At 34.6% G+C, this 57,671-nt stretch carries 50 protein-coding genes, 6 tRNA genes and 1 pseudogene (1 of these 57 running past the window's edge); 8 read left to right on the forward strand and 49 right to left on the reverse strand.

The window, feature by feature from the left end:
* The 23 genes from gldE to F596_RS0100455 all read right to left on the reverse strand — a co-directional run.
* Positions 1-135, reverse strand: partial view of a gliding motility-associated protein GldE gene (gldE, locus tag F596_RS0100345; protein WP_019035418.1) — the beginning only. The gene continues 1,188 nt to the left of window position 1, outside the view; only the first 135 of its 1,323 coding nucleotides appear in the window; its start codon is at positions 133-135; its stop codon lies off the left edge, out of view.
* Complete coding sequence (locus F596_RS0100350) at positions 135-548, reverse strand: single-stranded DNA-binding protein (protein ID WP_019035419.1); 414 nt, start codon at positions 546-548, stop codon at positions 135-137. The genes gldE and F596_RS0100350 overlap by 1 nt, the downstream gene beginning before the upstream one ends.
* 45 nt (positions 549-593) lie before the next feature.
* Entirely contained in the window at positions 594-1,133 is a 540-nt protein-coding gene (locus F596_RS0100355; protein WP_019035420.1) for a hypothetical protein, read from the reverse strand.
* Positions 1,134-1,166: 33 nt separating this feature from the next.
* Positions 1,167-1,239 (reverse strand) — tRNA-Gly (locus F596_RS0100360).
* Between the two features lie 43 nt (positions 1,240-1,282).
* Positions 1,283-1,365: transfer RNA gene (locus tag F596_RS0100365), tRNA-Leu, on the reverse strand.
* Positions 1,366-1,411: 46 nt separating this feature from the next.
* Positions 1,412-1,491 (reverse strand) — tRNA-Leu (locus tag F596_RS0100370).
* A 46-nt stretch (positions 1,492-1,537) separates the two neighbouring features.
* A tRNA-Gly gene (locus tag F596_RS0100375) sits at positions 1,538-1,610 on the reverse strand.
* A gap of 44 nt (positions 1,611-1,654) precedes the next feature.
* Positions 1,655-1,728, reverse strand: a tRNA-Pro gene (locus F596_RS0100380).
* 212 nt (positions 1,729-1,940) lie between these two features.
* Positions 1,941-2,543: a response regulator transcription factor gene (locus F596_RS0100385; RefSeq protein WP_019035421.1), complete on the reverse strand. Its 603-nt coding sequence runs from the start codon at positions 2,541-2,543 to the stop codon at positions 1,941-1,943.
* A 25-nt stretch (positions 2,544-2,568) separates the two neighbouring features.
* Entirely contained in the window at positions 2,569-3,525 is a 957-nt protein-coding gene (locus F596_RS0100390) for a LuxR C-terminal-related transcriptional regulator (RefSeq protein ID WP_008448991.1), read from the reverse strand.
* A 193-nt stretch (positions 3,526-3,718) separates the two neighbouring features.
* A complete protein-coding gene (locus F596_RS0100395) occupies positions 3,719-4,444 on the reverse strand; it encodes a YebC/PmpR family DNA-binding transcriptional regulator (RefSeq protein WP_019035422.1) in 726 nt (241 codons plus the stop codon).
* Positions 4,445-4,459: 15 nt separating this feature from the next.
* Positions 4,460-6,928, reverse strand: a complete 2,469-nt coding sequence (gene pheT, locus F596_RS0100400) for a phenylalanine--tRNA ligase subunit beta (protein ID WP_019035423.1) — start codon at positions 6,926-6,928, stop codon at positions 4,460-4,462.
* A gap of 477 nt (positions 6,929-7,405) precedes the next feature.
* A tRNA-Ser gene (locus tag F596_RS0100405) sits at positions 7,406-7,494 on the reverse strand.
* A gap of 44 nt (positions 7,495-7,538) precedes the next feature.
* On the reverse strand, positions 7,539-8,132 hold the full coding sequence (locus tag F596_RS0100410; RefSeq protein ID WP_019035424.1) for an IMPACT family protein: 594 nt from the start codon (positions 8,130-8,132) through the stop codon (positions 7,539-7,541).
* Between the two features lie 29 nt (positions 8,133-8,161).
* The gene (locus F596_RS0100415; protein WP_019035425.1) at positions 8,162-9,409 is read right to left on the reverse strand and encodes a DUF1015 domain-containing protein; all 1,248 of its coding nucleotides are present in this window, start codon (positions 9,407-9,409) and stop codon (positions 8,162-8,164) included.
* A gap of 138 nt (positions 9,410-9,547) precedes the next feature.
* Complete coding sequence (locus F596_RS0100420) at positions 9,548-10,465, reverse strand: NAD(P)-dependent oxidoreductase (protein WP_019035426.1); 918 nt, start codon at positions 10,463-10,465, stop codon at positions 9,548-9,550.
* A gap of 104 nt (positions 10,466-10,569) precedes the next feature.
* Positions 10,570-11,640, reverse strand: coding sequence for a 3-phosphoserine/phosphohydroxythreonine transaminase (serC, locus tag F596_RS0100425; protein WP_024992576.1), 1,071 nt, complete (start codon positions 11,638-11,640; stop codon positions 10,570-10,572).
* A gap of 207 nt (positions 11,641-11,847) precedes the next feature.
* Positions 11,848-13,164 carry a DEAD/DEAH box helicase gene (locus tag F596_RS0100430; protein WP_019035428.1) on the reverse strand — a complete coding sequence of 439 codons (1,317 nt, stop codon included), beginning with the start codon at positions 13,162-13,164 and terminating at the stop codon, positions 11,848-11,850.
* On the reverse strand, positions 13,154-14,317 hold the full coding sequence (locus tag F596_RS0100435; protein WP_019035429.1) for a tetratricopeptide repeat protein: 1,164 nt from the start codon (positions 14,315-14,317) through the stop codon (positions 13,154-13,156). Before F596_RS0100435 ends, F596_RS0100430 begins: the two co-directional genes overlap by 11 nt.
* Before the next feature lie 40 nt (positions 14,318-14,357).
* Positions 14,358-15,464: a tetratricopeptide repeat protein gene (locus tag F596_RS0100440; RefSeq protein WP_019035430.1), complete on the reverse strand. Its 1,107-nt coding sequence runs from the start codon at positions 15,462-15,464 to the stop codon at positions 14,358-14,360.
* A 185-nt stretch (positions 15,465-15,649) separates the two neighbouring features.
* Entirely contained in the window at positions 15,650-16,903 is a 1,254-nt protein-coding gene (locus F596_RS0100445; RefSeq protein WP_024992575.1) for a tetratricopeptide repeat protein, read from the reverse strand.
* A gap of 39 nt (positions 16,904-16,942) precedes the next feature.
* A complete protein-coding gene (gene gyrA, locus F596_RS0100450; RefSeq protein WP_019035432.1) occupies positions 16,943-19,507 on the reverse strand; it encodes a DNA gyrase subunit A in 2,565 nt (854 codons plus the stop codon).
* 578 nt (positions 19,508-20,085) lie between these two features.
* Entirely contained in the window at positions 20,086-20,436 is a 351-nt protein-coding gene (locus tag F596_RS0100455) for a hypothetical protein (RefSeq protein WP_008449035.1), read from the reverse strand.
* Between the two features lie 553 nt (positions 20,437-20,989).
* Here F596_RS0100455 and F596_RS0100460 point away from each other — a divergent pair.
* The 4 genes and pseudogenes from F596_RS0100460 to F596_RS11370 form a co-directional block, all read left to right on the forward strand.
* On the forward strand, positions 20,990-23,377 hold the full coding sequence (locus tag F596_RS0100460) for a TonB-dependent receptor (RefSeq protein ID WP_024992574.1): 2,388 nt from the start codon (positions 20,990-20,992) through the stop codon (positions 23,375-23,377).
* A 49-nt stretch (positions 23,378-23,426) separates the two neighbouring features.
* On the forward strand, positions 23,427-24,668 hold the full coding sequence (locus tag F596_RS0100465; protein ID WP_026302345.1) for a hypothetical protein: 1,242 nt from the start codon (positions 23,427-23,429) through the stop codon (positions 24,666-24,668).
* A 93-nt stretch (positions 24,669-24,761) separates the two neighbouring features.
* Positions 24,762-25,406: a TetR/AcrR family transcriptional regulator gene (locus F596_RS0100470; RefSeq protein ID WP_024992573.1), complete on the forward strand. Its 645-nt coding sequence runs from the start codon at positions 24,762-24,764 to the stop codon at positions 25,404-25,406.
* 78 nt (positions 25,407-25,484) lie between these two features.
* A pseudogene (locus tag F596_RS11370) lies at positions 25,485-25,820 on the forward strand (transposase); the annotation flags it as partial.
* An 86-nt stretch (positions 25,821-25,906) separates the two neighbouring features.
* Here F596_RS11370 and F596_RS0100480 read toward each other — a convergent pair.
* The 3 genes from F596_RS0100480 to F596_RS0100490 all read right to left on the reverse strand — a co-directional run bounded on the left by F596_RS0100480 (position 25,907) and on the right by F596_RS0100490 (position 28,896).
* Positions 25,907-27,049 (reverse strand): cytochrome d ubiquinol oxidase subunit II, encoded by a 1,143-nt coding sequence (locus F596_RS0100480; protein WP_008446993.1) that lies wholly within the window; start codon positions 27,047-27,049, stop codon positions 25,907-25,909.
* Entirely contained in the window at positions 27,046-28,575 is a 1,530-nt protein-coding gene (locus F596_RS0100485) for a cytochrome ubiquinol oxidase subunit I (RefSeq protein ID WP_008447074.1), read from the reverse strand. Before F596_RS0100485 ends, F596_RS0100480 begins: the two co-directional genes overlap by 4 nt.
* A gap of 102 nt (positions 28,576-28,677) precedes the next feature.
* Complete coding sequence (locus F596_RS0100490; RefSeq protein ID WP_008447150.1) at positions 28,678-28,896, reverse strand: DUF4492 domain-containing protein; 219 nt, start codon at positions 28,894-28,896, stop codon at positions 28,678-28,680.
* A gap of 191 nt (positions 28,897-29,087) precedes the next feature.
* Between F596_RS0100490 and F596_RS0100495 the strand changes: the two genes are divergently transcribed.
* The 4 genes from F596_RS0100495 to F596_RS0100510 all read left to right on the forward strand — a co-directional run bounded on the left by F596_RS0100495 (position 29,088) and on the right by F596_RS0100510 (position 33,999).
* Positions 29,088-30,584, forward strand: a complete 1,497-nt coding sequence (locus F596_RS0100495) for a TolC family protein (protein WP_019035438.1) — start codon at positions 29,088-29,090, stop codon at positions 30,582-30,584.
* Positions 30,585-30,651: 67 nt separating this feature from the next.
* Entirely contained in the window at positions 30,652-31,635 is a 984-nt protein-coding gene (locus tag F596_RS0100500) for an HlyD family secretion protein (RefSeq protein ID WP_019035439.1), read from the forward strand.
* A gap of 4 nt (positions 31,636-31,639) precedes the next feature.
* The gene (locus F596_RS0100505) at positions 31,640-32,812 is read left to right on the forward strand and encodes an ABC transporter permease (RefSeq protein WP_024992572.1); all 1,173 of its coding nucleotides are present in this window, start codon (positions 31,640-31,642) and stop codon (positions 32,810-32,812) included.
* Positions 32,809-33,999 (forward strand): ABC transporter permease, encoded by a 1,191-nt coding sequence (locus F596_RS0100510; RefSeq protein WP_019035441.1) that lies wholly within the window; start codon positions 32,809-32,811, stop codon positions 33,997-33,999. The genes F596_RS0100505 and F596_RS0100510 overlap by 4 nt, the downstream gene beginning before the upstream one ends.
* Positions 34,000-34,063: 64 nt before the next feature.
* Here F596_RS0100510 and F596_RS0100515 read toward each other — a convergent pair whose 3' ends face one another.
* The 23 genes from F596_RS0100515 to F596_RS0100630 all read right to left on the reverse strand — a co-directional run bounded on the left by F596_RS0100515 (position 34,064) and on the right by F596_RS0100630 (position 57,617).
* Positions 34,064-34,885 (reverse strand): hypothetical protein, encoded by an 822-nt coding sequence (locus F596_RS0100515; RefSeq protein ID WP_019035442.1) that lies wholly within the window; start codon positions 34,883-34,885, stop codon positions 34,064-34,066.
* Positions 34,886-34,994: 109 nt separating this feature from the next.
* Complete coding sequence (locus tag F596_RS0100520) at positions 34,995-35,903, reverse strand: dihydroorotate dehydrogenase (RefSeq protein WP_019035443.1); 909 nt, start codon at positions 35,901-35,903, stop codon at positions 34,995-34,997.
* A gap of 29 nt (positions 35,904-35,932) precedes the next feature.
* The gene (locus tag F596_RS0100525; protein ID WP_019035444.1) at positions 35,933-36,703 is read right to left on the reverse strand and encodes a dihydroorotate dehydrogenase electron transfer subunit; all 771 of its coding nucleotides are present in this window, start codon (positions 36,701-36,703) and stop codon (positions 35,933-35,935) included.
* Between the two features lie 170 nt (positions 36,704-36,873).
* Positions 36,874-37,329: a YqaA family protein gene (locus F596_RS0100530; RefSeq protein ID WP_019035445.1), complete on the reverse strand. Its 456-nt coding sequence runs from the start codon at positions 37,327-37,329 to the stop codon at positions 36,874-36,876.
* Positions 37,317-38,246, reverse strand: a complete 930-nt coding sequence (locus F596_RS0100535; protein WP_019035446.1) for a hypothetical protein — start codon at positions 38,244-38,246, stop codon at positions 37,317-37,319. The genes F596_RS0100530 and F596_RS0100535 overlap by 13 nt, the downstream gene beginning before the upstream one ends.
* Positions 38,247-39,515, reverse strand: a complete 1,269-nt coding sequence (gene purD / locus F596_RS0100540) for a phosphoribosylamine--glycine ligase (RefSeq protein WP_024992571.1) — start codon at positions 39,513-39,515, stop codon at positions 38,247-38,249. It abuts the gene before it with no gap.
* A 43-nt stretch (positions 39,516-39,558) separates the two neighbouring features.
* Positions 39,559-41,781, reverse strand: a complete 2,223-nt coding sequence (locus F596_RS0100545; RefSeq protein ID WP_019035448.1) for a S9 family peptidase — start codon at positions 41,779-41,781, stop codon at positions 39,559-39,561.
* Positions 41,782-41,784: 3 nt separating this feature from the next.
* Complete coding sequence (locus tag F596_RS0100550) at positions 41,785-43,239, reverse strand: THUMP domain-containing class I SAM-dependent RNA methyltransferase (protein WP_019035449.1); 1,455 nt, start codon at positions 43,237-43,239, stop codon at positions 41,785-41,787.
* Positions 43,223-44,167 (reverse strand): serine O-acetyltransferase, encoded by a 945-nt coding sequence (locus F596_RS0100555; protein WP_019035450.1) that lies wholly within the window; start codon positions 44,165-44,167, stop codon positions 43,223-43,225. Before F596_RS0100555 ends, F596_RS0100550 begins: the two co-directional genes overlap by 17 nt.
* 134 nt (positions 44,168-44,301) lie before the next feature.
* Positions 44,302-44,775: a low molecular weight protein-tyrosine-phosphatase gene (locus F596_RS0100560; RefSeq protein ID WP_019035451.1), complete on the reverse strand. Its 474-nt coding sequence runs from the start codon at positions 44,773-44,775 to the stop codon at positions 44,302-44,304.
* Between the two features lie 251 nt (positions 44,776-45,026).
* Positions 45,027-45,185 (reverse strand): DUF4295 domain-containing protein, encoded by a 159-nt coding sequence (locus tag F596_RS11375; RefSeq protein ID WP_008447137.1) that lies wholly within the window; start codon positions 45,183-45,185, stop codon positions 45,027-45,029.
* 47 nt (positions 45,186-45,232) lie between these two features.
* The gene (rpmG, locus tag F596_RS0100570; protein WP_004337830.1) at positions 45,233-45,421 is read right to left on the reverse strand and encodes a 50S ribosomal protein L33; all 189 of its coding nucleotides are present in this window, start codon (positions 45,419-45,421) and stop codon (positions 45,233-45,235) included.
* A 4-nt stretch (positions 45,422-45,425) separates the two neighbouring features.
* Complete coding sequence (gene rpmB / locus F596_RS0100575) at positions 45,426-45,689, reverse strand: 50S ribosomal protein L28 (RefSeq protein WP_008447076.1); 264 nt, start codon at positions 45,687-45,689, stop codon at positions 45,426-45,428.
* Between the two features lie 126 nt (positions 45,690-45,815).
* On the reverse strand, positions 45,816-46,319 hold the full coding sequence (locus F596_RS0100580; RefSeq protein WP_008447019.1) for a CinA family protein: 504 nt from the start codon (positions 46,317-46,319) through the stop codon (positions 45,816-45,818).
* A gap of 93 nt (positions 46,320-46,412) precedes the next feature.
* Positions 46,413-47,444 carry a tRNA (adenosine(37)-N6)-threonylcarbamoyltransferase complex transferase subunit TsaD gene (gene tsaD, locus F596_RS0100585; protein ID WP_019035452.1) on the reverse strand — a complete coding sequence of 344 codons (1,032 nt, stop codon included), beginning with the start codon at positions 47,442-47,444 and terminating at the stop codon, positions 46,413-46,415.
* Between the two features lie 52 nt (positions 47,445-47,496).
* Positions 47,497-48,360, reverse strand: coding sequence for a type I methionyl aminopeptidase (map, locus tag F596_RS0100590; RefSeq protein ID WP_008447049.1), 864 nt, complete (start codon positions 48,358-48,360; stop codon positions 47,497-47,499).
* Positions 48,361-48,480: 120 nt separating this feature from the next.
* Entirely contained in the window at positions 48,481-48,960 is a 480-nt protein-coding gene (gene smpB, locus F596_RS0100595) for an SsrA-binding protein SmpB (protein WP_008447066.1), read from the reverse strand.
* A complete protein-coding gene (locus F596_RS0100600; RefSeq protein ID WP_008447126.1) occupies positions 48,953-49,465 on the reverse strand; it encodes a DMP19 family protein in 513 nt (170 codons plus the stop codon). The genes smpB and F596_RS0100600 overlap by 8 nt, the downstream gene beginning before the upstream one ends.
* A gap of 143 nt (positions 49,466-49,608) precedes the next feature.
* Entirely contained in the window at positions 49,609-50,760 is a 1,152-nt protein-coding gene (locus F596_RS0100605; RefSeq protein ID WP_248621388.1) for a phosphoethanolamine transferase, read from the reverse strand.
* A gap of 701 nt (positions 50,761-51,461) precedes the next feature.
* On the reverse strand, positions 51,462-52,823 hold the full coding sequence (locus tag F596_RS0100615; protein WP_019035456.1) for a dipeptidase: 1,362 nt from the start codon (positions 52,821-52,823) through the stop codon (positions 51,462-51,464).
* A 120-nt stretch (positions 52,824-52,943) separates the two neighbouring features.
* Positions 52,944-54,320, reverse strand: a complete 1,377-nt coding sequence (gene hemG, locus F596_RS0100620) for a protoporphyrinogen oxidase (RefSeq protein ID WP_019035457.1) — start codon at positions 54,318-54,320, stop codon at positions 52,944-52,946.
* Positions 54,320-55,531 carry an MFS transporter gene (locus tag F596_RS0100625; RefSeq protein WP_024992569.1) on the reverse strand — a complete coding sequence of 404 codons (1,212 nt, stop codon included), beginning with the start codon at positions 55,529-55,531 and terminating at the stop codon, positions 54,320-54,322. Before F596_RS0100625 ends, hemG begins: the two co-directional genes overlap by 1 nt.
* A 34-nt stretch (positions 55,532-55,565) precedes the next feature.
* Positions 55,566-57,617 carry a TonB-dependent receptor gene (locus tag F596_RS0100630; RefSeq protein ID WP_019035459.1) on the reverse strand — a complete coding sequence of 684 codons (2,052 nt, stop codon included), beginning with the start codon at positions 57,615-57,617 and terminating at the stop codon, positions 55,566-55,568.
* Positions 57,618-57,671 lie beyond the last annotated feature (54 nt).

The following is a 57,671-nucleotide window of genomic DNA, read 5'->3' on the forward strand; positions in this document are numbered from 1 at the left end:
AAAAGCTATTTCAGACCCGCTGGCAAAACCTGAACAAAACAATAGAGCTATAGTTATAAATAAAGCTATACTAGTACTTAGCTCTAAATTATGAATTTCAATATACGAAGAAATACCTAATAATAGATCTATCATTAAAAGGGTAGTTTAGATTTATCCTCATCTGCATAAGAACCATCAGCGGGAGCATTTGTTTTTACAACTTCATCAACCACCTTACGAGGTGCTGCTAACCATTCTAAGTTCTCTGCATAAATCTCTGTAATAACACGTCGTACACCTTTCTTATCATCATAAGAACGATTACGTATTCTTCCTTCTACAAATATTTTATCGCCTTTATGAATATATTTTTCAGCATATTTAGCCAAATGTTTGAATAAAATAATATTATGCCAATCTGTACGATTAGGTACTTGCGTTCCATTAGGCAAAACATAACCCCTCTCTGTAGTTGCTAAAGTAAAAGACGCTACACACTCATCTGCATCAAAATAACGTATTTCAGGATCTTTACCAACATTACCTATTAACATTACTTTATTCATTACACATAAACAGATAAAACAAAACCTAAAAATATTTTTATAAATTTATTTCCAAAGACCTAAATACTTAAACCTAAAATTCTTACCCTTAGCAGATGGGAACTGACTACGGTCATCTACTCGAGTTTTTAGATAATCTACCAATCGCTGATAACAATCCCATCCTGAAAGAGCTTTACAACGAGCAATAAACGTAGTATCACGATACTCATGTTTACCTGAAGAAGGTATCATTACTACACGTTTAAAAGTAAGCTCACCTTCATACCAACCTTCTCTATTTAAAGTCAAATTTTGTACAGCACTTTCTTTTTTCTGATTTGACGACGCAGATATAGACCGTACTGCCTTCTTATTTTTAAAATCCTCCATTGTTTCAGCTTCTGTTTTTATTACTATAAAATAAACACGTGGCCTTACCTTATAGCGCTTTGGATAAAATATGTCATTAGAAGCATAACCCCTAATGTCCGCCTCTAAATCTCTTGTTATCTGTATTTCTGGGATTGAACTTAAGAAATCTAATGCCTCATCCGCATTATGTACTAAAACTTCACTATCAAAATATCGGATGTATAAATTCATGTGGATAATGCTTTATTTGCTACAAAAAAAAAGAGCGGCAAACGAGACTCGAACTCGCGACCCCGACCTTGGCAAGGTCGTGCTCTACCAACTGAGCTATTGCCGCAATTATATATAATAAATAGTAAGTAGTTATGAACTTACTCACGTGAAGAGGAGGAGACTCGAACTCCCACGAAACAATTTTCACTACCCCCTCAAAGTAGCGCGTCTACCATTCCGCCACCTCTCCAATATATAAATATTGTACCATTTGATACATCATATCATAAGTTCTGTGCCCAGAACAGGACTCGAACCTGCACGTTATAAACACACGCACCTGAAACGTGCGCGTCTACCATTCCGCCACCTGGGCTTGCTACAAGATTCTAAGAACTTATTTGTGTTTCAATAAAAAAAAGAGCGGCAAACGAGACTCGAACTCGCGACCCCGACCTTGGCAAGGTCGTGCTCTACCAACTGAGCTATTGCCGCATTCTATAAATATTAACTCCTCTCTAGAAGTTTACAATTTGTTGTCGGGGCGACAGGATTCGAACCTGCGACCGCCTGGTCCCAAACCAGGAGCGCTACCGGACTGCGCTACACCCCGCTGCAAATCAACAATTAACATATTAGCCTCTACAACTATAATTTATAGCAATACGGCTAATCATTTCTGAATTGCGAGTGCAAAGGTAAACAATTATTTTTTAAATACAAATATTTTAGCGAAAAAATAATAAACTTTTTTTATAAAAAGACTTGTTATTTAAGTTCACCTTATTATATATATCCAAGATTTTAAATATATAAAATACCTGTTTAAATCTTATTTATATCCACATAGCCATGCATCACTGCATAAATAGTGAGCGCAGAAACACTTCTCATACCCAATTTATCCATAATATTTTTACGATGAGTAATTACTGTTGTCAAACTAATATTCAGCTTATCTGCTATTTCCTTATTAATCATTCCTTGCACTATCAAAGATAATACCTCTATTTCACGATTACTCAACAGCTTATTTTTAAGAACTGCCGGCAGCTCTGGCAAATTCTTTCCACCAGGATGTCCATATTGTTCCATCCTTAATATAGAACGAATTAACTTTTCCTCTGGAACACTTAAACATAAACTATGAAAGCCTGATAATTGAGAATTAGGATCACATGTTATAGTTAAAACAATAGTTTTATGTATATTATTAGAAAAAAACACACGATTCTCTAAAACAATAGTTTGAGCTACAAAAAAATGATAAAATCTGTTTGGATCAGCTCTTTGGAAATCAGAAAAAGAAGAAAAAGCCTCAACTGTCATAATAGGAATTACATTTTGCAAAATTTGTTTTAATCCTAACACCACTAAAGTATTAGGTTCTATTATAGCCATTCGAGGGCGTCCTTGTTCTACACTCATAACAAATTAATTCTTCGTTTTTATATTAAAGCTTTACACTACTAATATCTACTAAATTATTTACAATTGCATAGATAGTCAATCCTGCAGGTGAATGTATCTGCAGCTTACGTGCAATATTACGCCTATGAGTAATAACTGTATTAGTAGAAATACAAAGGTGATCTGCTATTTCTTTATTAGCCATACCTTGTACTAAAGCTATTATAACTTCTTTTTCACGATCACTAAGAGTATCGCTTGCTTCAGGATTCTTGCTAATCATATTTGATATTTTAGCACTCACTCCATTCTGCTTTATCCGTTCCTCTAAATTACGTATAACTGGAATAAATATATAATCTTCAACTTTAGCATGCTGTGTTAGCCATTCTTCACAATTATAGATATCGAACAAAGCTGCAGCAAGTTGATTATTACGTTGAGTATCTGTCGGTAAATACTTTACTATTATATCTTTTATTTCACCAAGCTGCTCCTCTGTTTGACGATGATGCTTAGAAAATGTTTCTATATTATAATCATCAGTAGTTTTTCCATTTAATAATACTTCAACATAAGAAAAAACTGTTTTTTCTTCGTACGACATATGCTTAGCTATTGTTTTAGCATATTCATCAAATAGCTTTATAATAAGTTTAGCTAAATTATCATTAGGATCAACAGCAGCAATTAGTTCTTTACGTATAGTTGGCAATTCGTAATCCAAATAATATACATGACTAGATTTAAGATACTGTAACAATGTAGGAATAGAGAGCTTATCCAAATCATCCCAGTCATTACTATTATTTACAGTAAAGTTTACTATAAATAGAAAAGTATTAGTATCTACATTTTGAGCTTCACAAACTTCCTTTACAGTTTTATCTCCAAAACCTAAATTAATACCAAAACGACCTATACTTTGTAAGATTTCATAATTATCATTGATAAGACTAATCATCTTATCATCTGCCTCGTATATTTTATGGTTTTTCATCTGCTTTACCCTTCATTTTTAATCAAATTACAAAGTAACAAAAAAATGCACATTAATAATAATTAATTTTAAGTATTTATATTTATTTTACTTAAAATTTACCGCTACAAAGCTCTCTCTTATCTTTATAATAAAAAGAGCTAAAGACTCAAATAAACCTTACTTTAGCTCTTTTAAAATATCAAAAGTCTATTTATTCTGGCTTCATATTGGTGTACACATTTTGCACATCATCAAATTCCTCTAGACGTTCTACCATCTTATCTATCGTTGCACGCTCTTCTGTAGTAACTTCTTTTAAATCGTTTGGAATACGAGTAAACTCTGCTGAAGTAATCTCAAATCCATTCTCTTCTAAATGCTTTTGAATATCTCCAAAGCTTTTAGGATCACCATAAATAGTTATTTCGTTTTCGTCCTCATCTTCATCATACTCATCATCTACACCAAAGTCTATCAAATCTAAAATTAATTCTTCCATATCCACTCCCTCTTTCTTTTTAAAAGAGAATACAGCCTTATGGTCAAACAAAAAACTTAATGAGCCTTGCGTTCCCATATTTCCATTAAACTTATTAAAAATAGAACGCACATCACCTACTGTTCGAGTAGTATTATCTGTTAAAGTGTCTACAAACACAGCAATACCATGCGGTCCATATCCCTCATAAGTTACTTCTTTATAATCACTAGTATCTTTACCCATAGCATTCTTAATAGCACGCTGAATATTGTCTTTAGGCATATTCTCGCGCTTACAAGTAGCTATGATGGCACGTAGACGTGGATTATTCTCGGGCTCAGGACCACCTGCCTTAACAGCAATAGCAATCTCTTTACCTAACTTAGTAAATGTACGAGCCATATGGCCCCAACGCTTTAGCTTTGTAGCTTTACGATATTCAAATGCTCTTCCCATGAGACTAAATTTTTATTAACGGAGTTCTGCCCCGAGTTTTATAGTTAAATTCTTAATTAATTTCTGCATAATAGCATCTATAGCCTTATCATTGAGAGTTTTTGTTGTGTCTTGAAGAATAAAGTTTACAGCATAACTCTTTTTACCTATAGGTAAATTCTTACCTTGATATACATCAAACAATTCCACCTTCTTTAACAATTTCTTTTCTGTTTGACGAGCTATTTCTTCTATCTGCACAAACTCTATTTTATTATCTAATAGCAATGCTAAATCTCTACTTACTGCTGGATACTTAGAAAGTTCTTCATACTGGAGATTATTCTTACGAACAACTTTCATAAGTTCTTCCCAATTTATTTCTGCGTAGAACACCTTCTGACCTATATCCATACGCTTCAACAAAGCTATACTTAATATTCCTAATTCAGCTATAATCTTACCATTCCTTGTTTTTAACGCAATTGCTTTATCAAAAATATTATTGTCCGAGTGTTCACTGACTAACGCTCCCTGACGCACTCCCACTCTACGAAGAATATTCTCTACATATGCTTTCAATTCATAAAAGCTGCTATCCTCGTCAGGATGAGCCCAAGAACCTTCTACATGTTTACCTGTTACCCATAAAGCAAAATGATGCTCTTGACTATAGGCTCTTACTGGATTATCTAAAGAATATCTATCCTGTGAAAACTTATAAATATTACCTGTCTCAAAAAAGCGTAAATTAGTAGCTTTACGATTAATATTATAAGCCAAGCTCTCTAAACCTCCAAATAATAAAGTTTGACGCATCACACCAAGGTCTGCCGATAATGGATTCATTACCTTTACAGTTTCTTCCCAAGTATACTTATTCCACTTTCCATGATCATAATAAGAAGTCTTTGTAAGAGAATTGTTTAAAATTTCAGAAAAGCCTGCTCCCACTAACTGCTCACTTACTATATTTTCACGATGATAATCCTTATCTGCCTCTTCTGCTATTGTTAAAGACGACTTTAACATTGTAGAGATTTCTACATTATTATATCCATATATACGCAATATATCTTCTACTACATCACAAGGTCGTTGTACATCTACACGGTAAGCAGGAACTAATAGATCAATACCATACTCATCTTCATTTTCTATCTTCATCTCAAGAGAGGTTACAATGCTCTTTATCGTAGAAACACCTATCTGCTTACCTATTAACCTATCACAATATTCAAAATTTAATCTTACAGGGAAATCGGCTATTGGCGAAGGATACTCATCGCATATTTCCATACTTACTTTTCCTCCAGCCAACTGCTGACAAAGTATAGCTGCTTGTTTTAATGCATATATTATACCATTAGGGTCTACACCACGCTCAAAACGAAAGCTCGCATCTGTAGATAAACCATGGCGGCGCGCACTCTTACGTATCCAAGTAGGATGAAAATAAGCACTTTCTAACACTACATTTTTTGTGGTTTCATAGGTTCCGCTACCTTTTCCTCCAAAAACACCAGCAATACACATAGGCTCTTCTTCATTACATATAGCTAAATCGTGCTTGCCTAATATATGCTCTTCGCCATCAAGAGTAACAAATCGCTTTCCCTCGTTCTTATCTCTTACTATAATATGGTTGCCTTTCACCATATCTGCATCAAAACAATGCATAGGCTGACCATATGCCCACATTATATAATTAGTAATATCTACAATATTATTAATAGGGCGTAATCCTATCACACTTAACTTATCTTGCAACCATTTCGGGCTTTCTTTCACCTCACATCCTGTTACACTCAAACAGGCATAACGCCTACAAGCTGAGGTATTTTCTATTGTTACCTTTATAGGAAGATTATTATTATCTACATGAAAATCATCACATGAAGGACGGTGTAAACTCGTTTCATAACCATTTTGTCTCAACCACGCATACAAATCTCGAGCCACTCCATAATGACTTAGAGCATCTGCACGATTAGCCGTAATATCTATATCAAACACCCAATCACTATCTAACTGATAATATTCTGCTGCTGGCATACCTACAATAGCTTCTTCCGGTAAGACTATAATACCATCATGCGACTTACCTACACCTATCTCATCTTCTGCACATATCATACCAAAGCTATCTACGCCGCGTAATTTGCTCTTTTTAATAACAAATTCCTTATCGCCATCATACAGTACGCATCCTAAATCGGCAACAATAACCTTCTGACCAGCTGCTACATTAGGTGCTCCACAGACAATTTGCTGCGCTTCCCCCCTACCAAGATCTACGGTGGTTATATGTAAATGATCCGAATTAGGATGATCTTCACAAGTAAGAACCTTACCTACAAATAGTCCTTTTAATCCACCACGAACAGTTTCCACCTCCTCTAATGAGCCTACCTCTAACCCTGTAGATGTCAAAGCCTCAGCAAGATGCTTAGGTGTTAAAGAAAAATCTACATATTGTTTTAACCACTTGTATGATATCTTCATTATTTATATGATATTTTAGTATGTTTTTGAAATGCAAATTTAATAAAAAAGTTAGATATAACAAAAAGCTACAGAGGTAAGATTTAATAACCATTTCATAACAAAGTAACCCACACCTTAATATATTAAGCTATGCAAACTACTTCATATACTATAACTGTTATTATATACTTACATCGATTTGATTAAAATCCTATTTTTTAGTACACTTAGGATTTTTTATTAGTAAGCCATGTTTTGTTTACTTATATTGTAACAACATTAGACCTCTTGGATATGTACACACTACCTTTACCACCCGATATTTTCACTCGAGCCCCTACCTACGTATTGGATTTATCATTACTAACAATAACGACCAACTACTCACTTAGATAAAATCATTTAATTATCTGAAAAATAGTAAATCTTTTTACCTATATTTTTCCACCTGTCAAAAAAGTGATTTGACTTACATTATCTATAATACATCTCTTGCGGAAGTAGAGGGATTCAAACCCCCGATACGCGATAAGGCGTATACCGGATTTCGAGTCCAGCGCATTCGGTCACTCTGCCATACTTCCTCTTATTAATAGCAAAATTAATACAAAAACCGAAAAACACCAAATTAATCAAACAAAACTTTATCCAACCTCTCTCTAAACTCCTGCACTTTACTTTGACGAATAGATACAACCATCTCACACATATTATCAAAAGATTGGTCTATAATACGAGGCTTCATATCTTTTATTATGCGCATAACAACATTCATCTTTAAATAAGAAAAAGCAAACTTAATATGCTCTTCTATAAAACGTTCTTCTATTATGCAGTTACTAATAGCAGCGGCAGCAGCCGTTCTATATGCCTCTATAAGTCCGCTTGTCCCTAAATTGATTCCACCATAATAACGTACTACAACAACTAATATATTAGTAAGGCTATTACTATTAATCTGTCCAAGAATAGGTTTACCTGCCGTAGAAGAAGGCTCTCCATCGTCTACTGCTCTAAATTCGCTTCTATCAGCCCCTATTACATAAGCATAACAACAATGACGCGCATCATAAAACCTCTTACGATAAGCTTTTACTATATCTAAAGATTCCATAGAAGAGCATACATGATGTGCAAAGGCGAAGAATTTACTCCGCTTCTCAGAGTAAAACCCCTCGCCTACTCTTGTTTCCAATATTGTTTTATACTTATCGTTACACATAAATAGGTATTAAGCACACAACACTTTCTTTACTCAAGCTTATGTATAACAAGTCCTGAACGAAGTTTTGGCTCAAACCATGTTGCCTTAGGTGGCATAATCTTACCGCTATCTGCAATATTCATAATCTGCTGCATAGATACTGGATATAAAGCTAAAGCCCAACGCATCTCGCCACTATCTACACGACGTTTTAGCTCCTCTAAACCACGTAAACCGCCCACAAAATCGATACGCTTATCTGTTCGCAAATCTTTAATGCCCATCAAGTCATCAAGAATTAACCTACTAGATATATCTACATCAAGAACACCTATAGGATCAGAATTATCATACGTCCCCTCTTTTGCTGTCAAGCTATACCAATTTTCATCAATATAGAGCGAAAATTCATGTAACTGCTTAGGCCTATACGCTGCCCTACCTTTCTTCTGAACAATAAAATTTTTAGTTAAAGCAGTAAGGAACTCTTCTGTTGTCATTCCATTTAGATCCTTTACTACACGATTATAATCTAAAATAGTTAGCTCACTTGCCTGAAAACATACTGACATAAAATAATTATACTCTTCCTTTCCAGTATGATTCGGATTTTGTTTAGCCTTCTCTGCGCCAACTAATGCTGCCGCTGCAGAGCGATGATGACCATCTGCAATATAAAGACTTGGCATCTTTGCAAACTCGTCTGTAATGGTTTTTATATCTTTCTCATCATCAATAATCCAAAGTTGATGCCTAAAACCATCTATAGGAGCTACAAAATCGTATTCTGGATCAGTCTTAGCATAACGCTTAATAAGGCTATCTAGAGTTTTATTATCTGGATAGGCAAAAAATACAGGCTCTATATTAGCATTATTTACACGAACATGCTTCATACGATCTTCTTCCTTATCACGACGAGTTAATTCATGTTTTTTTATAACTCCCGTTAAATAATCATTAACGTATGCACCAACAACAAGTCCATATTGTGTTTTACCATTCATTGTCTGAGCATATATATAATAATGCTCTTTATCGTCCTGAACTAACCAGCCTTTTTCCTGAAACTTCTTAAAATTAGCTACAGCACTCTCATAAACACGATCATCATATTCACTTGTACCTTCCTCAAAGTTAATCTCTGGCTTAATTATATGATATAAACTCTTTTCATTATCTCCAGCCTCTTCTCTTGCCTCTTCTGAGTTGAGTACATCATAAGGACGACTTTGAACTTCTTCTACAAACTTCTTTGGTGGGCGAACACCTCTAAATGGTTTTACAATTGCCATAATATTTAGGTTTTAGGATAAAAATTAATCACTCTCTTTTTTTTTTAAAGGATATTATAATGTACATAATTACTTTTTATAGTACATTATAATATTCCTTTTATATACAAAAATAAGTAACCTTACCTGATAAAAAAATTATTTATTTACTTGGAATTTAGTATCACCTGTAGCAAAGAATGCTTTTATTTGCCTTGCTGCAGCAATACCAGCATTTGAATTAGCCTCAGCAGTCTGAGCTCCCATCTTCTTTGGTGTGCTAAAATATCTACCTTCAAACTTGACAAATTCTGCATCTGCATCAGGCTTAATATCTGTTATATACTTAATGTCTGCGCGATCGTTCATTAAACGGATTAATTCCTCTTCATTAATAACTTCCTTGCGAGCAGTGTTTATAACAATTCCACCCTTAGGCATCATATTTACTAAATTATAATTAATACTCTTCTTTGTTTCAGGAGTAGCAGGGATATGCAAAGACACTATATCACACTTCTTAAACAACTCCTTCTCGTTATTAACAGCATGAACTCCGGAAGCCTCTATAACATTAACTGGACAAAAAGCATCATAAGCATAGATATCCATATCAAAGCCCTTTGCTACACGAGCTACATTACGCCCAACATTACCAAAAGCAAGTATACCCAACTTCTTTCCTTTTAATTCTGTACCTGGTTTTCCATTATAAAAGCCACGAATAGCAAATACTAATAAACCAAAAACAAGCTCTGCCACAGCATTTGAATTCTGCCCCGGAGTATTTTCTACTACAACATTATTAGCTATAGAAGCTGCTAAATCGATATTATCATAACCTGCACCAGCACGTACTATTATCTTCAAATTTTTAGCAGCAGAAAAAACCTCTGCATCTATCTTGTCTGATCTAATTATCATTGCATCAACGTCAGCAACAGCTGACAATAACTGCGACTTATCTGTATATTTTTCAAGCAGCACAACTTCATGTTTTGCCCCCTCAAGTTCCTCTTTAATACCTTTAACAGCAGCTTCTGCAAAAGGTTTTTCGGTAGCTATTAAAACTTTCATAGTAATATGTATATATTAAGTTTAAATATATTTTTTAACATCAGCAAGTAACCTTTTCTATCTACTCACTGATGTTTCTTTGTTAGTTAATGTTTCTTTGTTAGTTAATGTTTCTTTTCATAGTCCTGCATACAAGACACAAGAGCCTTAACCCCCTCAATAGTCATTGCATTATAACAGCTTGCACGGAATCCACCAACATCACGATGTCCCTTAATTCCTACCATTCCACGTTCTGTAGCAAACTTAAAGAAATCGTCTTGCAAATCTGCATACTCATCATTTAATACAAAGCAGATATTCATATAAGAACGATCTTCTTCGCATTTCACAGTACCTCTAAACAACTTATTACGGTCTATCTCTCCGTAAAGCAAGTCGGCACGCTCCTTAGCACGTTTTTCCATTGTCTTAACACCACCTTGTGCTTTCAGCCAGCGAAGATTTTCAAGAGCAGTATAAATAGGTACTACAGGAGGAGTATTAAACATAGATCCCTTCTTTGTATGTGTACGATAATCTAACATAGTGGGGATTTCACGCTCTACATTACCTAAAGCATCATCTTTCACAATAACAAAGGTAACACCTGCCATTGATAGATTTTTCTGTGCCCCTCCATAAATACAATCATATTTAGAGACATCTACTGGACGACTAAAAATATCTGAGGACATATCACCGATTAAGCGCACTGGAACATCAATATCCTTATGCAACTCTGTACCATAGATAGTGTTATTAGTAGTTACATGCAAGTAGTCGATATCTGAAGGAACAGCATACCCTTTAGGAATGTAAGTATAATTATCATCAGCAGAAGATGCCACCTCTATAGTCTCACCAAAATGCTTAGCCTCTTTCATTGCTTTTTTAGCCCATGCACCAGTATTAACATAACCAGCTTTCTTTACAAGGAAATTAGCTGGAATCTGACAGAACTGTAAAGAAGCCCCTCCTCCAAGAAACAGGACAGAATACCCTTCAGGGACATCTAAGACTTCTTTTACCAATTGTTGAGCCTCTTCCATAACTGGCTTAAAGTCCTTCGACCTATGACTAATCTCTGCAAGAGATAGACCAATACCATTAAAGTCTAAAATAGCATTAGCTGTTTTTTCTATTACTTCCCTTGGAAGTACACATGGACCTGCACCAAAATTATACTTTTTCATACGCATATATTGTTTAATGTTAGTTTTATAATAGTTTAGAGTAGTATGCAAAAACATATTATAATTTCGCTTACCCACGTTGCGAATTTACGCTTTTATTTTTAGTCATACAAGCATTTTACCTTTTTTTTTATTAACCATAGCACTTACACCAAATAACTATATTAGGCATTAATTAAAAATCAGCTTGCCATTTTGAAAGCATTTTTATCGTATTTCTTCCACTATAGTACGAATACCTTTTATTTTTTGATTTTTAGTATTAATTATAACCGAAGAAATTTTTCTTTTTTTTATTGCAGCATAAGAATATCTGTCTTTTATATCTATCTTTCCTATGTCCGAAGCCTGTAAACCGCCTTTTTTACATAAAAACCCTACTATATCTATCTTAGAAATTTTATCTTTCTTACCTTTTCCTATATATAAAGTTGCCATCTTTGGTTCTGAAGGTTTAGGAAGCTCTTCAGGTAAAGATATTATTTCATACTCTCCCTTAACATAATCGGGTAGCTGCTCCTCTGGACTAAGAATAAAACAAGTAGCACCTCCCTTATCCCATCGAGCAGTACGCCCTACCCTGTGAATAAAACAGTCTTCACTTTCAGGAAGATGATAATGTATTATATTATTAACATCAGGAATATCCAGCCCTCGAGCTGCTAAGTCTGTACTTATAAGAATATTAGCCGATCCATTTGAGAAACGATACAGAGCAGCTTCTCTCTCTGCTTGATCCAATCCTCCATGAAAAAGAGAAGTGGTAAAACCTTTTTCATGTAAGAAATTATATACTCTCTCTACAGAGTCACGATAATTCAAAAAGACTATAGAGCTTTGATCTTTAAAAGTGCATAATAACGCAAAAAGAGTTTCTAACTTATCCTTTTCTTGACTATGTACTACAAACGTGCTTACACGATTAGATAACACTTTGCTTTTATCAGAGAAATCTATCTTTAACAACTTTCCCATTGATATAAAGTTTGGTACCTCTTCTGAATATGTTGCAGATAGTAATATACGACGCTTAATATTAGGAAGTTTGTTTACAAGATTATACATCTCTTCATGAAATCCCATTGCTAAACACTTATCAAACTCGTCTATAACCATAAAGTCTACCCACGATGCATTTATATTTCCCTTATCAAGATGATCGTTTAAACGCCCGGGAGTAGCAAAAACCAAATGTGGTTTTTCTTTATTTAACAATTTATGCTCGTCCATCGTAGCCCTGCCTCCATATAAGGCTAATGCTCGAAGTCCGGTGCCTAAATCTTTCATAACAGTACACAGCTGCAAAGCAAGCTCTCTACTGGGTAAAACTATAACAGCTTGTACCTTATCTTCGTTTATATTAATAAGCTGACTCAATGGTATAAGATATGCGAACGATTTTCCTGTACCTGTTGGAGATAACACTAATATATCTTTATCAGTATGTAAGATAGCTTTAAATGTGGCTTCTTGCATAGCGTTAGGCGTTATACCTAACTTATTTAAAATAACATTACTTCCCATTCTTAATCTTATCTATTTCATCAAACTCTTTTCCCATATTCAAATTTAAATAAATAGTATAAAGGGGAGACAACCACTTTTCTTTACTTTCAGGCATTAGCTCCTTATACTTTTCTATATAAGGTAGTGCCTTTTCATAATAAGTAACTATACTATTACGTTTAGCTTTGCTACGTTGCCAATTCTTATCAAGCTCTATAGCTTGATTAAAATAAGCCATACCTATATTATAATAAGCATCGGCAAAGTTAGGGCTCTCTTCTATTAACTGCTTACAGATAGCTATACTTTGACCGTATCTACCTATATTAAGCAGAGCTGTACTCTTTGTAAAACGAAAAAGTATATTAGTAGAGTCTACTTGCAATGCACGGTTTGCTACTATTAGTACAGAATCGTTTGCTCCTATCTTATCATAATAATCTACTAAGCGAGGGAAGAAATAAGCAAACTTGGGATATTGCGAAAAACCCTCTTTCAATGTTTGTACATATCGCTGCGTATCCTTCTGTAAAATATAAGCTTCTGCTTCATACTGTTTTACAAAGTTTAGCATAGAACTATCTCGCTCAGCTAATTTTTGATGCCTTAATATCAAGGACGCATCATATAGCTTATATCCACAATACATAGCCCAATATGCTGCATGAGGTATTAAAGGGTCGTCTTTCCTATAATGATACCCTTTAAAAAGAGGCTGATCTTCTAAAGATATAAAATCATCAAAAAAACTATACGCTAATTTAAAGTTGCGAGCATGAATAAAGAACACACCACCATTAAACAGATTAGGACGAATAGAGTTTAATAATTCTGAATGTTTCACCCTATACTTAGGCTTACCCATAGCACTAAGTTTTACATCAATAGAGTCAAAACTATACATAGTGTGATACAACTTCCTTGTTATTGTAAAGAAAGCCGTTGTATCATATTTTTGATTTAAATACAATTTCTCATTACCCTGTTCGTATTGTTTTACTAACGCTTCACAAAGGATAAGCCATATCTTAGGATTAGTACGTTTAGAGGAATCTTCGAGTAACTGCTCCATAGACTTCTCTACCTTTACCAACTCTTTTCCTTGTTTCAACTGATCTCTTGCAATTTGTATTTGTCTCTTTTGTCCAAAAGTAGCAAGTGTGAGCTGCATCAATAATAATATATAAAATACTCTCTTCAAAATATTATATTTATTTCTTTTCTAATATCGATTCTAATTCAGCAACCTTCAGTTTGTCATCTAATATGGTATAAGCCATATATAAAGGACCTATCCAGTCTACTTTATTACGTCTTGGGTCTTTTGCCCGTACTCTTTCTAAATAATCTCTTGCCTCTGCAAACACCTTAGTATATAGTGTTTCAGATACTATCTCACCTTTCTTCCTCTGCGATAATACTGTATCGCGTATTTGTAATCCCATCTGATTAAGACATACACCTATATTATATATAAGTGGTATAAGTGTAGGGTCTAACTTATCAGCATGCTTATAAGCATCTACAGCTTCCTCCCAGCGCCTTGCATGCATAGCAATCTCTCCTTTTAAGATCCACGGAATAGGAGAATTATAATTATTCTCTAATCTGCTATCAACAAAATCTTCTAAATTAAACTTTGCTGTAGGTTTTTGATAAAAGCGCATAATCCATGAAAAATATTTTTCATTAGTAGGGTCGGCATTATACAAGCGTTTTAGTACAGCAAGATACTTTAGAGAGTCGCTCTCATTAGCCATCTGCTCATACATACATTCAGCTTTTACATCAGCACCAGCTTTAGCTGTCTCATCATATTTTAGAGCATCGTCGGCATATCTATCAGCGGTAACATAATCTTTTTCTTTAAGGTAGTAATAAGCTAAATAATAAGATGCCACACCAGACTCGTCTATACTACCTTCTAATAATGGTGATTTTTTAGCTATTAGATAAAGGCTAAACGCATTAATGCCCTGCTTACGATATTTTTCTTTACTTGCTAAAAATTTCCCAGCATCTATCAATACAGGACAAAAACTATTTAAACGTGTCTTATTATCTTCAGCAAACTTAGTACGTATTTTGTTTTTCTTATTTGGTTTTCTATCTAATTCATCGCTCTTTAATGAGTAGTCTACTATATTGTACACAGTAGCATAATACTGTACAGTATCTCTAATAGATATATTCTTCAGCTTAGACTCTTCTTCTTTTGCTAAATGATGATAACTCTCTGCCTGCTTATAAGCATATTGTTGTGCTAAGACAAACAAGCTGAAATTAAGAAACACTAATAATATAATAATCTTCTTCATCAAATAAAGTTTTCATAAAGCATAAAGACTCACTAAAGAAAGATACATTTTTTATAAAAACTATCTTTTTACAAACACTTATGCTTTTTATAAAATATATATATTAATTCTATCCTATTGAAACATGTTTTACTTTAAAACAAAACTATCTCAACAGAATAGAATTAATATAATAACTACTAATATTAATGAATGTCAGCTTCTGCAGCAACTGTCTCAGGAGCTTTTGCACCCTTCACAAAATAATAGCAGCCATATAGAGGATAAGCCCAAGTGTTTTTTTGCTCCTTAGCTGTGTCAAGACTCTTAGCTTTCTCTAAATAAGAAATAGCTTTGTTATAAACTTCATTAAACTGTGCTTTTGCTGCAGGAGTAAGAATACCCTTCACCTGAGCTACACGATCTTGTGCCTTATAGAACCAGCACTGACCTATAGAAGCATTCAAAGCTACTCTTTGATTGTTTTCTGTTGCTATTGGTAATGCTTTTTCTAAGAAACCTGCAGCTTCGTCATATTTTCTATCCTGAAGAGCTAACTGCCCCTTCATAATCAAAGCACTATAACTTTTTGGATTTTTTTCTAAAGCAGCATTTAATATTTTTTCCGATTTATCTTTCATCCCTAACGCATTATAAGTAGATGTTAAAGAGGTAAGAATAGCTTCATTAGTAGGATCGCTCTCATACATCGTAGAAAGCTTCTGAGCATAAGCTACAGAATCTTCACGGGTTTTTAGCTGTGAACCTAATATAGCTAACTGTACCTGCTTAGCATCCTTAACACGCTCTGGACTCTGAATAGCATAAGCAATATACTTTTCTGCCTTAGCATACTCTTTGTTCTGATAAGCGTATATAGCAGAATAGTAAGCTATCTCATTTAGATTTTTATCCTTAGCCTTATCAAAGCTTGCAAACATTGGCCACTCTGCAGTATCTACATAACGAGCTAAATATTTATATGCATTAGCATCATCTTTCTTTCCCTGAAAGAATATACCTGCATTAATTAGCTGACCACGAAGATTATAGGTAGGCTCAATTATACTTGCATAACGAGGTTTTATCTTACCTTTTGCATTAGGCATATTATCATATTTATTTACTTCTGCTGCAGCATCAAGAGCCTGATCAAGAGCTTTATATAGTCCGTCCTCATCAACAGGCTTATTACCCTCTTTACCCATCTGCTTAGCTGTCTGGTTTTCTAACTGAACAGTTTGCTCTGCATTAACCTTAGCCATAGCAAGCTCATACAACTTATCATAAGCCTTAGCCTTCTCAGCATTATTAGCTAACTGGCTTAAACTATTTTGAACAAGACTTGCAGCTTGCTCATAGCTTGTAGCTTTCAAAATAGCCTTCAACGGCTCACTGTCACCTGCAAAAGCAGCCGATGTACCTAGTAGCATCATTGCTGCAAACATTAATTTTTTCATATTCGTTATCTATTAAAGTTTTATTTTTAATAATTAATTTCATTCTTTATCTTCGTGTACAGAACCTGCAGTATTATTATCTTGAGCATTTGTTATATCCTCATCATCTGCATTATTTACCTCATCTACTTTTTCCTCCATTTCTGCACTCCTTACTTTACATACAGAAGCTATTGTGTCACTCTTCTTAGAAAGGTTTATCAAGCGCACTCCTTGTGTGGCTCTTCCCATTACACGACATTCAGATACAGCCATACGAATAACAATACCACTCTTATTTATAATCATAAGATCATTATCGTCGGTAACTGTTTTGATTGCTACCAGCTTACCTGTCTTCTCTGTAATATTCAAAGTTTTGACACCTTTACCACCACGATTAGTTAAACGGTAGTCCGACACTAAGGAACGCTTTCCATAACCTTCCTCTGACACAACCATAACTGTTTCGTTTTCAGAATCATTTACTACCACCATACCTATTACTTCATCTTCTCCATCTTCATCGAGCTTCATTCCGCGCACACCTGTTGACACACGCCCCATAGTGCGAACATTATTCTCATGGAAACGACATGCACGACCATTCTTGTCAGCTATAATAAGCTCATCACTACCATTGGTAAGGCGAACATCTACCACCTCATCGCCATCATTTATATTAATAGCTATAACACCATTGTTACGTGGACGAGAATAAGCACGTAATAAAGTTTTTTTCACTAAGCCTTTCTTAGTTACAAAAACAACATAGTGAGTATCTAAAAACTCTTCATTATCTAACCCACGAATACGTAGGAAAGCATTCACGGCATCACCAGGTTCTAATGACAACATGTTTTGTATAGCCCTACCCTTAGAGCTCTTATCTCCTTCAGGAATATCATAACACTTCATCCAATAACAACGCCCCTCTTTGGTAAAGAACAACATTGTCTGGTGCATTGTAGCAGAATAAATATATTCTGTGAAATCTTTTTCTCGAGTACGAGCACCTTTCGAACCTACACCTCCACGTGCTTGCTCCTTAAAATCGGTTAATGGTGTACGCTTAATATATCCAAGATGACTAATAGTAATGACAACAGGATCATTGGGATAAAAATCTTCTGCATTAAACTCATGCTCGTCTGGAATAATCTCAGTGCGACGTTCATCACCATATTTTTCCTTTATATCGTAAAGCTCGTTTTTCATTACTTCTTTACAACGCTCCGGATTATCAAGAATCTCTTGCAAGTTTTTTATAGTTTGCATTAACTCTTCATATTCTTCATGCAACTGATCCATACGCAACCCTGTAAGCTGTGCTAAACGCATATCAACGATAGCTTTCGACTGCAACTCATCAAGATTAAAGCGTTTCTCCAAATTGGTCTGCGCCTCAGAAGGAGTCTTGCTGGCACGAATAATATGTACCACCTCATCTATATTATCACAAGCAATGAGTAAGCCTTCTAAGATATGAGCACGCTCCTGTGCTTTCTTTAAATCGAACCGAGTACGACGAATAGTAACATCATGACGATGTTCTACAAAATATTTTATACATTCCTGTAAGTTTAATAAACGAGGACGACCATTTACAAGAGCAATACAGTTTACAGAGAACGAACTTTGTAAAGCTGTCATCTTGAAAAGCTTATTCAATATAATATTAGCATTTGCATCGCGCTTCACATCTACTACGATACGCATACCTTGACGACCCGTTTCATCATTTACATTAGAAATGCCCTCTAACTTGCCTTCCTTTACTAAATCGGCAATATATTCTATAAGCTGTGCCTTATTTACTCCATAAGGAATTTCGGTAACAACTATCTTATCATGAGCCTCACCTGATTCTATCTCAGCCTTAGCGCGCATCACTACACGACCACGACCTGTCTCATAAGCATTTTTTACACCCTGAAGCCCATAAATATATGCGCCTGTAGGGAAATCTGGAGCAGGAATATATTGCATTAGCTCTTCTGTACTTATCTCAGGATTGTCAATATAAGCACAGCAACCATCTATAACTTCGCTAAGATTATGAGTAGGAATATTTGTTGCCATTCCCACTGCAATACCATTTCCACCATTTACAAGAAGATTAGGTATCTTAGTAGGCATAACAGAAGGCTCTGTCAAGGTATCATCGAAATTGTTTACCATATCAACGGTGTCCTTATCTATATCGTCCATGACACGCTCGCCCATCTTTGCTAAACGACATTCTGTATAACGCATAGCAGCAGCTGAGTCGCCATCTACCGAACCAAAGTTACCCTGACCATCAACAAGCTTATAACGCATATTCCAGTCCTGACCCATACGAACTAAAGCACCATATACAGAAGAGTCCCCATGAGGATGATACTTACCAAGCACTTCACCTACGACGCGCGCACATTTTTTATATGGCTGGTTACTAAAATTACCAATACCTCGCATACCAAAAAGTATACGGCGATGTACTGGCTTAAAACCATCACGAACATCTGGCAGAGCACGAGCCACTATTACCGACATAGAATAGTCGATATATGAGCTTTTCATTTCCTCCTCAATGTTAATCCTCATGATTCTGTCATGATCAATAGTTTGATTATCTTCCATTATTTTATTTATTTTTTATTGTCGTTTTATCTCACTAAAAAAAAGGAAAATGCCCTAAAATGCCCTTTTTCTTTATTCTGACGCATTTTACTTATCCCTTTTAAGCTGTAAAAGTACAAAAAATTATATATATAAAACGCCTTAAATCGAAAAAAATAAATAAAGACAAGCAATAAAATAATATTCATGCTACAATAGATTTACAAAAAAATGACAAAAACAGGTAGCACCAAAAAGACAACTCGGTGTGAATAAGCATTTTACATTCTTAAAACAAACAAATAAAGCACTGCTTAGAAACAAGCGAGAATCTTTACACACTTTGTTTTACTTCATACCCTTTATTACTTAGTTTTCATCAGCTTCTATAATCCTAACTTTCAAAGATAAGTTACAACATAATGCACTTTTCTCTTGGAATAAGACATCTATAACACAGAAAAATAAATTATTTTTGAAAGAAAAATAATTTAAAAACAAAGCAAAAATAGATTATTTTTGCTTTAAGTTCATCATCTTTACCTATCATAAAGATATGCTTTTCACATAATAAATAGGCTTTTTATATGGATAAAACTTTATATATCTTTATTTCCAATGGGCAATATCTCTATAAGCATCATTATAAAAAAAGCTATTAAACATGCCCAAAAAAGATACCAGTTTTGTACTCCTAAATTAACTATCACACCTATTAAGAATATAACCAACAAGTCTTCATCAGTATCTAATACTTTTATCAGACGTTTTCCTTTTGTTTTATATTCTTTGCCTAAACCAATATAGCTTAATATATTAAAAGCAATAGCTATAAGGACAATAACCGTTATTAAGACTTGATACCATAATTTATCAGAAACGTTAGATATACAAATGCATAATAAAGCCAAAGAGTTTAGACGAGACATAAACTTTCGAGTTATCTTCATAATCTTACTATCTTTTTAATGTTTGACCAAATAATTATTTATAAATGGTTATACAAATATATACATTTCTCACTAATTTCAAAAGAAACAAGTAAAAAATCACTAAATCTATGATTTTTGCCAAATTACTCGTTTCTACTTATAGCTATCCACATCTATTAAACCCAAATCGGTCATTAGAAAATGACAAAGAGCTTTTTCTAATGACCTATTTGGGATAAAGGTATTTGTACGCATATCACCGCCCTGTAATAAGGGGAAAATACGTCTTTGCGTGTTATCATTTAAAAAGAGAAAACCTTTCGCTTCTCATCTAAAAAACATCATGGTTCAAGATACCTACAAATGAGTATTGCAAGTTTATTTTATATGCAGTACCTTTGCCGTCAACAAAAAAAACATTTCAATGACAAGGAAGCGAAAGAAAGACAAATCTTTTTGTAGAGAATTTATATGTAGATGCATCAACTTTAAGTTGGTGCATCTTTTTTTTGTGAATCATTTTGAATTTCATTCATTATTCAAGACTCCTCAAAAACAAAAAAAGCAAAACATGGAACACCTATCAACACATTCTTTAAGCCTGCTACGTATCTTTTACATGCTATGCCTGCTCCACACCACAAGTTACTACGCTAACGCACAAACACATGGTACAACCATACTGCATGGATATGTTACCGATGAGCAGCGACATATTCCCTTGAGTGGTGCCAGTATTGAAATCATAGGGACGGAAAAGCGTGCCATCAGCAACGAAGAAGGTAGATATGTTCTGCCCATCAGCGAAGAAGGAAAGTTTACCCTACAGGTGTCTTACGTCGGCTATAAAACAAAAAAGACCAATGTTGGTTTATTTCTCAACAAACAAGACAGCATTTGCATCAACATAAGTCTACATGCAAACAGTAACACACTACAAGGTGTAACCATCTTGGGAAAAAATAAGATAAGACAACTAAAGCAGTCGGCTTTGCCCGTATCGGTCATAGGTAAACGACAGTTAGAGGGAACTGCCACGAATATCAATGACGTACTGGCTCGCACCGTAGGAGTAACAGTACGCAACACAGGTGGTATAGGAAGTGCATCACGCATATCAATACGAGGGCTGGAAGGCAAACGCATGGGCATGTTTGTTGATGAAAGCCCCTTAGGAGGAGTGAATAATTTTGTGGCACTCAATGACATTCCTACCTCAATGATAGAGCGTATTGAGGTGTATAAAGGTATTGTGCCCTACAAGTTTGGTGGTTCTGCATTAGGTGGAGCCGTAAACGTAGTAACCAAAGAGTATCCTCCCCTTTACTTTGACGCATCGTACGAGATAAGCTCGTTCAACACTCACCAATTATCTACTGTTCTGAAGCGTACCAACCAACGCACAGGACTGCAGTTTGGCATTGGTGGAGTGTACACCCATTCGGACAACGATTACGACATGATTTTAGACCATTTGGATGGAAGAACCGTAAAGCGCACCCATGACAAATTTTCCAAGATTATTGGTGGCGCATCTGTTAAAGCCACCAAATGGTGGTTTGACGAACTAAAATGGGAACTGATGTTTACCCACACCCGACAAGAGATACAAGGTATTGACCAATATATTCGTGAGGCTTTCAATAAGTCACAAAACCTCATGACTGCGCTGAAGCTGCAAAAAGAGAACTTTTTTGCACCGGGCTTAGACCTAACTTTTGAGACACTACTCTCGTACGGACGATATGGAATGACAGATAAAGCCAAGTGTCGCTACGACTGGGATGGCAACAAACTGCCTGCCGTATCGCCTTTTGGTGGTGAGCAAGGCAACCATCCAAGCGATGGCGATAACAAGTCGTATGATTGGAGCGGCAAGCTCAACCTAAATTATCTCATCAATGCACACCACAGCCTCAACCTCAATGTATGTGCCAACAACACGAATATGTTTCCCTCCGACTCGCTTATGGATAAGGCTTTAGGATTCAATGCCAACTTTCATAGCAGAATGACATCCACTACCATAGGACTATCGTACGACTTGACTCTCTTTAATGGCAGACTTCAAAACGCATTCACGATAAAAGACTTTATATATAGTTCCGACTCACGGAGTATTTCCACTTACTCTATTAGAGAGCCAAAGCCCGTCAGCAGCTCAAAAAACTTTGCGGGGTTTAGCAACGCCATGCGCTGGAAGTTCTCCGACGAACTGTTGGTTAAGGCATCGTTCAACTCAGAAGTGCGCATACCGTCTACCGAAGAGCTTATTGGCAACGGCTATTCCATATTACCTTCGCCAGCTCTAAAACCCGAGCGTACGACAGGATATAATATTGGCTTGCTCTATCACAAGACATTAAAAGAAGGTGGAATGATAGAAATGGAGTTGAACAGCTTTTACAACACCTTAGAAGACATGATACGCTTCACACCCGACATGATACCTACCATGGCTCGATATAGGAACTTTGGCGAAGTGCAAACCATGGGAATAGAGTTAGAAGCCAAAGGAGACGTATTGCCCATGCTCTATCTATATGCCAACACCACATACCAAGACTTGCGTGACAAACGAAAGATGGTTCCTGGCACAGTGGTGGAAAACCCTACCTACAACATGCGTATTCCAAATGTACCTTACTTCATGGCTAATGGAGGACTGGAATATCATCAGGAGAATATCTTTGGCGGTCGAGGACAGAATACCCGCATCATGGTTGACGCTTCATATATACACCAATATTACTACGATTTTGAGATGAGCAAATATCAAGAGCGCAAAATCCCCACCTCCATGATAGTGGATGCAGCAATAGAACACACATTACAGAACAGCACATGGAGCTTTACGCTAAAGGTTAAGAATATAACCAACCGCCGTGTCGTATCCGATTTGAATTGTCCTTTGCCTGGGCGATCTATTGCTTTCAAAGTAAGATATTTATTAAAGTGAGACTTGTAGAATCAATTCATTAATTATATCATTAAAACAAAAAAAACGTATGAAAATCAAGATGTTATTGTCAGCCATTGCACTTTCCGTACTGGCTGCATCGTGTGGTAGCGACGACAACGTTACGCCTCAATCCAAGAAAAATACTGGTGCCAATGCTTTCCAAGGCATTGTTTTTGCAACAGGAGTTACCAACCCCGAAGGCAACAACGGCAGCGTGTACATGCAAGCACTTGCCGACATGACACCCGGGAAGTACAACAACAAAAACGCCACACCCACAGGATTTGGTTCAACACCCATCATCACACCAAGTGGTAATCTATATTCCTTCCCCGATTATATGGGGAACTCCAAGGCAGAGATTACCCGATACAACATTGACGCGCAAGGCAACTTTATACAAAAAGGCACATTGTCCATCCCTGCAGGAGCTGCTGCCAGCAATGTGGTAGAACTGAATGAAGAAAAGGCTTACGTTAGTTTTCAAGGTTTGGGAAAAATCATGGTATTTAATCCGCAAACCATGAAAAAACTGACAGAGATAGACCTTAACCCTTTAGCACACAAAGACACCAAGGTAGCCCCAGCTGCCATGATTATCCGAGACGGCATGCTGTTTGTTGGGCTTAATCAGTTTAATGCACAGTGGATGCCAACCTCCAACACCATAGAGCTTGCCATGATTGACACAAAGACAGACCAAGTAAAAAAGCACATTACCAACACATCTTTAGGCATGAGTTTTGCAACACGCCCCATAGACGCCAATTCTATCTTCATGGATGAGAACAAAGACATATACTTCAACTGCATTGGAGCATTTGGCTTTATGCCTCAACTTCCTGGAGGCATTGCCCGCATTAAGAACGGAAGCGAAGAGATAGACCCCACATACTGCATTCGGTTCGACCAAACAGAAGTAAAGGGCTTATCGGCTAAAAAGGGTGAATTTGCTGCAACCACATTTTACGGAGGTAAAGGCAAACTATACGCTTATCTAAACGCTTATGGCTTAGATCCTAACGCCATGAGCAATCCGTATCTATCAATGACCAACGTACCCGTGGAGATAGATTTATACCAAAAAAGTATTACCAAGATAGAGGGAATGGAGGTTGGTAACCCTCAAGGAACAGCCATTGGTAAACACAAAAATTTAATTGTTTTTGGGAGTGCCAACAAAAAAGCAAATGGCTTTTATACCTACAATCCGGAAACAAAGGAAGTAAAAGGACCTGTATTGGAAGTAATGGGTAATCCGAGCTTCTTTTACAGTTTTGCTAAATAAAGGAAAATAGAAGATTGAGTCTGTTCGTTGCTTCTGCTTCAGAATTCCAAAAGAACAGACTCAAACTTTTTCGCAGTACAAAATACGCTCAACATGCAAACACAAAAAGACGAAATCAAAGAACGAATCATCGCTGTTGCCCGACAAGAGTTTATTGCGAATGGAGTGAAAAACACATCTATGCAACGCATTGCATCACTTTCGGGCATTGCGGTTGGCAACATATATCATTATTTCAAGAGCAAAGACCATTTATTTAGGTGTGTCATACATCCCTTGTTCAAAGCCTTTGAAGCCTATCGGCAAAATGCCAACCAGGCATCATACGCCACATTAGACGTTTTCAGATACGACTCATATTTGGAAGGCATGAAAGAATTGGTCGCATCGTTAGTTGTTCCCTATCGTAATGAATTAAAACTTTTGCTGAACGAGGCTGCCAACACCTCACTTCATCATGCCGTTGACAAGATGATAGAACAACAAAGTATTGACGGAATGAACTACATCAAACGAATGAAGCAGCAATATCCGTGCATTAACGACCAAATATCACCTCATTTTCTCCGTGTGCTTTGCAATTTATGGAAAGAAGTAATTAAAGAAATTGTAATGCACGACAATCTGACGCCCAAAGAACAAGAAAGCCTTATCCTCGATTACGTTAAATTTGACGTGGGTGGCTGGAAATACATGCTGAACATTCAGGACACATTGGACTTAGAAAGCGGAGACTAAATAACAAAGGTTCCAATATCTGTCACTCTTGAGAAATAAAAAAGAGAGACAACTGTAGATTCCTTGTGGGGATACTAACATTTTGTTACTTTTGTAGACAGGTGGGAAAAGAAGTATCCAACCCTCAAGAAATACAAGGCAGAAAGAAATACGGCATACTTCACATATATGGACTTCCCAAAAGAAGTGCAAAGGTGTATATACACGACTAACAGGATTGAAAGACTCAACAGAAAGTATAAAAGGACTATCAATATGAGAACATCCATGACATCAGCACAAGCTGTTATATTTCTCTTGGGATCAATGGCAATGGAAGAAACAAAAAATGCTTACAAAAAGAAAATATACCAGTTTAAAAGTTGGAAGAATATAAACGAAAATGGAAATACAAAGGATAAAAGAGAAGAATAGCTTACACACTTTTAAGGACAGTATCAAATAAAGGCTCATACCTGTATAATGAGATATGAGCCTTTATTTTATATAATTATTTTAACTTAATAAGATTCTTCTTTACCGGTAACGTCTTTTTTAGATATACCACCTATATCTATCTTACGCCATGCATAAACAATATATGCAAGAACAAATGGTACTAAGAAACTTACAAAGAACATTGTCTTTAGTGTAAACTCGCTCGAAGAGCTATTCTTAAGAGTTAACGAGCTTTGTAGATCTGCCGTAGAAGGATAATAAGCTGTATTATTCCAACCTGCAATAAGCAAAAGCACAAGAACTACAAGGACCACACCAATACCTGCAGGCCAAATACCACGCACATAGTCTGCCTTTAATATAGTTTTTATAACTCCAAAGAGCAATAAAACAACACCTACCAACAACAGGCAGAGCAATGGCCACATAGTAATAAGATTATTAAAATACTTCATCGACTCCATTACTATAACTCCAGAATCGTTTACAGCATAACCTTCACCTATCAATGTCTTTAACAAGAAAGGTAAAAAGAACAAAAGGAAAAGTACTGTATTTATTAAAAGATGCTTCTTTACTCTACCACGAATAGCCTCATCGTGCACATTATTATTAATATATAATGTACCCAATATACGAGCTAAGAACACTACAGCAATACCAAAGATTACAACCCAAGGATTGAGCAACACATCAAGACCACGCGAGCCATTAGCCCAACGAGAAATAACAGGATGCAGCCCACTTGTTAAATTAACCTTCTCTACAATAAAGTTAGACCCTGTAAAGAAAGTTGCCACTGCGCCACCTAACAACAAAGGCCCTAATATTCCATTAATAATCAAACATACCTGAAAAGTCTTTACGCCTAACAAGTTGCCAGCCTTATTCTGATATTCATAGCTCACAGCCTGAATAATAAAAGAGAACAATATAGCAACCCATACCCAATAAGCACTACCAAAACTGGTACTATAAAACAAAGGGAAAGATGCAAAAAATGCGCCACCAAAGGTAACAAGCGTGGTAAAGGTAAACTCCCATTTACGCCCAGTAGAATTGATAACTAACCTACGTTCAACATCATCTTTTCCTAACTGGAAAATCATGGAATTTGCACCTTGTACAAACATCAAAAAAACTAATAGCGATCCTAATAAAGCGATGATGAACCACCAATAATGTTGTAAAAAATCGTATGTCATAGTTCTGGTCCTTTCTTTATTTGTTTACACATAATACTAACTTCTACCGCAAGCATTGTTGTAAACAATACTAAGAACAGGAAGAAGGTAAATGCTACGCCACCACTTGAGATATCACTTACAGATACCCATGTTGGCAACATGTCTTGAATAGTCCATGGCTGACGCCCCATCTCGGCAACAATCCAACCACTCTCACTTGCAATAAAAGCTAATGGTATAAGAGCTATACCTACATAGTGAAGCCACTTTGCTTTAGCAATATCTTTCTTATAAACGAAGAAAATAATAACTATAAAAGCAAGAACGAACAATGAGCCTAAGCCTACCATTATACGGAAAGACCAGAATGTTATAGGAATATGAGGTACTGTCTGCTGAGCATTTTTGATATAACCATAACCAAAATATTTCATATCACGCTCTAAAACTTTTCTATTAGCTTCCTTATTCTTACCAGCACGAAAATCTTTCAACGCCTTAATAGCATTACGTCCACGAGCCATCTTTTCAGCTAAAGAAGGTTGTTTTACGCCCTTATGATCAGTATAACCATTAATAATATCATGCACTCCGGGTACAAAACCATTAGCATCATGAGTAGCTAATAACGATAACATATTAGGTATCTTTATGCCCTTAGCCTCTTTTGGCGAAGCCTCTATATTAGGCTGCTCTGTAACACCTGCTATCGCTGTTAAGCCTTGTGCATTACCACCTGTATAAAGAGCCTCCATGGCAGCAAGTTTCATTGGCTGAGTCTGAGCCACCATATAAGCAGAATTATCACCAGTGAAAGCCGCTAATAAAGACGACACTAACCCTACTATAGCTCCTATCTTTATACTTTGTCGAGCCAACTCTGTATGCTTATTACGCAAAAGATACCAACAACCCACACCTACAGTAAAAGCTGCACCTAACAGCCATGACGAAGTTACGGTGTGAGTAAACTTATCTATTGCAAAAGGGCTTAAAGCTACATCGGCAAATGATGTCATCTCATTACGCATTGTCTCTGGGTTAAAAGAACAACCTACAGGATCTTGCATCCAAGAGTTTGCTACTAATATCCACCATGCTGAAATAGTAGCTCCTAAGCCTGTAAGCCACGTAGATGCTAAATGAAAGCCTTTTGACACCTTATTCCAACCAAAAAACATAACTGCAACGAAAGTAGATTCCATAAAGAAAGCAAGAATACCTTCCACTGCAAGTGGAGCTCCAAAAATATCTCCAACAAACCATGAGTAATTACTCCAGTTTGTACCAAACTCGAACTCCAAGATAATACCTGTTGCTATACCTATAGCAAAGTTAATACCAAAGATACGTTGCCAAAACTTTGAAGCAGTACGCCAAAAATCTTTACCTGTGCGATAATAGCACGTTTCCATAATACCCATTATAACCGCCAAACCTAAGGTTAAGGGTACAAATAACCAGTGATACATTGAGGTGAGTGCGAATTGTGCACGCGACCAGTCGATTGTACCTTGGTCGATTGCTAAAAGCAAATGTTCCATACTTTTTTATAATTAAATTTATATTTTATGTTACTATTATTTCGGTTAATATTCTATATTATACAAAAAATCTTGTTCGCAATAAGGCTAAACACACTTCACCTACTGCCTTTTTATCAATTCTTTTCCTACAAAATTGGCCTCTTGCCCTTTGACTGTTTTTTCTTTAAGAAAGTTAGGAAAGAAAAAGACTCGAAGAATTGCAAACATAATAAAAAGCTTAATTATTATGATCAACCACAAGGTTTTACCTATCGTCATGTGTCGAAAGCCATCATAGTATAAATCGAAAGCACGATACCAAAAACTACATTTCTTCATAAATAAAAATCTTCTTCTTTTGTGTTTTATTCTATTTCTTTGGCAAAAATAAGTATTTTTTTCTGCACAATGGTCTATTCTTCTATAAAATTATATACATTAACGCAAAAAAACGTATGAACCCTATTTTCACTTTGAACTAAGAGAAAAAAATTGCTACCTTTGCTTATTATTAGAAAAATCAGATTTAAATGAGAAAGTTATTGCTATTTTTAATATTAGGCTCACTCTCCTTAAGGGCATCAGCACAGGATACTATTTCTATAGAAAAGTGTCATGAGTTAGCTATACAAAATAACAGACAGTTGCAAATATCAAAACTTACAAAAGAAGTAGCAGAAAACACTTATAAAGTAGCAAAGACAAAATATCTTCCACGAGTAAACGGTTTGGCAAGTTATGAACATTTTTCTAAAGAAATTTCATTATTAAACAATGAACAAAAAAACATCTTGTCTAATCTTGGAACAAACTCAATAGGGCATTTAGGGTCGGCTATTGAAAATAACCTCACCTCTCTTACAAAACAAGGTATCATTTCAAGTAATACCGCATCACACCTAAAGCAAGTACTCAGCGGTGTAACCACTCCACTTTCACAAGTGGGTGATAACATAGGAAACCAAATAAAAGAAGCTTTCAGGACAGATACAAGAAATATTTATAATGCTGGGATTATTTTTTCACAACCTATTTATATGGGGGGTGCTATTAAAGCCGCTAATGATATGGCTATTATTGGTAAATCGGTAGCCTCCAACACTATGGAACTTAAACGGCAGATGATCTTATATGCCGTAGATAATGCTTATTGGCTTGCTGTTTCATTAAAAAAGAAAGAAATGCTTGCTACTAAATACAAAGATTTAGCTAAAAAACTAAGTGATGATGTACAAAAAATGATAAAAGAAGGCGTAGCAACAAAGGCTGATGGATTAAAAGTAGCTGTAGTTGTTAACACTGCAGAATTGCAATTATCACAAATACAAAGCATAGAAGCAATAGCAAAGATGGCTCTATGTGAGCTTTGTGGCATAGCCTTAAATAGCGACTTAATATTAAAAGATGAACAAGCTCAGTCTATCGCTCCTCTTGATAATATAGAGGAAACAACCCCTTCCGCATCTGCGATATGTGCACAACGTCCTGAATTAAGACTACTTCAGAACACTATTGATTTAAGCAAACAAAACACAAAAATAATAAAATCGCTATATTTGCCGCACATTCTCTTAACAGGTGGCTACTCTGTGATGAATCCAAATCTTTTTAATGGATTTCAAAACAAATTTACTGACTTATGGAATATAGGTATAGTAGTGCATGTTCCTATATGGAACTGGGGTGAGGGGAAATATAAAATAAGAGCTACAAAAGCAGCAACCAGTATTGCTAACTTAGAGCTTCAAGATGCAATACAGAAAATAAATTTAGAGATAGAACAATATCAACTCCGTCTAAAGTGCGCAAAGAAACAACTTAATACCGCTAAAAAGAATTTACAAGCAGCAGAAGAAAACCTTAGATGTGCTAACATTGGCTTTAAAGAAGGAGTGATGACCGTTACAGAAGTAATGCTTGCTCAAACGGCATGGCAAACAGCAAAAACATCTATTATAGACTCTGAAATAGCAGTTAGATTAGCACAGACAGGACTGCAAAAGGCATTAGGAACTATTGACAATTAAACACACTGACTTCTGAAAAGTATATAATATTTTTTTTATCATCTCTCTACTTAAATATTAAAATAAAATGAAAAATAAATCACAAAAAAGTAATATTCTTTTAGCCGTTTTAGGCTTTATAGCTGTAGTAGTAGCTGCCGGACTAATAGGCTATTTTACCATGAGTAAACCTAAAGAGATTATTCAAGGAGAAGTGGAAGTAGAAGAATACCGCATTGCTTGCAAGCTCCCAGGTCGTATAACAAGTATTAAGGTAAAAGAGGGCGACTTTGTACATAAAGGTGATGTTTTAGCTGTTTTAGCTATCCCTGAAGCAAAAGCACAGGAAAAAGTAGTAGAAGCTACAGCCGATGCTACTTCTGCCTTAAGCGATTTAGCCTCAGCTCCTACTCGTAAAGAAGCTATAAATGCCGCCTTCCAAGTATATCAGCAAGCTATTGCAGCAAGAGATATTGCAGAAAAAACTTATGGTCGTATGCAACGATTATATGAAGAAGGAGTGATGACTGCACAAAAAAAAGATGAAGCCTTAGCAGCTTTTCAAACTACAAAAGCAGGAGTAGAAGTAGCTAAATCTAATTTAGAACTTCTAAAAAGTGGTGTACGAAAACAAGCTAAAGAAGCTGCCAAGAAACAAGCACAAGTAGCTAAATCGGCTGTAGGTGTTGTAAAATCTATATTAAAAGAAACTGTACAGCGTGCCACTAAAGATGGAGAGGTAGATGAAATCTATCCAAAAGAAGGAGAATTAGTTGGCTTTGGAAGTCCGATTATGAATATTTTGCTCACAGATGAGGTAAAAGGAGTCTTTAATGTTCGCGAAGATCAATTAAAAAGACTTAACAAAGGAAAGACCTTCAAAGTATTTGTTCCTGCACTGAATAAAGAAATAACAATGGTAGTAACTAATATTAAAGATGCTGGGTCGTATGCTGTTTGGAAAGCCACAAAGACTAATGGGCAATACGATTTAAGAACATTTCAAATAAAAGCAAAGCCTACACAGAACGTAAAAGGATTATTAAATGGTATGTCTTTAATTATAAAATAAAAGAATGAGAACTATCATTCATAATATTTTAAGAATATCTATTCGCGAGATAGGATTTATGCGTAGAAATCCTATATACCTTACTTGTGCTATCATCTTTCCTTTGCTTGCTATAAGTTTTTTTACGTCCCTTATGTCAGAAGGGCAACCGCAACAAATACCTATAGGCATTATAGATAATGACCACACCCCTACTACACAAAAGATAGCTTTAAAATTAGAGTCTTTACAAGGTACAAAAATAACATCTTACTATACTAACACAACTATGGCTCGAGAAGCTGTACAACGTGGAGAAATATATGCCTATTTATTAATACCAAAAGGTACTACAAAAAAGCTATTTACTAAACGTCAGCCTATTATCTCTTTCTATTACAGCAATGTAACATTATTAGCAGGAGGTATGACTTTTAAAGATTTAAAAACTATCACAGCTCTTATAGCAGCATCTGTCGGAGTTGAAAAATTATCAATGCTTGGCAAGACATCTCATGAGATAAGATCTTTTTTACAACCAATTGCGCTCGATATCCACATGATACAAAACCCATGGTTAAATTATAATGTATATTTAAGCACTATAATGATACCTGGAGTGTTAAGTATTTTTATGCTGCTATTAACAGTGTACACTATAGGAAAAGAATTGAAATTTGATAGATCGAAAGTTTGGTTACGGCTCGCTAATAATAATATAATAGTGGCTTTAATAGGAAAATTGCTGCCTTTATTTCTAATTTTTCTCATTATTTTTTGGGGATTTGAATGGTATATATACGGATATTTATGTTTTCCACATGCTGGCGGATGGCTTAGATTACTAAGTTTAGGCTTATTAATGGTTACATCATCTATAGGCTTTGGAGTGTTTGTGTTTGGATTGATACCATCTTTGCGTATGGCTATGAGTATATGCTCGCTATGGGGAGTGTTAGGATTTTCTGTTTGCGGAGCTACTTTCCCCCTATTTGCTATGGATCCTATTATACAAGGAATAGCACAAATAGTACCTTTACGACATTATTGGATGATATATCAGGCAAGCATTTTTAACGGCTATCCCATCGCAGATGTATGGTATAATGTAATGATACTATTAATATTTGCAGTTTTACCACTCCTTGTTATTTTTAATATTAAACGAGCAATGCTCAATTTCGTATACATACCATGAAAAATGCTTCTAACAACATCATAACTTTATTCTTTCGAGTACTCTTTAAAGAGTTTAAGATTATCTTCACTGACGAAGGTATATTGATGTTTGTTTTTATTGTACCCTTATTTTATCCTTTACTCTATTCTTGGATTTATAACAACGAAGTTGTTAGAGAAGTACCTGTAGCTGTAGTTGATATGGCACATAGTAAATCTTCACGAGATTTTGTTCACGATTTTAACGCCTCGCCTTCGGTAGAAGCAACTTATTATTGTAACAATTTAGAAGAAGCAAAAGGGCTTGTAAAAAAACAAATTGTAAAAGGCATTTTATACTTTCCTCATGAATATGATAAAAATTTAATTAATGGAAAACAAGGCATAGTTAGTATTTACTGTGATATGAGCTTAATGCTTACCTATAAATCTATATATCTGGCAGCTTTAAACGTTTCATTAGAACAGAATAAAAAAATACAAAAACCTAAAAGTTTGAGCTTCACAAAACACGAAGAAGATCTAAACACAGAGCCTATAATAGTGAAAGATAAATCCATTTACAATATCACAGAAGGATATGGTAATGCTATTTTACCTGGCGTATTAATATTAATTATCCAACAGATATTGATGCTTAGCATTGGGTTATCGGCAGGAACGATAAACGAACATAAAGATAAATTTTATTTAAAACTAAAAAGTACTATGGGAGGAATATACCTATTAACTTTTACAAAAACTATTGCTTATTTCTCTATATTTACTGTTTTAGTATCGTATATAACAATAGCCATTCCTCACTTTTTTGGCTTTACTATGCTCGCTACACCTGTTCCTCTAATTTGCTTACTAACACCTTACTTATTGTCTGCTATTTTCTTTGCTATGATAATATCTTTCTTTGTACGTTTGCGAGAAAATGTAATGCTTATTATCGTGTTTACCTCTGTACCTTTTCTATTTATGTCAGGAGCAAACTGGCCATTAAATAATATTCCAAGTTTCTGGCAAGGAGTTAGCTGGCTTATTCCCTCCACATTCGGTATTCGAGGGTATCTCACATTAGCTTCATTAGGAGGTACTTTGGAAGACATCTTACCTTATTGTAGATATTTATGGATACAAACTTTTTCTTATTTTTTCATAGTTATAATATTTAATCTTATAACTATAAATAAGCCTCATAAAAATAAAAATATATAATAATTATAAAGGAGATACACTTCTATAGAAGCATATCTCCTTTATAAAATAATGGCATAAAACCCTAGAAATCTTCATCAACACTCACGTCTTCAGCACGAAGATCAAGATCTTCTGCACTCTCATCAAACGTAGTGCGGTAACTTTCTTCTGTTAGTTTGTCATCATCAAACCCATCGTCTTCATCTTCTCCTACCTTTTGTTTCTCTATAAATTTATCATCTTCTCCCAGATCTAAATTATCATTTTCCTCTTCTAAAGATTCTTCATCAAAGTCATCATCTAATTTAAACTTTCCTTTACTTAATTTGATATTCTGCTTTTCTTTAACAAAAATAGCTTCTACCCAAGTGCCTTTAGCTACCTCTAATACCTCATAACCATCTTCTACCTTCTTTTGATACAACCCACCTGGCTTCTTTAACCTATCTACTGGTAAAGTTGTAGTGCTAACATCAAAAGAACTGTTTATAATATCTTGTACACTTTGAGGAAGACTATCCCAGCCTCCACCAAAGTTGCGCTCAAGAACCTCTACAACCTTTTTAGCCGAAATATGTCCAATGTTTTCCCATGTCAAGTCAGTAATACGTAAGATAGGCTTCTTTTTAATAGCCCATGTAAAATAAGTGCTTTCATCTATATAAATATCTGACACCTGATATCCAAGAGCCTTATATTTCTCTAATACTTCGTTTCTCTTAATTTTAACCTCTTCAATAATAAAAGCACTCTTAATTACATCTACATAATGACGCCAATTTTCCTTAACGTCACCATCACGTTCTGCTTGCGCCCAAAGACGAAAAACATCACTTTCTTGTATATCCCAAACTGTACTTTTTGTCAAGTTCTTTAAAGATAGTGCTTCTCCTTGTCTACTCATTTTTATATCTCTTATAAATTTCTATTAACAACCATTTTAAAAGGTGATGCAAAAGTAAATACTAAAAGCTAATCTTCCAAACATTTTCTAAAAAAACAATAGAATATCTTTAATCTATACACCCTATAATATCTGTTAATGCCTTACAACCATGATTATCAAGCCATTTATTAATGCCTTTACAAACTTTAATTGACACCATTGGATCTACGAAATTAGCCGTTCCTATCTGAATAGCTGTTGCCCCTGCCATAAAAAACTCAATAGCATCTTCTGCTGTAGAAATTCCACCTAAACCTATTATGGGGATCTTAACAGCTTTTGCTACATCATTTACCATTCTTAAAGCTACAGGCTTAATGGCTGGACCACTAAGTCCTCCTGTACGAATACTAAGTTTAGGGCATCTACGTTCAATATCTATAGCCATACCCATTAGAGTATTTATAAGCGACAACCCATCTGCCCCCTCATCTTCACAAGCTAATGCTATAGATGCTATATCGGTAACATTCGGCGATAACTTAACTATTAAAGTCTTATCATAACATGCACGAACAGCCTTTACTACTGCCGCAGCTCCAGAACAAGTTACACCAAATGCCATACCTCCTTCTTTCACATTAGGACAAGATATATTAAGCTCTATTGCTGATATTTGCTTCAATTCATTGATTTTTTTAGATGCCTCTGCATAAGTCTCAGGAGAACTTCCACTAACATTTACTATAAACTGAGTATTAATATCCTTCAATTCAGGATATATATGATCACAAAAATAATCTACCCCTTTATTTTGTAATCCCACACAATTAAGCATTCCATGTTTAGTCTCAACCATTCTGGGATAATCATTTCCCTCACGAGCATATAAAGTAGTTCCTTTTACAAAAATACCTCCCAATTCTTCTAAAGGTACAAGATCTGCATATTCTAAACCATATCCAAAAGTTCCACTTGCTGTAGTCACTGGGTTTTTCAAACTTAAGGAAGAAATATTTACGTTTAAATTAGCCATTATATTTTTCTTTTAACATATACCTAAACTTACCAACTCAATCTCCTTACATCAAAAACAGGTCCTTCTTTACACACACATACATTTCCATCTATCGTCTTTTCTACACAACATAAACATGCACCTAATCCACAAGCCATCATATTTTCTAAAGAGACTTCACACGAAACTTTTACATGTTTTGCATAATGTGCTACAGCTACCATCATAGGCTTAGGGCCACAAGTGGCAATATGGTCAAACGACATGTTTTTTAAAACAGAATGTTGAGTAACAAACCCACGTTCGCCTGTAGTTCCATCTTCTGTGGTTATAAAAACTTCTCCATACCGTGCAAATTCCTTTATTTGGATAATATCCGTCTTAGTACGATACCCTAAAAGGAATATAGGTTTTCCACCTCTTTCCTTTATAATTCTACCATAATATAACATTGGAGCAACACCTACTCCTCCTCCTACAAGAAGTATCTTCTTTCCTTTTATATTATTTACACAAAAACCCTTCCCTAAAGGGAAAAGACAATTTAGAATATCTCCTTCTCGCAAAAAAGATAACGCCCTCGTACCTTCGCCCACAATGGCGACAAGCAACCAAAGCTCATTCTTCTCATAATCTACAAAATGAATAGAAATAGGACGACGCAGATAAGTAGCTGGAGACTTATCCACCCTTACTTCTAAAAATTGTCCTGGTAATATTTCAGGAAGAGGAGTATTACTAAAAAGTTTAAGTAAAAAATATTTATCGTTCAACTGCTCAAACGATGTTACAATAAGATCTATAAGAAGCTTCTTCATCACTGAATTTTATTTATTTAATGCAAATTTACAAAAAAACTTGGTAAAGGTAAACACTAAAAGAAACACTTGATGCTATTTCACTTATAAATAGCACTTTTATACCATAAATATGTATAAAACATATCTATAAAAATACTTTTTAAAATATAACTTATATTATTTATCCTCTATTTAAATATTCCTGCACTATATATCAATAATATATAGCGACCTGTTTTACTTATAGCTATACTTATAAAAGACACTAAGATATTTGCATGAGTATAACCTAAAACAATTGTTATAACATCACCTATAAACGGAATAGAGGATAGTAAACCACCGATCCATGCACCTTTGCCTTCCATAAACTTTTCTGTTTTATGGACATTTTTAGTACTAACATGTAAATATTTCTCTATCCATTCTAACTTGCCTAATCTGCCTATACCATAATTTATCATACTCCCCAAAATATTGCCTATACTACCATAAACAATTAAAGCCACAGGATTAAGTCCTGCAGCATACAAAGCCAATATAACTACTTCACTGCTAAAAGGTAATATTGTAGCAGCTAACAAAGCAGATATAAACATTCCCCAATAACCATATTGAATAAGAATAGGGATTAGAAATTCCATAGATTATATAAAGTTACAAATATACAACTCAGACATAATATACAAAAAAGCCAATTTGTAAAACGCGTTTTAGTAAGTGCAAAAAAATGCCCAATGAGAGGAGCTGTACTAACAATAAGTAAACTTTGAATATAAATAGCTTGTTGTGGTTGTAACAATAAAAACACAAACGCTCCAAAATTGCAACTTACAAAGGCTTGACAAAACAAACGCGTTCTAATAATATCATTACGACGCTGACGTAAATAATGTATAGTACCTATAACACAACAGATAGAAATAAAAATAAGTGATATAGCTTGATGAAAAGGTATAACATCAAAATCTAAAGGTCTACCAAATTCTAATAACTTTCCGAAGTGAAAAATAAACCATTCAAGGTTATCCGTAATACCTAAATATAATAGTAAAAACCAATAAGGACATAATATTCCAAAAACAGAAGCTACAAAATTATGCTTACTCATAGATAATAGGCTAAACCTCATTACTATCCATAAAAGAGGTAAAAAGTAAATAACCTGAACCCAGACTACACTTATAATACCTATACAAAGAAAAGCATAAAAAATATAACCTGGAGAAATTGACTTTTGATAAGATTTAAAAGCCAATGTGAAAAATCCCACTTCTCCTAACGTCACAATACCTTGTGGAAGTAAAGAGAAATGGACTGCATCTAATGTAGCTAAAATAAGAAACGAACACGAAACCATACGACTATAAATACGGATAAGCCCATTATTATTATTTAAGCTCATCATAAGGAATGTAGAAAATAACATACACAAAGCTGGTAATAAAACCTCTGTATTATTGTATATTGCTATCACCCACACAAGGGAAAAAACAGGTAACACAAAGGTGGTTGTCCATCTACTTTCTGCTATCCTATTCTGAAATCGTTTTTTCTGCATTTATAGATCAAATCCTATATCTTTTCTAAAATATTTATCTTTAAATTCTATCTTGCTCGCCCCTATAAAACTTCTTTCTAAAGCTTCTTCTTTAGAATTTCCATAAGACGATATTGCAATAACACGTCCACCATTTGTTTCTAACAAATTATTCTTAATCGTAGTACCACTATGAAACACTATAGAATCTTTTACAGCCTCAACACCTGTAATATGCTGACCTTTTAAATAAGTTCCTGGATATCCTCCACTTACAAGCATTACACATACTGCTGTACGATTATCAACAATAATCTCTTTAGTATCAAGATCTGTATTAATCACACCTTCAAAAAGATCTACAATATCGCTCTTTAATCGTAACATCACACTTTCTGTTTCAGGATCGCCCATTCTACAGTTATATTCTATAACCATTGGATCGCCATTCACGTTTATTAAGCCGAAAAATATAAACCCCTTATAATCAATGCCTTCCTCTCTCAAACCTTCTACTGTAGGACGAATTATCCTATCTTCCACTTTCTTCATCCACTCTTCTGTAGCAAAAGGTACAGGAGAAATACTACCCATTCCACCAGTATTTAAACCTGTATCACCTTCCCCTACACGCTTATAATCTTTTGCTTCTGGAAGAATTTTATAATGAATGCCATCAGTAAGAACAAAGACAGAACATTCAACACCACTTAAAAACTCTTCTATAATAACTTTAGAAGAAGCTTTACCAAACATACCACAAAGCATATTTCTTAGCTCTTGCTTTGCTTCTTCTATTGTATCAATAATAAGGACACCTTTACCAGCAGCTAAGCCATCAGCTTTAATAACATAAGGTGGAGTTAATTTTTCAAGAAAAAGTAATCCTTCTTCAATATTTGTATTATCAAAAGTTGAATATGCTGCTGTGGGAATATTATGTCGCAACATAAAAGCCTTAGCAAAATCTTTAGAACCTTCTAAAACCGCCCCTTTCTTTGATGGGCCTATTACGAATATATTAGCTGTACGAGGATCGTTTTTAAAAGAATCATAAATACCATTAACCAAAGGAATCTCTGGACCTACGACAACAAGTTCCACCTTTTCATCTATAGCAAAATCCTTTAATTTTTCAAACTCATTTACATCTATATCTACATTTTCACCTACTAGTTGAGTACCTGCATTACCTGGAGCAATAAATAATTTTTCACACTTATCACTCTGAGAAATTTTCCATGCTAATGCATGTTCTCTACCACCATTTCCTAATAATAATATTCTCATATTTACTTCAATTATAGGCAACTTATTTTTTGATAAATAGTTTTTACTTATTATGTCCAAGAGGTTTTAAATAATCTTCAAAATATTGTGTAATTCGCTCATGCAAATGAACACTTTGATGACCACGCATGTTATGAGGTTCGCCAGGATAAACAAAGAAATCAGGTTGAGTTCCTGCAAGAATACAAGCTTTAAGAAATGAGTAAGCGTGCTGTGGCACTACCACAGGATCGTTTAGTCCTATAATAATTTGCAATTTTCCTTTTAAATCTTTAGCCTTTTGTAACAAAGAAGTTTTAGCATAACCTATTGGATTTGCCTTTGGAGTATCCATATAACGTTCCCCATACATTATCTCGTACCATTTCCAATCTATCACAGGTCCACCTGCTACACCAACCTTAAATACATCTGGATAATTCGTCATTAGAGATATTGTCATAAAGCCACCAAACGACCAGCCATGTATACCTATACGATCTTTATCAACGTAAGAAAGCGTATGTAAATATTTAATACCTTCCATCTGATCTTTCATCTCTTCCTGACCAAGATTGCGAAAAGTTACTTGTTCAAACTCTTTCCCGCGATTATCACTACCACGATTATCAAGAATAAAAAGCAAATATCCCTTTTGCGCCATATAAGTTTCCCAACCGCGTGAACCATAATTCCAACGGGCATCTACATTGTGGGCATGTGGGCCACCATATACATAAACGATAACAGGATACTTCTTTGCAGGATTAAAATTAATAGGTTTAACCATACGATAATAAAGATCCGTTTTACCATCAGAAGCCTTTATTTTCCCACAAGAATATTCTGGTACGCTATAACCTTTCCAAGGATTTGGTGATGTAAAATAATGTAATGTATTTATTTTATTTCCCAATGTAATAAGATCATATTGCCTTGGCAAATTAGGCTCACTATATACATCTATAATCGTATTACCTTCTGGACTTAATAAAGGATTATGATATCCTTTTCCATTATCAAGTAATCTACGTTTTCCAGTTTCTACGTTTACCATCCATGTGTTAATTTGAATAAGATTACATTCGTTAGACGTATAAATTATACTCTTCTTTTTTAAATTAAATCCTATAATTTTCATAACAACCCACTTTCCTTTAGTCAGTTGTTTTAATTCCCTACCATCTTCGCTAAAAAGATATAAATGATTATAACCATCTTTCTGACTATACATAACAAACTGATGATCATTCCAAGGTAAGAAAACTATAGGATGAGTAGGTTCCACATATTTTGTATCTTTTTCATGATAAAGATTGGCTATCTTCTTACCTGTATATGCATTATAAGCTGTGAGGTAACAATCATTCTGATCACGATTAAGCTCAAACATATAAATAATATTTTCATCTGGACTCCATGTTATATTTGTAAAATAACGATCGGTTGGATTACCTGTATGAAGATAAATTGTTTTATCTGTATTTATATCATAAACTCCAACTGTTACCTTATGAGATTTTTCACCAACCATTGGATATTTTATTAAAGAAACCTTTGCTGCTTTTGTTTCTCCATTTGTAGGAACATATCCTATCTCAGGAACATCTACCAAAGGATAATTTGCCACCATACTTTGATCCATACGATAAAATGCTAAACGATTACCCTTAGGACTCCAATACAAACCTCCATTAATACCAAACTCGTCACGATGTACACTCTGACCATAAACTATATTAGAGGAACCATCTTTTGTTAATTTATGTTCCGCTCCAGATGGATCTATAACATATAGCTGATTATCTTGAACATATGCAGTAGAATGGCTTTGTATATTAAACTTTCTCACTTGAGCCTCTTTTTGTAGCTCTATTGTATCTATAATCCTATGAGTTTTAAAATCTATCATATAAATACTCTTTCCATTTGATACTTCTACAATAGATTTATCAGCAAAAGGAAATGATACATAATATAAATTTCTTATTTTAGGTTGATCGTCTATAGGCAACTCTGCCCATGCATTGATTTCTCCAAGAGTAAAAAGAGTAGATTCCTTTCCGGTCTTCAAATCAATTAATTTACAAACATCAAAACCTTGTCGCACAACTTTATCTCCCCAAAAAGTCAGATAACGCCGCTGGGGAGTCATTTTATAATAATTTTTACCACCAAAATTTAGGTCTTCTAAAGTAAACAATTTCTGTGCTATAGAACTTTTAGGACAAAAAAAGCCAATCATAATAATTATCCCAACAAGATTTGCATATCTTTTCATATTCATTTTTTAATATTTTTTACCACGAAAGCCTCCACGCTTTTTATTTTTATCAAATCGTTTTCTAACATATATATTCTCATCTTCAGCAAATTTGGCATAATTGTCATCTATACTTCTAACATTATTAGAACTACGTTTACGATTATTCTTTTTTACCTTAGGTTCTAAGCTATGAAATATAAATGAACGAATATCTCCTTCCGCATTCTGTTCGCTTTCAGTAAGACGCTTTTTGAAATTACGTTCTTTCTTAAACCGATGTTGTTGCGCCATTTCACGCTTTTCATCTTCAGTTTTTATAACACCACCTTCTTTGCGGAAAACCTTCATCTTACCATCAAACATTTGATAACGCCTAAACTCACATTCCAGCGAACCATTATATAAAGGAATCTTAATACTAGGCTTCAAACATATTTGACGAAAACATTCCTCTCGATAAGAAAGTATCCAAGCATCATTACCTATAAAATTATGCTTTAAACTCTCGCCTATTGTCTTATATGTTCCAAGTAGATTTGGTGTAGAAATTCGCTCTCCATATGGAGGATTCATTATTATAATACTCTTATTTTCTGGGCTTTTAAAATCCTTAAAATCTTGCTGTTTTATACTAATATGCTTTGATAAACCTGCAGCAGAAATATTATGTTTTGCTATATTTACACATTTCATATCTATATCATAGCCATAGATATGATGTTCAAACTCACGTTCTAAAGAATCGTCATTATAGATTTTATCAAAAAGATCTTGATCAAAATCTGACCATTTTTCAAAAGCGAATTCCTTACGATATACTCCTGGCGATATATTACAAGCTATTAAGGCTGCTTCGATAGGCAAAGTTCCCGACCCACACATCGGGTCAATAAAATCTGATTCTCCTCTCCAACCTGTCATCAAAATCAATCCTGCTGCTAACACTTCGTTTAATGGAGCTTCTACACTTTCTTGTCTATACCCTCGTCGATGAAGAGATTCTCCACTCGAATCTAAAGAAAGAGTAGCATCAAAACCTGATATATGAATATTTAAACGAATATCTGGATTTGTTACAGATATATTTGGACGAAGCCCAGTACGTTCACGAATTTGATCAACAATAGCATCTTTAACTTTATAAGTAACAAAACGTGAATTAGTAAACTCATCAGAATAAACAACAGAATCCACCGAAAAAGTTTTTCCTTTTTCTATATATTTATCCCAATCTATCTTACTAACTTCATTATACATATCATCTGCACTAGTAGCCTTGAAGTGTATAATAGGTTTAAGTATACGAATAGCCGTGTGTAATTGGAAATTGGCCCTATACATTATTTCCTTATCTCCTGTAAAAGTTACAACACGACGACCTATTTGCACATTATTAGCTCCTAACTGTATAAGCTCCTGTGCAAGAACCTGCTCAAGTCCCATAAAAGTCTTGGCTATCAATTCAAATTCCTTCTCCATTATAGAAATCGATGTCTAAAATATCTATTTTATTTTGTTTATACTTTTTAGAATAAGGTTTCATATCAGATGTAACCCAAACATTTGCACCAACAATACTATCATGACCTATTGTAACACGCCCTAGAATAGTTGCATTGGCATATACTATTACCCTATCTTCTAATATAGGATGTCGCAACATACCTTTTATAGGATTACCCTTTTTATCAAGCGGAAAACTTTTTGCCCCAAGGGTAACACCCTGATAAAGTTTTACATTATTACCTATTACACATGTTGAACCTATTACTACACCTGTCCCATGATCAATTGTAAAATGTGTACCAATAATTGCAGAAGGATGAATATCAATACCCGTTTCCGAATGTGCCATTTCTGTTATTAAACGTGGTATAAGAGGAACTTTTTCTATTTGTAACTCATGCGCAAAACGATAATTTGTCAAAGCCTTAATCACAGGATAACAAGAAATAATTTCTCCCCAACTCATTGCTGCAGGATCACCATCATAAGATGCCTTAATATCTGTAGAAAGAATTTTGCGCAACATAGGAAGTTTTTCTATTATCCTAACTGATATAATTTCAGATTCTTCTTGCATACAAATACGCATATAAGCATCATTTTCACATTTACAGTCTTTTATAAAACATAGACCTGCTAATATTTGTCTACTAAGCAACTTATGTAAACGCTCAACATCTACTCCTATCTGATATTGTACTGTATGTAAATGGACTATAGAATTGCCAAAAAAGCCTGGAAGCAAAATAGACCTTATTAACTTAACTATCTCCTCTAAATCTCGTGCAGAAGGCAATGGATCTCCATCTTTGTGCTCATGGAAAAGACCTTCTAAAGACTTTTCTGAAGACAACTCATCTATGGTATTTTTGAGTTGTTTGGTAAAATCAATATTATCCATTGCTTAAATAATTGATATACTTAAATATAATTATTTTGCAAAGATAAGCATAAATCTCTAAATTCTTAACTAACCTACAACTTTTATTTTATTTAGGTTTTATATACTACATATAATTAACTACTAAAAATTAGTTATTTCAAATTATTTAAGATCCCTTCGCACCCATCTTTAATTAAGTCAAGCGCTTTGTCAAATTCTTCAATTCCTCCATAATATGGGTCTGGCACTTCTTTATAACCCTTAAACTTTACAAAGTATTCTGCTATACACTTTACCTTTGATTTGTAAATATTATTTTTAGCTTGAGATATTATATTGCTATAATTTTTTTCATCCATAACAATAATAATATCAAAATGAGCAAAATCCGTAGCAGCATTAAACTGCCTTGCGAGATGAGTTATCTTATAACCTTGCTTAGCCCCTCGTTCTCTCATACGCTTATCTGGCAACTCTCCTAAATGCCAATCTCCTATACCTGCAGAATCTATCTCATATTTATCAGATAATCTCTCATCATCTACCATTTTCTGCATAATAGCATGAGCAGCAGGTGAACGACATATATTACCTAAACATATAAATAATATTTTTTTCTTTAACATATTCTTACAATCTAAACCCACCTATACTTATAAAAATTCAGTTTATCCCCTCTACTTTAAATATTATAAAAACCTTATTAAATCACGTATACTATAGAAAAACATAATTCATTAATAATATATTATAATATTTGATTTCTTTGAATGTTTTTATTAATTTAATAAATTATTCTTGAACGTAACCATATAAAGAAAGTGCATTGCTAATATCGCAATACACTCTCTTTTTATTTATATTTTATAACAAGAACTTATTTCTTGAAAAAATCTTTCACAGCCTCATTAGGAACCATCTGTTCATCAAAAACATAAGCACCTGTTTTTGGGCTTTTAACCATCTTAATTACTTTTGTATATGCGCGACCATCCGAAGAACCTTCATGGAGGGTAGCAACCGCTTTCTTTGCCATTGTCTGCTTATTTTACTATTAACTTAATACTTTTTTTACAGAACCGCCTACTTAATTTCCTTATGAAGAGTCATCTTCTTTAATATAGGATTATACTTTTTAAGCTCTAAACGTTCTGGAGTATTTTTACGATTTTTAGTAGTAACGTAACGACTTGTACCAGCCATTCCGCTCTCTTTCATTTCTGTACATTCCAAGATTACTTGGACTCTATTACCTTTAGCTTTCTTTGCCATTATATTAGTCTCCTATAACCTTAATTTCTTTCCAGTCAACGAAACCCTTAGCTACAGCTTTTTTTAGAGCAGCGTCAAGACCTACCTTATTTATTAAACGAAGACCAGCCGCACTAATCTTCAAAGAAATCCAGCAATCCTCTTCTACATAGTAGAATTTCTTACTGAATAGGTTGACATCAAAACTACGCTTTGTGCGATGCTTTGAGTGAGACACATTATTACCTATTTGTGCCTTCTTACCTGTAATCTGACAAATCTTAGACATTTCTATCTTTAGTTTTGTAATTCGTTAATTGATACCTATTCCAAACAGTGTGCAAAATTACAAAAAAATATTCATATATACAAAGGTATATTTCCTTTTAATTATACTTATTAAGATTTTTTGTCTTTATTCTTCTCTAATTTCTTTTTCCTGTAAAAATTCTAACATCAAACGCATTGATTTATTTGTAGCTATAGCTAAATTAATATCACGTCCAAAATCTTCTTCCAATTTAAATGTACGAATATCATTTTTACTTCCATATGCTATCCATATAGTACCTACAGGAATAGTCAAAGAACCTCCTCCAGGCCCTGCTATACCTGTTGATGCTATTGCAAAATTAACATCTAAAGCCTCTATCACTCCTAATGCCATTTGTTTTGCAACTTCCTCACAAACAGCAGTTTGCTCATCTATAACATCATGAGAAACATTCAGAAGTAATTCTTTCACCTCATTAGTATATGCTATTATAGAACCTTTAAAGTAATCAGATGCCCCTGGAATAGCTATCATTGCTTCACTAATTCTACCACCTGTACAACTTTCTGCTGCTCCTATTGTCAGACCCGACGAATAGAGCAGATCACCTATTTGGCGAGATATAACTTTACTTTCAAAATCCATATTTTCAAAAATATAAAATTAAAACAAGATTCTATTACTCCTATATAAAACCTACTTGTTTCAAAAATATTTGTTTATATAATAAAAAACTTTTTATTCAAACGTAACCTTGCTAAATGCTGGAATATCTATTGAGGCAAACTTTTTGTCTCTATATTTAAATACACCCACCATTGCTATCATCGCAGCATTATCTGTGGTATAACTAAATTTAGGAATATAAGTTATCCAACCATACTTTTTAGCATGTTCCCCAAAAGCATTACGCAAACCGTTATTAGCTGATACTCCACCAGCAACTGCAACATGCTTTATACCAGTATCTTTAACTGCTCTACGCAATTTTTTCATTAAAATATCTACGATAGTATGCTCCAAACTTGCTGCTATGTCTTCTTTATGATGATCTATGAAATCAGGATCTTCTTTTATCCACTTACGCATACTATAAAGAAAAGATGTTTTCAAACCCGAAAACGAATAATCATATCCAGTAACATTAGGCTCTGCAAACTTATAAGTTAGCGGGTCTCCTTTACGAGCTAATTTATCTATAATAGGACCACCAGGATAACCAAGCCCCATTACCTTTGAACATTTATCAATAGCCTCTCCTGCAGCGTCATCTATAGTCTGCCCCAATACTTCCATATCATTATAAGCATTTACCTTTACTATCTGCGAATTTCCTCCAGATACTAAAAGGCATATAAAAGGAAATGGAGGCTGATTATTATCTTCCTCATTTTCTTTTATAAAATGCGCCATTACATGACCTTGTAAATGATTAACCTCTATCAAAGGTATTCCTAATGACCTTGCAAATCCTTTAGCAAAACTTACACCTACCAATAAGCTTCCCATCAAACCTGGCCCTCGAGTAAAAGCAATGGCAGATAATTGCTCCTTAGTAATACCTGCACGCTTAATTGCTTGATCTACTACTGGCACTATATTCTGTTGGTGCGCTCTTGAGGCAAGCTCTGGAACTACCCCTCCATAATCTTTATGCACTTGTTGTGATGCTGTTACATTACTACAAATAACTTCATTATGTAAAACTGCTGCACTTGTATCATCACAACTACTTTCTATAGCTAATATATAAATATCATCGTTATCCATTTCAATAAAACTATTTAAAGTTTATCATAAGATAAAACTCCTTAATTTATACTTAATATGTAAGAATTTCCAAGCCGTTTTCTGTCATTAAAAAAGTATGCTCCCATTGTGCTGATGGCTTTTCATCACCTGTAATAATTTCCCAACCATAAGGATCATCAGCATCAAGAAACACTTTCCATGTTCCCATATTAATCATAGGCTCTATGGTAAATACCATTCCCGGAACTAATACCATACCAGTACCACGATGACCAAAATGTAACACCTCTGGCTCTGTATGAAATTCTAATCCAACACCATGTCCACATAAATCACGCACAACACCATAGCCATACTTTTCTGCATGCTTTTGAATAGCTGCGCCTATATCACCTACAAAGCCATAAGGCTTAGCTGCTGCAGCACCTATATCAAGACATTCTTTCGTTACACGCACAAGTTGCTCTTTTTCCGGAGTAGTCTTTCCACCTACTATAAACATACGACTAGCATCAGCATAGTAACCATCTACAATTACTGTCATATCTACATTTATAATATCACCCTCCACTAATATATCTTCTTTCTTTGGTATGCCATGACATACCACCTCATTAATACTTGTGCAGACACTTTTAGGGAATCCTTCATAACCAAGAGTTGCTGATATTGCATTATGATCCTTACAATACTGCGCACATATATCGTCTATATCCTGTGTACTTATACCAGGTCTTATAGCTGCCTCACAAGCATCTAAACAACCTGTATTCACTACACCTGCACGACGAATACCTTCTATCTCTTCTGGAGTTCTAATCAAATTACGAGTAGGTACTAACTTTCCTCTTTTTTCTAACTCCATTATTTTTAGATCCATTTCTGTTGGCTTTTGACCTGATAGGCAATGCCATCTCTTCTTTTTTAATTGCATAACATCTTTTTATTTAAGAGCAGAGGGAACTAAATATTGAGAGTCCTTACTTATAACTATTTTCTTACTATCATAATAACATGAACTTCCAACTTATCAACAATTCCTCCTCCTTTTTTGTTAATAGCGCTTACGCACTCTGTCCATTTCTCTTTTATCTTCTTTCGCCTTTAAAACTTGACGTTTATCATATTCTTTCTTACCTTTTGCCAGTGCAATTTTTATTTTTGCACGCCCATTATCATCTATAAATACAAGTGTTGGAATAATAGTGTAGCCAGGTGCCTGCGAATCAGATTCTAAAGCCCTAATTTCTTTTTTGTTCAATAGTAATTTCCTCGGACGTTTAGCTTCATGATTAGCATACGACCCATAAAAATAAGGCGAGATGTTCATACCTTGTACCCACATCTCACCTTTATTTATAACGCAAAAAGCATCCACTAATGAAGCCTTACCCGCCCGAATAGATTTTATCTCCGTACCCGTAAGCACTATTCCAGCAGTATATGTATCTACAAAGAAATATTCAAAAGAAGCTTTCTTATTACGAATCTGCACTGATACCTTACGCTTTTTTGATTGCTTTTCGTTATTCATCTTTTTCTATTTTTGCAAATTCATAAATATGGTCATCTATATAAGCTGCAACACACTCCATCCAATGCTCCTCATTTATAACAAACTCATCATCAAACTCATCAAACTCTGGCATTTGTTCAAACAGAGCCATAAAGTCATTATCACTCATTTCACGCTCTATCTGCTCATGATATTTGTCATAAAACTTTTTAGCATGCTTTATATGAGTATATAAATCCCTTATGCCCCAATTACGCATAGCTACAGCAAACGGATTGCGAAAAATAAAAGCTCCGAAACCATTATAGATCAACTGAACATATCCTCCAACAGAGACTTCTTTATGCAAATAATCCCAAGCTAATAATGTTACTTGATCAGAATTCAACTGCATCATAGCTTCTTTTGTCAGCTCTCCTCCAATGGCTTCCTTTATACTTTTCACAAATACTGCAACAAAGGCATCTACACCTTCATTTACAGCCTTCTTTATATCTGCTTCTTTAACCTTAACTTCTATCATATTCAATGCAAAGATAATTAATAAAATCGAAAAAATATATTAATTATTAGGCATTAAACTCTATTTTAAACTATTAACGTTCCTTTTTGTTTTTTTACTTTAAGTGCAAAATTATAATTTAATAAACCCCTCACATAGCTATATTACCTATTTTTTACATATTTATCATAATCTTTATCTGCTATGATTCGTTTTCTTGCAACATAACTTGGACTTATCAAATCCCTATCTGCTTTATACCATTTTGTTTTCATTCCTACTATATGGAATAGAATCTGACAAACATTATCTGTCATAAAAGGTTTATCCTTTGAAGCTCGTATTTCTTTAACTAATTTAGGATATTTTTTCTTAAATGAATTTGAATACCATATAACAAAAGGCACCTCGTATTGATATTTCAATAAATTAGGAGTAACGCCGCTACCTCCTGCATTTCTTCCTTTTGAATCCCTGTAATCGTATATTTCTTCTCCGTGATCTGAGAAATAAATCATAATCGTATTTTTATTAGCATATTTTTCTGCTATCTTCTTAATAACATAATCATTATAAAAAGTAGCATTATCATATTCTGCAATATCTTGCTTTTTATCTTTTGTCAAATAGCTTTCACTACGCTTTATATCTTTATAAGAAAACTTTGAAAACTTTTTGCCATGTGGGTACCTTTCACTTGCATCTATATGTTGCCCAAACAAATGAAAAATAATAAGATTTTTCTTTCCCATCATGCTTTCTCCTTTTTTAAAGAAATCATTAACCAAGTCTTCATCATATAAAAAACTTTTATCAAATGCGTATGTATATGCATACTTTTGCAACTCTCTATTATACATAAACGAATTAACAGAAAAAGTAAAAAAAGCATTTTTCAAAAAATCTCTTTGGATGTCCCACATCAAGACCTTATAACCTGCCTTCTTAAATAGAATAGGAAAATAGGGCGTTTGATACCATTCTTCGCCATCACTCAAACTATTACAACAAAATGTGTTTTTCTCCACTAGTGTTGTAGAATTAAATGGAGCCACAACATCACTGAAAGCCACAAGATTACCTTTATGCTCTTCTGTATCCATAAAAGGAGTAGTTTTTAGCTTATATCCATAAAGAGATGCATGCGACTTTATAAAAGATTCTCCAAGTACATAAATAATATTTATAGAATCGTTTACTTCATCAGTTACTGGCTGACGATAAATATCTTTGGTTAAATTTACTGCTATTTTTATTTCATTTTTAGTTGCTTCTAAAGCATGAATAGAATAAGCAGTCGATGTAAACGAATCCATTGGAAATGGAATGTTTTCTATTACCCAACTTTCTAAATCTGCATAAGTTTGACATTTATACAACGTATAATATAGTTTGGAGCTGAATATTCCTGCTATAAGCAAAAACACAGAAATAATACCAAATATAAATACCAAAAACTTTCTTTTTAACCATTTTTTTTCTCTTATCTTTTTCCATAGTCTTTCAAAAAACACAATTATAGTTATTAATACTATAACAGACACATAAGTTATTATAGCTCCTTTGGAAAAAACAAAAGCAGTAAAAAACTCAGAAGACTCTCTCCCATTAGTTTCTACAATAAGCTGAACTATAAGCGGAGATATTGAAGTTCCAAAAACCAACCAAAGGAACATATATACAGCAAAAAAGAATACAGTTATAAAATAGAAGATGGTTTTTAAAAAAATATTTTTTCTCGTTGCGCAAGAAAAAATAACAGATAGCAAAAAAGAAATGCTATAATATTTTAAATTACAACACCCCCCCCCAATTTAAAATAGAATCTTTTAATGTATTAAGACACATACAAAAAACAAAGATCACTATAAAAGGAAGCTCTTCAAGAATAAAGTTTCCTACTTTTAAAAAAGAATGTAACAACTTTTCTTTCATTTATTATAAATTTTAAAAAGAGCATACCTTGCTCTTTCTTTTATATTAGCAAGATATGCTTTAGTTAGTAAAATATTTGAAATTATTCTTCTTTATCGTATTCTAAATGGAAATTAATAACAGTCTCTATACCTTTTTTCCAAAGAGCTATTGGCATATTTTCGTTTGGAGAATGGATAGCATTAGACTCTAATCCAAAGCCCATTAAAATGCTTTTAGTACCAAGAGTTTTTTCAAAAGTAGAGATTATAGGAATACTTCCACCAATACGAACAGGCAAAGGACGTTTCCCAAAAACTTTTTCAAAACCTCTTTCTGCTGCTTTATATGCAGGAATATCAATAGGACAAACATATCCATACCCCCCATGTAACATTTCTACTTTTACATGAACAGTCTTAGGAGCCACCTTATTAAAATAATCTACTACTAATTGCCCTATCTTTTTATAATCTTGCTTTGGCACAAGACGTGAAGAAATTTTCGCATATGCTTTTGAAGGAATTACAGTTTTTGCACCTTCGCCTTGATAACCGCTCCAAAGACCACATACATCAAATGAAGGACGATAGCCTGTACGCTCTATAGTGCTATATCCTTCTTCACCAAAAATATCCTTAACGCCAATAGATTTCTTATATTTCTCCTCATCAAAAGGTATAGATGCTACAAGACTGCGCTCTTCTTCTGAAGCCTCTTCTACGTCATCATAAAAACCAGGGAAACGTATTTTTCCATCAGGGCCAGTAACATCGCCTATTAGTTTACAAAGAACATTTGCAGGATTAGCCACAGCACCTCCAAAGGTTCCTGAATGAAGATCATGATCAGGACCTGTTACTTCTATTTGCCAATAAGACAAGCCACGCAAACCAGTCGTTATAGAAGGAACGTCAGCACCTATTAAGGTTGTATCTGAAACAAGAATAATGTCACATTTCAATAACTCTTTATGCTCTTCTATAAAAGGTCCAAGACTGGCAGAACCTATTTCCTCTTCCCCTTCAAAGATAAATTTCATGTTATGTTTCAACAAATCATGCTTGTTGAGATATTCAAAAGCCTTAGCCTGGATAAAAGACTGCCCTTTATCATCATCTGCACCACGCGCCCAAATATGACCATCTTTAATAACTGGCTCAAAAGGCTCTGTTCTCCAAAGCTCAAAAGGCTCTGCTGGCATTACATCATAATGACCATAAACTAATATCGTTTTAGCTTCAGGATCTACTATCCTCTCTGCGTAAACCATAGGATTACCTTTTGAAGGCATAACCTCCGCCTTATCTACACCTGCTTCTAAAAGCAGCTCTTTCCAACGGTTAGCACATTTTACCATATCCTCTTTATGAGCAGGCTGCGCACTTACACTTGGAATACGAATAAGACTGAATAGCTCTTCAAGCATTCTTGCCTCATTCTCTTCTATATATCTTTTTACCATATAGCTATTACTTTAGATTGCTTCTTTTTAAGGATAAAACACTAACTTATAATATATCTATTTGCAAATATACTACTTTTCACCTTAATATCAATATAAAGTTGCTATAACTTTTACATCTTACTTACAATACTTCGCAACATTTTCTGCCACATCTACTGCTTGCTTTATTCTATCCCCCATGCCTATTCCGTCTTTTAGGTTTCCTGCTATATGTAAACCTTTGTATTTATACTGAAGAGCATCAATGGTAGACAAGCGAGCATCCGTAGATAGCGTATACTGAGGAATGGCATGCTTATGACGATAAATACGAATTACATCAGCAGAAGTACCCTTAGGATAACCTAACATTACGTGAAGCGATTTGTTTACCAACTCTTCCAGCTGAGCATCAGTCTTATCAAGATATTCCGGATGTATAGCACCACCTATAAAAAAAGCGTATGTAGCTCCACCTTTTGGCGAACGATTACTAAAACATGCTGAAGGCATAAGAATACCCAATACATCTTTTTTCTCACAAGAAGGGACTAAACCTCCAAAGGCGTTCCACTTAACATTGCCAGTATTCTTTATTCCTACCCCTATTTCTATAATAGGAGCATAATAAAGATTATCAAGTGTGTCTAATTGGGCTTTTGGCACAAACTTTAATAATGACGGCAAAGCATATGACGGACAAGCCGTTATAAGATTATTTGTTATTATTTGCTCTTCATTGCATGATATTATATATTTTCCATTATTAAAGTTTATTGTAATATTATCACAACCTAGTGTGATATTATCTGAGCCTATACTCTTGCCAAGAGAACTTATTAATGTATGAAAACCTCCTTTAGTAGAAAAAATCTCATTGGTAGCCCGCTTCTCACGCGCTGTTTTACCTTTTCTTGCAAGATGTATACTACCTTTAATAAAACTTCCATATTGTTGCTCAAGATTATAAAGCTTTGGTAATGCTAATCTGGTAGGAAGAGAATAAGGGTTTCCTGCATATACGCCTGAAATAAAAGGATCTACAGCATAGTCTACAAACGACTTCCCAAGTCTTCGTTCTGCCATACTTCCTATACTCTCATTAGGGTCAGTCCCTTTACTTCGCCACGGCTCTCCTAAAATCCTAAACTTATCTCTCATACTAAAAAGTGGCGTCTTGACAGCACTTAACAATCCTGATGGGAGCGCATGAAAATTATTATCCTTCCATATCAATCTACACTTAGAGGACGCAAAAGAAGATTCGAAAGAACTACTATCCCCTAAATCATCAAACAGCTCTGCCACTTCAGGATATTTCACTGTACCCGAACTTGGACCTTTTTCAAAGGTAAACCCATCAACTACCTCCGTTTGCATTAAGCCACCTATATAATTTTCTTTCTCTAACACTTCTACATCAACACCTAAACCCTTTAGATGCATAGCACAAGTTAGACCTGTAAGTCCTGCTCCTATAACAACAGCTTCACGCTCTCTTTTATTATTCTCCATTATATTATATGGTATTTTGTTTTGTTTTTAAAAAATCTAAGTATATATAGTACACTTAGAACAGAAATAAATATTTCGACAGCAAACAAACCACTATAATTTAAGTGATGTGCCACAAAACCTGCCACTGCTGCTATGATTATACCAGAGAGATGTGTAATAACAATCTGAATAGTAAAGTCTGTACCTTCACGACCATGCCGCACACATTGCATTGCAGATGTATATACCACTACTGTAGCCAGACCATAACATATCTGAACATACACGATACCTATTATAAGAGCTATATGATTAAAGGGAAGCAAGTTGATAATAAAAAAATAAACAGGTGCTAAGCAAATAGCAAGTGCCACTATAAAACGAGTATATAAAATGCCTATATACTTAATTATAAAACCTGCAACAAAAGCCATAACAAACGAACAAAACGTACCTAAAACACCTATATAAAATCCTATTTGCTTAATATCATAACCACAATCTACCATATATGGTCTTAACATAGATATAATACCTATAAGCCCCATATAATAAAGCAACAAAAAACCTACTTGCCGCCAATTATCCATAGAAGAGAAGAAGTAAAGAATATCTCCAAACGTAGCTTTCTGAGAAGGTTTAGGGGTCTTAGCTTTCATTCCTTTATTTAATAATAAAGGTATAAGCATTATAATAACAAAGAAGGCTAAACATAATACAACAGTTAGCCAACCATAATTTTTTAAGACTATAAGTAATACTCCCGATCCTAACAAAGCTCCTCCAAAACTACCCATAGACTGCATACTATTTAACATACTACGCTCTCTTTTTACAGATGTTATAATAGCTAAAGCATCGGTAGCTATGTCTTGAGTAGCAGAAGCTAATAATGATATAAAAACAAGTATAAGAATCAGTAATAGGTTACTTTGCACATTAACCAGACTTGTTATAACAAGTGCTAAAGCATAGACGCTCTCCGTTATTATGATAGTACGCTTATAATGTGCTATTGTTATGCAATTCCTATCTATAAGTGGCGACCAAAATAGCTTTAAAAGCCATGGCAATCGAACGAGATTAAGTAATCCAATAGTAGTAAGACTATAATGACCTTCACGCATTATTACTTGTAATGCAGTCATCAGAAAAGACGAAGGCACCATTTGCGCTATATACAAGCAAAAAAAAGTAATTAATGAAAAAGATTTATTAGTCTTATTCATACTGGTTTACTCAATCATTGTTCTTTATATAAAATCAAAAATCAACACTTAATGAAGTTCCAAAACTAAGGGGTTTGCCTTGCTGTACATAGTTTCCACCATACTTAAAGCCATAAGCTATATAATCTGTATTAGTAAGGTTCTTACCCCAAAGAGTCCATGTAAAAATACCTTTAGTAAAACTAACCTTAGTATTAAGCGTAGCATAGAAATTTTGATAAACAGCGTTATCATCTGTCCAATATATACGTCCTAAACCTGTTACACCTGCATTTAATCTTATCATATCAAACCAGCCTGCATTTTTTATAGTATAGCTGTTATTTATAGATAAGGTATGGTTAGGAACCATTGGTAGATAGTTATGAGAATAATCTGCATTATCATTCATCTTATAATCTAAATACGTTGCATGCGTAAAACCATAGTTTATTGTAAAGTCTAAGTCCTTAACAGGATGATAACCTAACCCTATTTCAAATCCCTTGCTATTAGTATGCCCTGCATTAAGCACTTTATTGCCAATACCTGGTATTTGATAAGTAGTTTGCATATCTCTCCAATCGATATAGAAAAGCGATGCTTCTGCTGTTAACTTACCTTGTAGAAAGTTTAATCTGGCACCTGTCTCGTAGTTCCAGCTATACTCTGGACCATACGAGCGGTCAGCTTCTGTCTTTAAACTCACATTATACCCACCGGGCTTATAACCACGGGTAATACTTCCATAATATAAATTATGCTCTTTAGTAGTATATTGAATAGCAACCTTTGGGGTAAACTGTGTAAAACTTGCCTTATCAGTATAATTTAATACGTTCATACTTTTATCCATAGCTAAATTGAGCAAGTCTTTGTTATAATCAATCTTTGAATGTTCATAGTCAAAACGCAAACCAACAGTAGCCGACAGTCCACGCCAAATATTATACGAGCTTTGATGATATATAGCAAAGGTTGTAATAGGAGTCTTATAAGAAGTAGGAGTAGCTACTTTCTTATTAAAGACATTTACTTGTACAAACTGATCAGTATAATCTAACATTCCAAACATACCCACTATCCACTGGTAACGACGCTGATCGTTCGATTTTAGCGTAAACTCCTGCGATACCATATTTTGGCGAAAGTTATTTACAACAAAGAGAAGATCTTTCGGTGTAAAATCTTGATCAATACCTAAATGCGTCTTAATAAACTGATATGATGTCTGACTATTAAAACTTATTTTATTATCGCTATACCGTGCATTAAAACCTGTAGATGATATTAAACGTCTAAAGCTGCTATAACGATTATAACTAACCGGTGCTACCTTATTTGCTTTAACATCATACAATGAATATGGATACCCACCTTGATCGCTATAGCTAAGAGTGGAATTAAGATGAAGCAACCATCTGTTAGCAGGACGCCAATAAAGCCCTATCTTACCTTCCACCTCGTTAATATCATCTGCATTTTTACCTAAATACTCATTTTTAAACATACCGTCATTATGATGATAAGATATAGCTGAAGATACTCCAAAGCTGTTAGAAAAACGCTGATAAGTAGACCCCTGAGCCACAACATCATTATACTTACCATACCCTAAAGAAAAACGTGTGTGCTGGTAATCTATAGGATTATGTGTATAAACATTAATAATACCCCCTATAGCATTACGCCCATAAAGAGTGCCTTGAGGGCCACGATATACCTCTACACCGGCAACATCACTCATATCAATATCAAATGCAGATGCTTCAAAGTGAGGAATACCATCTACATAAAAACCTACGGCAGAGCCTTTAGCCTTCACACCTATACCTCTAACGTATATAGGAGTATTAGCACGAGAGCCATAATCTGGCATAAAAAAATTAGGAACAACTCCTGAAAGCTCTTTTAAGCTTGTAATACCTTGCCCATTAATCTGATTAGAGTTAATGCTTGATACTGATATAGGAGTAAGATTACGCTTGTTGCGCTTGAAATCTGCCACTAAGACTTCCTTCATCTTGTAAGTATTAGTAATTGTGTCTTTTTCCACTCCTTGGTAATTACCAAGCATCAAAGATAATAGTAACAGAGAATTAAACATAATGCTTTTATTTTTGTTTTTTACGCTGCAAAGTTACTCCTAACTGAAAGTTTA

The sequence above is a fragment of the Prevotella amnii DSM 23384 = JCM 14753 genome, from assembly GCF_000378745.1.
In the GTDB taxonomy this organism is placed as follows: Bacteria; Bacteroidota; Bacteroidia; order Bacteroidales; family Bacteroidaceae; genus Prevotella; species Prevotella amnii.

Excerpts from the sequence above, each read along its gene's own strand:
- F596_RS0100350 (WP_019035419.1), bottom strand. The coding sequence starts at position 548 with ATGAATAAAGTAATGTTAATAGGTAATGTTGGTAAAGATCCTGAAATA.
- F596_RS0100355 (WP_019035420.1), bottom strand. The coding sequence starts at position 1,133 with ATGAATTTATACATCCGATATTTTGATAGTGAAGTTTTAGTACATAAT.
- F596_RS0100385 (WP_019035421.1), bottom strand. The coding sequence starts at position 2,543 with ATGAGTGTAGAACAAGGACGCCCTCGAATGGCTATAATAGAACCTAAT.
- F596_RS0100390 (WP_008448991.1), bottom strand. The coding sequence starts at position 3,525 with ATGAAAAACCATAAAATATACGAGGCAGATGATAAGATGATTAGTCTT.
- F596_RS0100395 (WP_019035422.1), bottom strand. The coding sequence starts at position 4,444 with ATGGGAAGAGCATTTGAATATCGTAAAGCTACAAAGCTAAAGCGTTGG.
- pheT (WP_019035423.1), bottom strand. The coding sequence starts at position 6,928 with ATGAAGATATCATACAAGTGGTTAAAACAATATGTAGATTTTTCTTTA.
- F596_RS0100410 (WP_019035424.1), bottom strand. The coding sequence starts at position 8,132 with ATGTGTAACGATAAGTATAAAACAATATTGGAAACAAGAGTAGGCGAG.
- F596_RS0100415 (WP_019035425.1), bottom strand. The coding sequence starts at position 9,409 with ATGGCAATTGTAAAACCATTTAGAGGTGTTCGCCCACCAAAGAAGTTT.
- F596_RS0100420 (WP_019035426.1), bottom strand. The coding sequence starts at position 10,465 with ATGAAAGTTTTAATAGCTACCGAAAAACCTTTTGCAGAAGCTGCTGTT.
- serC (WP_024992576.1), bottom strand. The coding sequence starts at position 11,640 with ATGAAAAAGTATAATTTTGGTGCAGGTCCATGTGTACTTCCAAGGGAA.
- F596_RS0100430 (WP_019035428.1), bottom strand. The coding sequence starts at position 13,164 with ATGGGAAGTAATGTTATTTTAAATAAGTTAGGTATAACGCCTAACGCT.
- F596_RS0100435 (WP_019035429.1), bottom strand. The coding sequence starts at position 14,317 with ATGCAGCTCACACTTGCTACTTTTGGACAAAAGAGACAAATACAAATT.
- F596_RS0100440 (WP_019035430.1), bottom strand. The coding sequence starts at position 15,464 with ATGAAGAAGATTATTATATTATTAGTGTTTCTTAATTTCAGCTTGTTT.
- F596_RS0100445 (WP_024992575.1), bottom strand. The coding sequence starts at position 16,903 with ATGAAAAAATTAATGTTTGCAGCAATGATGCTACTAGGTACATCGGCT.
- gyrA (WP_019035432.1), bottom strand. The coding sequence starts at position 19,507 with ATGGAAGATAATCAAACTATTGATCATGACAGAATCATGAGGATTAAC.
- F596_RS0100455 (WP_008449035.1), bottom strand. The coding sequence starts at position 20,436 with ATGAAGATAACTCGAAAGTTTATGTCTCGTCTAAACTCTTTGGCTTTA.
- F596_RS0100460 (WP_024992574.1), top strand. The coding sequence starts at position 20,990 with ATGGAACACCTATCAACACATTCTTTAAGCCTGCTACGTATCTTTTAC.
- F596_RS0100465 (WP_026302345.1), top strand. The coding sequence starts at position 23,427 with ATGAAAATCAAGATGTTATTGTCAGCCATTGCACTTTCCGTACTGGCT.
- F596_RS0100470 (WP_024992573.1), top strand. The coding sequence starts at position 24,762 with ATGCAAACACAAAAAGACGAAATCAAAGAACGAATCATCGCTGTTGCC.
- F596_RS0100480 (WP_008446993.1), bottom strand. The coding sequence starts at position 27,049 with ATGACATACGATTTTTTACAACATTATTGGTGGTTCATCATCGCTTTA.
- F596_RS0100485 (WP_008447074.1), bottom strand. The coding sequence starts at position 28,575 with ATGGAACATTTGCTTTTAGCAATCGACCAAGGTACAATCGACTGGTCG.
- F596_RS0100490 (WP_008447150.1), bottom strand. The coding sequence starts at position 28,896 with ATGAAGAAATGTAGTTTTTGGTATCGTGCTTTCGATTTATACTATGAT.
- F596_RS0100495 (WP_019035438.1), top strand. The coding sequence starts at position 29,088 with ATGAGAAAGTTATTGCTATTTTTAATATTAGGCTCACTCTCCTTAAGG.
- F596_RS0100500 (WP_019035439.1), top strand. The coding sequence starts at position 30,652 with ATGAAAAATAAATCACAAAAAAGTAATATTCTTTTAGCCGTTTTAGGC.
- F596_RS0100505 (WP_024992572.1), top strand. The coding sequence starts at position 31,640 with ATGAGAACTATCATTCATAATATTTTAAGAATATCTATTCGCGAGATA.
- F596_RS0100510 (WP_019035441.1), top strand. The coding sequence starts at position 32,809 with ATGAAAAATGCTTCTAACAACATCATAACTTTATTCTTTCGAGTACTC.
- F596_RS0100515 (WP_019035442.1), bottom strand. The coding sequence starts at position 34,885 with ATGAGTAGACAAGGAGAAGCACTATCTTTAAAGAACTTGACAAAAAGT.
- F596_RS0100520 (WP_019035443.1), bottom strand. The coding sequence starts at position 35,903 with ATGGCTAATTTAAACGTAAATATTTCTTCCTTAAGTTTGAAAAACCCA.
- F596_RS0100525 (WP_019035444.1), bottom strand. The coding sequence starts at position 36,703 with ATGAAGAAGCTTCTTATAGATCTTATTGTAACATCGTTTGAGCAGTTG.
- F596_RS0100530 (WP_019035445.1), bottom strand. The coding sequence starts at position 37,329 with ATGGAATTTCTAATCCCTATTCTTATTCAATATGGTTATTGGGGAATG.
- F596_RS0100535 (WP_019035446.1), bottom strand. The coding sequence starts at position 38,246 with ATGCAGAAAAAACGATTTCAGAATAGGATAGCAGAAAGTAGATGGACA.
- purD (WP_024992571.1), bottom strand. The coding sequence starts at position 39,515 with ATGAGAATATTATTATTAGGAAATGGTGGTAGAGAACATGCATTAGCA.
- F596_RS0100545 (WP_019035448.1), bottom strand. The coding sequence starts at position 41,781 with ATGAATATGAAAAGATATGCAAATCTTGTTGGGATAATTATTATGATT.
- F596_RS0100550 (WP_019035449.1), bottom strand. The coding sequence starts at position 43,239 with ATGGAGAAGGAATTTGAATTGATAGCCAAGACTTTTATGGGACTTGAG.
- F596_RS0100555 (WP_019035450.1), bottom strand. The coding sequence starts at position 44,167 with ATGGATAATATTGATTTTACCAAACAACTCAAAAATACCATAGATGAG.
- F596_RS0100560 (WP_019035451.1), bottom strand. The coding sequence starts at position 44,775 with ATGTTAAAGAAAAAAATATTATTTATATGTTTAGGTAATATATGTCGT.
- F596_RS11375 (WP_008447137.1), bottom strand. The coding sequence starts at position 45,185 with ATGGCAAAGAAAGCGGTTGCTACCCTCCATGAAGGTTCTTCGGATGGT.
- rpmG (WP_004337830.1), bottom strand. The coding sequence starts at position 45,421 with ATGGCAAAGAAAGCTAAAGGTAATAGAGTCCAAGTAATCTTGGAATGT.
- rpmB (WP_008447076.1), bottom strand. The coding sequence starts at position 45,689 with ATGTCTAAGATTTGTCAGATTACAGGTAAGAAGGCACAAATAGGTAAT.
- F596_RS0100580 (WP_008447019.1), bottom strand. The coding sequence starts at position 46,319 with ATGGATTTTGAAAGTAAAGTTATATCTCGCCAAATAGGTGATCTGCTC.
- tsaD (WP_019035452.1), bottom strand. The coding sequence starts at position 47,444 with ATGGATAACGATGATATTTATATATTAGCTATAGAAAGTAGTTGTGAT.
- map (WP_008447049.1), bottom strand. The coding sequence starts at position 48,360 with ATGCAATTAAAAAAGAAGAGATGGCATTGCCTATCAGGTCAAAAGCCA.
- smpB (WP_008447066.1), bottom strand. The coding sequence starts at position 48,960 with ATGAATAACGAAAAGCAATCAAAAAAGCGTAAGGTATCAGTGCAGATT.
- F596_RS0100600 (WP_008447126.1), bottom strand. The coding sequence starts at position 49,465 with ATGATAGAAGTTAAGGTTAAAGAAGCAGATATAAAGAAGGCTGTAAAT.
- F596_RS0100605 (WP_248621388.1), bottom strand. The coding sequence starts at position 50,760 with ATGGATTCGTTTACATCGACTGCTTATTCTATTCATGCTTTAGAAGCA.
- F596_RS0100615 (WP_019035456.1), bottom strand. The coding sequence starts at position 52,823 with ATGGTAAAAAGATATATAGAAGAGAATGAGGCAAGAATGCTTGAAGAG.
- hemG (WP_019035457.1), bottom strand. The coding sequence starts at position 54,320 with ATGGAGAATAATAAAAGAGAGCGTGAAGCTGTTGTTATAGGAGCAGGA.
- F596_RS0100625 (WP_024992569.1), bottom strand. The coding sequence starts at position 55,531 with ATGAATAAGACTAATAAATCTTTTTCATTAATTACTTTTTTTTGCTTG.
- F596_RS0100630 (WP_019035459.1), bottom strand. The coding sequence starts at position 57,617 with ATGTTTAATTCTCTGTTACTATTATCTTTGATGCTTGGTAATTACCAA.